This is a genomic window from Burkholderia sp. Ac-20344, from assembly GCF_017104975.1.
In the GTDB taxonomy this organism is placed as follows: domain Bacteria; phylum Pseudomonadota; class Gammaproteobacteria; order Burkholderiales; family Burkholderiaceae; genus Burkholderia.
The window spans coordinates 1-56586 of the sequence record NZ_JAAGPP010000044.1; the positions used below are offsets into that span (position 1 = coordinate 1).

Here is a 56586-nt window from a genome sequence, read left to right on the forward strand (position 1 = left end):
TATCCAGCGCCTCGACATCGGCCTCGGTTTCGAAAGCGGCCTGTCGGTCGTGCTGCTCGCGATCATTCTCGACCGCATCACCGAGAGCTTCGGCCGTGCGCCGGGCACCGCGAAGGCGCCGCTGTTCTCGGGCCTGAAACAGCTGTTGCGCGTCAAGGCCGCACCCGCACAGGCCTGACCTCCGGCGGCCGAGTTCTCCCGGCCGCTTACCCTGAATGGATCACGGCTTCCGCGGCTTCGGCCGCGGGGCTGGGCCCCTGCAACCTCCTCGCCAGGAGACCGATGTGACGTCCGCCGTCGCTGTCGCGCCCGCCGCCTGCGTTTCACCGGTTTCGTCCCTCGCCCATTTCGGCTTCCTGACGCTGCCGAACTTCTCGATGATCGCTTTCTCGAGCGCCGTCGAGGTGCTTCGGATGGCGAACTATGTCGGGCGTGCCGATCACTACCAGTGGTCGATCTATTCGCTCGACGGCAGTCCGGTGCACGCCAGCAACGGCATCGCGGTACGGCCCACGCAGGCGCTCGACTACACGAACCTGCCCGACGTGATGATCGTATGTGGCGGCATCCACATCCGTGAGGTGGTCGACGAAGGCGCGCGCGATACGCTCGCGGCGCTCGCCGAACATGGGCTGCCGCTCGGCGGCATCTGCACGGGTGCGTATGCGCTGATGTCGAGCGGGCTGCTCGACGGCTATCGCTGCACGGTGCACTGGGAGAACCTGTCCGCGCTGCATTCCGAGTTTCCGCAGGTCGGTTTCGCCGACGAGCTGTTCGTCGTCGATCGCGACCGGCTGACCTGCACCGGCGGCACGGCACCGCTCGACCTGATGCTGAACCTCGTCGGCATGCGGTTCGGCCAGCAACTGGCCGCGCAGGTATCCGAGCAGTTCATCCTGGAGCGCATCCGCAGCTCGACCGACACGCAGCCGATTCCGGTCGATGCGCGCGTCGGCTTCTCGCGTGCGGAGCTGATCGAGGTCGTGCGGCTGATGGAGGCGAACATCGAGGAGCCGCTGTCGCTCGAAGAGCTCGCGCGGCTCGTGCGGCTGTCGCAGCGGCACCTGCAGCGGATGTTCAAGGTGTACCTGAACGTGTCGCCCACCCATTATTACCTGACGCTGCGCCTGAAGCGCGCGCGCGACCTGCTGCGCACGACCGACGCATCGATCGCGCGCGTGACGACGGTCTGCGGTTTTCATTCGCCGTGCCATTTCAGCAAGGCCTACCGTGCGCAGTTCGGCCACGCGCCGAGCTACGAGCGCCGGTTGCCGGGGCGCTGACCGACCCCATGGTCCGCGACGTCGCCGGGATCGCGACGCGCGGCTTCAATAAACGATCCCGCATTCAAGCAAACGACATCACTTTGAGGAGAAGGAAGATGAAGCGCCTATTGATCGCAGCGGTGTGCGGGATCGGGATAACCGCGCCGATGTCGACCGTTTATGCGGCCGACCCGCCCGTGTGCAAGAACGTGCGCTTCGCGGATGTCGGCTGGTCCGACATCGCGGCGACCACGGGCCTCGCGTCGACGATGCTGCAGGGGCTCGGCTACAGCCCGACGAAGACGATCGCATCGGTGCCGATCACGTTCGCCGGCATCAAGAGCAAGCAGATCGACGTGTTCCTCGGTTACTGGTCGCCGACGATGGACCCGATCATCCAGCCGTTCACGAAGGCCGGCACGATCAAGGTGCTCGCGACGCCGAACCTGACCGGCGCGAAATACACGCTCGCCGTGCCCGACTACGTGTACCAGGGCGGCCTGAAGTCGTTCGCGGACATCCAGAAGTACGCCGACAAGCTCAACGGGAAGATCTACGGGATCGAACCGGGCAACGACGGCAACCTGCTGATCAAGAAGATGATCGACGGCAACCAGTTCGGCCTCGGGAAGTTCAAGATGGTCGAGTCGAGCGAGGCCGGCATGCTGGTCGAGGTGAATCGCGCGATCCGCGACAAGCAGTGGATCGTGTTTCTCGGCTGGGAACCGCATCCGATGAACGTGCAGATGAAGATCGACTACCTGACCGGTGGTGACGACGTGTTCGGCCCGAACTACGGCGAAGCGAAGGTGCTGACGGCGACGCCGCCCGACTACGCGCAGCGCTGCCCGAACGTCGCGAAGTTCGTGTCGAACCTGCAGTTCACGACGACGATCGAGAACCACGTGATGATGCCGATCATGAACAAGCAAGACCCGAACAAGGCGGCGGCCGATTGGCTGAAGGCGAACCCGCAGGCGCTCGACAAGTGGCTCGCCGGCGTGACGACGCTCGACGGCAAGCCGGGCCTGCCGGCGGTGAAGGCTTATCTCGGCGTGCATTGAGCGACGTGCGACGGGCTTCACGGGCCTGACCGGAAGTCTGACGTGCTGTTGAGCCGGCTGAAGCAGGGCACACACCCTGCTTCAGCCGGCTTTTTGCATTCGGCTTCACGCGCGGCCCGACGGTGAGCGGACGATGCGCTAGACGGCTCGATCCCCGATCTGCTCGATCCCGATCGAGGAGGCGGCCATGATCCGCAACACGCGTGATGTATCCGGTTGGCGGCAGGAAGACGGCAGACGGCTGAACGGCGCGTCCACTTGTGTCGATACAGGCCGCAGCCGGATGACGCAGCACCCCGGCAGTCCTTTTGCATGAAGCGTCGAGCAATTCGTGCTCGCTGCGGATCTCGCGGGCGTGTGAGCGTTCGGCTCACGACCCCTTCGTCGCCGCCGGCACATCGAACACCCGATCGAACGCCCACTGGAACACGAACGCGTAACAGAAGAAGAACGCAAACAGCCCGATATCGACGACGAACGCGTCGAGCCAAGAGATGTCGAGCCACCACGACACGACGGGCACCAGGATGAAGATCAGCCCCCCTTCGAATCCGGTCGCGTGCAGGATCCGCCGCCCGAGCGTGCGCGCCGGCTGCCGGCGCGTCGCTTCCCAGTGCTCGAACAGCGCGTTGAAGATCATGTTCCACAGCATCGCGATTGCGGACATCGTCGCCGACAGCGCGCCTGAATAGACGAGGTCCTGCTTGAAGATCGCCGCGATCGCGGGCGAGATGCAGGAAATCGCAATCGCTTCGTAGAGCACCGCCTGCGTGATCCTGCGCGGTAGGCCTTGCACGTTGTTTCTCCGGTCGGACGCCACTCGCCGCGGCACCGTGCCGCGACGTCCCGCAAGGCTATCCGCGTTGCACACCCGCTTCAATTCACCTAATCTCACCCCGATTCAATCGCATTCAACCCGGCCGATCCGGCCCGCGAGGCCCCGTGTTCTCGAAAATTCCCCTGACCGCATTGCGTGTATTCGAGTCGGCGGCGCGGCTCGGCGCATTCAAGGCCGCCGCGGACGAACTGTCCGTGACGCCGGCCGCCGTGTCGCACCAGATCAAGTCGCTCGAAAGCCGGCTCGGCGTGCTGCTGTTCGAGCGCGGTGCGAGCGGCGTGCGGCTCACGGAGGAGGGCGAGCGCCTGTTTCGCGCGAGTCACGATGCATTGCTCGCCTTGAGCCGCGGGCTCGATGCGGTGCGGCCGGAAGCAACCGGCGAGCGCACGCTCGCACTGACCACCACGCCCGCGTTTGCCGCGATGTGGCTGATTCCGCGCCTCGGCCGGTTTCGTCGCGTCGATCCGCACCTGCACATCAAGGTCGAGACCGGCAACACGCTCGTGGATCTCGAACGCGATGCGCGGATCGATCTCGCGATTCGCGCGACGTCGCGCACGTTTCCGGCGCTGCACGAGATTGCGCTGATCGACGAGTATTTCGGCGCGTATGCGGCCGCCGGGTTCGACGCGCATCGCGCGGACGAGCCGCTCGACCTGATCGAGACCGTGTGGGATACGCCGCTGCCGGTGTCGGTCGACTGGGCGTCGTGGTGCCGCGCGGCCGGCCGAGAAGCGTGGCTCGAACGCGCGGTGTTTCGCCACTACGACGACGAGCATTACGCGTTGCAGGCCGTGCTGCACGGGCAGGGCATCGCGCTGCTCAGCTCCGTGCTGGCTGCCGAGCATGTCGTGCACGGGGCATTGACGCCGATCGAGCCGTCGGTGCGGATTAACGGCGCGCGCTTCGTCGCGCTGTGCCGGCCGGGGCGGGAGCGGGAGCCGCAGGTCAGGTCGTTTCTCGACTGGCTCGAGGCAGAGATTGCGCAGACGCGGGCGGCGGTGGCGCGGATGGGAGCGGCAGACGTCGCGCGGTAAGCGGACGGCGGCGCGAACTGTGCGGGTGGGCCGGGAGCACCTCTCCGAAATCGACATCGCGGGGCGTGCGAACCAGCCCGCCGCACACCCTTATCCGAACCGCACGCAATAAACCGGCGGCAAATGCGCGGACACCAGCCGCCAGTTTTCCCCACCGTCGTCGGACGTCCATAGCGCGCCGGTCGTCGACGCCATCGCGAGGCGCGTACCCGAATCGTCCACCGCGAGCCCGTGCCGATACACGAGGTCGTATGCCGGCGCGGGCGGCAACCCGTTCGTGAACTGCTCGAAACTGCGCCCGCCGTCGCGCGTGCGCGTGACGACGAACCGGCCGTTCACCGGAATCCGGCATGCGTCCTTCACGGCCGGCACGAACCACGCGGTATCCGGCTCGCGCGGGTGCACGGCCACCGCAAAGCCGAAGCTCGAAGGCTGCGCCTCGATGCGCCGCCAGTGTTCGGCGCCGTCGGTCGAGCGGAAGATCGCGCAGTGATGCTGGGTCCACAGCACGTCCGGGTTGGCCGCGCACTGCACGACGCGGTGCGGGTCCTGCATGTTGGGTTCGCCGCGCCGCTCGGGCGGCATGTAGTCGGCTTCCATGCCGTCGGCGGTCACTCGCCATGTCGCGCCGCCGTCGGCTGTCTGCCAGACGCCGCCGCACGAGATGCCGACCGTCACGTGCCGGCGGTCGCGCGGATCGACCATCACCGAATGGATGCCCGGCGCATCGTATCCGCCCCCACCCCATTCGGCGCGCTCCGGGCGATCCCACAATGCCCGGTTGAGCACCCAGGAACTGCCGCCGTCGTCGGAGCGGAACAGCCCGCCGGGAATCGTGCCGGCCCACAGCACGCCCGGCTCGTCGGCGCCGCCGGCCTCGAGCGACCAGATCTGCTGGAGCGTCCACGGCGGCTGCGGCGGGCCGGGAGGCGCGTCGTCCGCGTCGCCGGTGCCGGCATTCACGCGGGTGCTGGCGGGTGGGGCGTCGGCGGGTTGCGGCGGATAGACCGGAACCGCGCATTCCTCCCAGCCGGCGCCGCCGGCGAGCCTGCGGTGCAGCTTGACGCCGAAATGGCCGAGGTTCAGCGCGGCATACAGCGTGCCGTCGCGCGGGTCGGCGAGCGCCATGCTGACCGGCTCGCCGGCGAAGTGCGGTTCACCGAGCGTCCAGCCGCCGTTGCCGTCGGGTTGCAGGACGAACAGGCCCTTGCGGGTGGCGACGAGCAGTCGATCGTTCATGTGCGATGTCTCCTGATGGCCCGACCTGGCGTTTCGGCACGCGGTCGGCGCTTGTGCATACGTCCCCTTATCCGCCCGTCAGCGCCTGCACGACATAGACCCGGCTGGCGTCGCCGAGCACATCGGACAGGCGTTGCCGGTCGCGTACGGGCTGGCCGTCGATGAATACCGACAGGTGTTTGCGCAGCGCACCCTGGTCGTCGAGGATGTAGCCGCGCAGGCGCGGCTGTTCGCTGAAAACGGTGTCGAATGCTTCGCCGAGCGTACGGGCGTCGATTTCGCGCTCGGGCGTTTCGATATGCCGCTGGATCGAAGCGGCGAAGAAGAGGTGTGCCATGGCGGTGGCTGGCAGGAGCCGCGCGGAGGGGACGGTCTGTAGTTTAGGCGATCCTTCGGGGGCGGAAAGCCGGCATCGCGTAGTCGCGGTGCGCCGTCCGGTCCGTCCCGGTCGACACGTTCACGCGAATCGGCAACAATCCTGCCCGGACCGTCATCGCATGCCGGATTCGGCTGCCATGCCGATCGACGGTCGCACGCTCTCCACTTGCCGAGGAAGGAAATGCCTGCCATGCCGCGATCCGCGCTGTCGATCGTCAAGCCCGCCGTCGACGATATCGTCGCGGGCCGGAAGCGGGTCGAAATCCGGTCGTGGGCGCCGCCGGCCCTACCGTTGCGCGATCTCGTGCTGGTGCAGAACACGGTCTTCCTGCGACAGGACGGGCAGGAGGATCCCGACGGTATCGCGCTCGCGTTGGTCGACGTCGTGGGGGTTCACGACTGGACGCCTGACGAAGCCCGCTCACAAGGCAAGCAATGGTGTGCCGGATACGTGTGCTGGGAACTGACGAATGTGCGGGCGATCGACCCGCCTTTCCCGTGCGTCGCCAGGCGCGGCATCTATACGTTGGAAGATAGATCCGTCAAGGTATCCTGATGATTTGGCCGGTATCGCCGGGCGGGCCGAATTCCCTTTCGACGCACAAGCGGGCAGTCGAAACGATCGGTCGCCCGGTGCACGCCGGCCGCGTGCGCTAAACCGGAATCGATCGCCCGCGCATTCTGATCCCGAGCCGCACGACGCCGATCACCGCATTCGACAGCCACGTGAGCAAGCACGGCATCCCGCGCCGGCGGATATCGAGCAGCAGCACGATCCGCACGGCGTCGCTGTCGTTCCACACCTCGTGCATGAACGTGTCGTCCCACAGCAGGAAACGTCCTTCCTCGAGCCGGTATTCGTGGCCGTCGACTTTCAGCACGGCGGCCGGCGTGCCGTCCGCGCGCTTCGGCATCGACAGCACGAGATAGCCGCGCAGGATGCCGCGAAACGGCCCGCGATGCGGGGGAATGTGCTTGCCGGGGGCGAGGAACGACAGCGACGCAGACAACACGTCCGGCGACGCCGCGACGATCGACGCGACGGTCGGGCAGCGCGACAGGTTGCGCGGAAACGGCTGGCCGTACGCCTGCATGATGAACATCCGCCAGTCGCGTGCATCGTTGGCCGAGATGTCGTACTGCTCGCGCATGATCTCGTGAAAGCGCGGGATGCGTGGCATGTCGCGCGCCACGTCGAGCGCTTCCGCCCGGATGTCGGCCCACGCACGGACGAAACGCTCGGCATCGGGAAACGCGGCCGTGTCGAGCACCGCGCCGCCGTCGATATGGCGGTCGTACAGCGTGCGCAGCAGGCCGGCTGCATAGTCGTAAGCGACGGACATGGTCGATCGTAGGGCGATCCGTAAGGGGTGACGTCAGTCTGCCCGAAGCGCGGCGGGCGCTGCGTTACGTCAGGTTACGCCGGCTGACGAAAGAATGACAGTTTCATGAACGTCCGTCCCGGGCGCTCCCGGCGCCGGAGAAGCCGCGTGATTCGAGTTGCGCGATGCGAGGGAATAAACGCACACGCTCCGTCGTCATACGGGTGTAGCACGTCGTCTCGTTGACTTCTCAAGGAGTGGAACATGAACACGCATTGGCTGGTGGCCGCCGCCGTGGCGGCGATTTCTCTCGCGGGTATTGCGACGCAAGCGTCGGCGCAGGCGCTGACGCGCGCGCAGGTCAGGCAGGAACTGATCGACGCCGAAAACAACGGGCTGCGCTTCGTGACCGATACGTCGTATCCGGACGTGAGCCCGCTGTTCCAGCGGCAGGCCGAACGGATGCCGGAGCATCAGGCCAGCATGGCGGTCGGTAGCGATCCGGCCGCGTCATCCGAGGCGGGCAAGCCGGCGGCGATGTCGCCGCGCCAGGGTTCTGCCGCGTGCGTCGGCCCCGCGAGCTTCTGCACGATCTATTTCGGAAGCTGACGCAGCCGCCTGCGTTCGCAGGTCAGGCATGCAAGGCATTCAACCAGGTTGATCGATACGGAACATTGAAGGAGTTCATGATGAAGACATATATCGCAGTCCTGACGATGATCGGAGCGATCGTCGGTCAGTCGGCCTTCGCGAAATCGGCCGCGCCGCTGACGCGTGCGCAGGTTCGCGACGAATTGATGCGCCTGGAAGCAGCCGGGTATGACCCGGCGAAGGGAGACGACGGCGAGTATCCGGCGGACATCCAGGCGGCGGAAGCGAAGCTTGCCGAGCAGGACCGGGCCCGGATGGCGGCTGCCGCCGCGCATGCGCCGGCTCCCGATACGCCGGCGCAGACCAGCAACTAGGTGCCGATATGGTCTTGTGTGACTTCAGGCCGTCGTGTTCGCGGCACGGCAGTACGTCGGCCCTGCGTGCCGCTCGACGCGGCAGAAGGGCGCCGGCTGCGATGCCCGTCATCGCGCGCCGCTTCGCGCGGCGCCGCGATCATCTCGCCGGCCGCGCCCGATGGGCGGGCAGGTCGCTCGCGCGATGAACCGGAACGAAGACGGTATCGGTATCGGCGGCCGCCCGGTTCATGCGCGCGATGGCGTGCCGTGCCGCCAGCGTGGCGATCACCAGGGCAGCATGCGCTGCGTGACCTGATCGCGCAGCACGAAGCGGTGCGCCAGCGCGGCTGCGACGTGCAGGCAGATGCCGCCGAACAGCACCCATGCGAGGATGCCGTGCACGTCGCCCATCGCGTGGCCGAATCCGGAGCCGGCCGCCGACAGCGCGGGCAACGGCACGATCCCGAACAGGGTCACGCTCCATGCGCGCGACGACGCGTTGATCCAGCCGAGCAGCGGCACCGCGATCAGCAGCGCGTAGAGCGCGAAATGCGTGATGCCCGACAGTGCGCGCATCGCGGGCGGCAGGTCACTCGCGGGCGGGCGATGCGTCGCGCGCCACAACACGCGGCAAGCCATCGCGGCGAGCAGCGCGGTTCCCACGAGGAGGTGCGCGGCGATCAGGCCGATGGGCTGGGTGTCGCGATGCACGTCGGGCATCGTCCAGCCGATCGCATATTGCGCGACGATCAGCGCAACGATCAGCCAGTGAAGCAGGCGCGCAACGGTGTCGTATCGGGCGGGCGTGGACATGAAGACTCCTGGCGTAAGACGGGGAAGGTATCGGTCGGGTGGATTCTACGGTCGCTTCCTTAACGAAACGTTAAGCAGGCGGTATCGCACGCGACGACCGGTCGTCGCGTGCGCCGGCTGGCACCGGTTCGCCCGTGCCCGCCGACGGCAGCGTAATCGCGGCGCCGAGGCCCTGCCCGTCGATGCCGGCTCCGAACCGTACGGTGCCGCCGAAATAGAGCGCGATGCGCGTGACGATCGACAGTCCGAGCCCGCTGCCGGGCGACTGCGCGCCGCTGCCGCGATAGAAGCGGTCGCCGAGCCGCTCGTGCTCGCCGGGCGCAACCCCTGGCCCGTCGTCGCGCACGACGATGCGTTGCCGCGCGCCGTCGTCGTCTACACGGATCTCGATGCGGCCGCCCTGGCGGCCGTACTTGACGGCGTTGTCGACGAGGTTGTCGAGCAGGATGCCGATCAGGATCGGATCGGCTTCGATCGCCCGTCCGGATACGGTGCCGGCCACGAGGGCTATCGCCTTGTCCGATGCCTTCGCGAGATGGCGATCGATGGCGGCATCGACGAGTTCGCGAACGACGACGGCGCGCGTCGGAATGCGTTCGTATTCGTCGAGCCGCGCGAGCAGCAGCAACTGTTCGGCGAGTCGCGCGCTGCGGTCGACGCCTTGAACCACCCGCTGCATCGCCAGCTGCTTGCGCGCCGGATCGTCGGTTGCGATCGCCACCTGCGCCTGCACCTTGATCGCGGCGAGCGGCGTCTTGAGCTCGTGCGCGGCGTCGGACGTGAACGCGCGTTCGCGCACGATCGATTGCCGCAGCCTGGCCAGCAGGCGGTCGATTGCGTCGACCAGCGTGCGAACTTCGTCCGGCACCGTGGCGATGCCGAGCGGTTCGAGCGATCGTGCGTCGCGTGCGCCGATCAGCGCCGACAGCGTTTTCAATGGCGCGAGGCCGCGCCCGATCAGGTACCAGAGGAGCAGCGCCAGCACCGGGAGCGCGACGATCAGCGGCAGGACGATGCCGCGCGCGATGCCGGTCGCCAGGTCGCTGCGCGTATTGGCGGTCTCCATCACGCGTATCCAGCGCCCCGACGCGTCGTCGCGCAACGTGTGCGTGCGCCATGATGCGTCGTGAATGACAATCGTTTCAGGGGTGCCGCGCGGGTTGCGCGTGTCGGGCAACCCGGACGCTTCTGCCGGAAGGCTCGACGCGACGACATTGCCTCGCGCGTCGCGTACCTCGAACAGCACGTCGCGCCGCAGGCGATCGCCGTCGGTTTCAGGGACGGAACTCGCATTGCCGCGATCCAGTTCGACGCGCGCGTCCGGCGGAAAGCGGGCGAGGCGGTCGAGATCGGTGGGCGACAGATTGACCAGCAGCGACGCATATTCGACGAGGCGGGCATCTTCCCATTCGCCGATCTCGCGGGTCGCATAGCGGAAGCTGCCGAAGACGGCGGCGAGCCACACGATGGTCACGCAGCCGAGCGCCATCGACGAAACGCGGCGCCGTATCGAGCGGGAGATCATGCGGGGTCGACAACGTAGCCGATGCCACGGACGGTGCGGATCAGTTCCGCACCGAGCTTCTTGCGCAGGTTCGAGACGTGGACCTCGATCGCATTGCTTTCGATGCCTTCCTGCCAGCCGTACAGGGTGTCTTCGAGGCGTGCGCGCGACTGCGGCGCGCCCGGGTGGCTGACGAGCTGAACGAGGATGGCCCACTCGCGCGAGGTCAGTGCGATGCGCGATGCATCGCGTGTCACCGTGTGGGCGGTCAGGTCGATCGTGATGTCGCGCCATACGATCTCGTCGCCGGCGCGACCCTGCGAACGGCGCACGAGCGCGCGACAACGGGCCAACACCTCGGTCAGGTCGAACGGTTTCGCGAGATAGTCGTCCGCGCCGTCGTCGAGGCCGCGGACGCGGTCGGCCACGGTGCCGCGCGCGGTCAGCACCAGCACGGGAACCGTATCACCCGCATCGCGCAATGCACGCAGCAGCTCCGTGCCCGATTTCCCCGGCAGGCCGAGATCGAGCACGACGAGCGCGAAGCGCGTCGTCGCGAGCGCTGCGGCGGCCGCGTGACCGTCGCGCAACCAGTCGACGTGATAGCCGGCCTGACTCAGGCTGATCTCGAGACCGCTGCCGATCAGGTCGTCGTCTTCAACAAGGAGGAGTCGCATGGTCGGTTCGGGGGCAGATGCTTGCGATTGTACGAGTGCAACCATGCATGGCGTGCAACGGATTGTAATTGTGCTGCATCAAGGTTCCGCCGATTCTGAAGAACGCTTAAGGTTTGCCGCCGGCAATCCCGCTACCATCGGCCACAACATTCGTCGGGTTGTTCTCCGTTTCCCCGGATCCCGAACCGGGTCACGCATGTCGGGCACATGCCGCGCGTGCGTGCCCGTCCATCCGCGACCCTTCCGATCGCTTCGCGATCGATGCGTGTCGTCCGTACGGGAGGTTCACTTCTCATGACAGTCTCGACGATCGAGCGATGGCGCACCCACCTGCTGATCGCCGCACTGGCCGGCATGTTCATTCAGTGTTTCGTGCTGGTGTCGTTGCTTGCATGGCGCGTACCCGAAGCATTTTTCACCACGATGACGTTCCGCATCTGGGTCGTCATCGCGATCGTGACCGCCATCCTTTCGGCCCGCAAGCTTGCCGATGCGGCGTTCCGGGCCGCGGTCGCATGCGGCTGCGTGCGTGTGACAGGAATCGATCGCCGCACGGTAGTCGTGTCATCCGATTGCGCGTACCGTCGGTTGGTCGTCCTTCACATCCGGCTCCACGGGAATCGATACGGCGGCGCGCACGGGTGAACCCGCGTGCGCGCGGCGGGTCCCGGGCGTCGTAGTTGCACGGGTCACCACGGGGGAGAAGCATGGTTTTGCTGCATGTGCTGCGCGCGCTGGCCGGGGCAATGTCGATCGTCTGCGGGCTGGGCGTGTTGCTGGGCATTGCATACACGGTCACGGCCAGCGTACTGGTCGGCCGGTTCTTTTCCCGGGCGGCGGCCGAGCCGCGCGATTATCCGGGCGTCACCGTCGCGAAGCCGCTGCACGGCGGCGAGTGGCAACTCGTACAGCATCTCGAAAGCTTCTTCGTGCAGAATTATCCAGGCCCGATCCAGCATCTGTTCGGCGTGCACGATGCAGGCGACGAAGCGCTCGCAGCCGTCGAGACGCTGCGTGCGCGCTACCCTGACGCGAACATCAAGGTCGTCGCCGATGCGCGGCTGTACGGGCCGAACCGCAAGATCGCGAATCTCGTGAACATGCTCGAACACGCGGAGTATTCGGTGCTCTGTCTCGCCGACAGCGACGTGCTGGTCGAGCGCGATTATTTGCGCGCGGTCGTCGGCGCGATACAGCAGCCCGATGTCGGCATCGTGACGAGCGTGTATCGCGGCATTGCATCGCCGGGCTTCTGGCCCGGGGTCGCCGTCGCGATGACGAACTACCATTTCCTGCCGGGCGTGATCACCGGGCTCTTCGTCGGGCGCGCACGGCCGTGCTTTGGCCAGACGATTGCGATCACGCGCGCGACGCTCGAACGCATCGGCGGGCTCACGCGTTTCGCGCATCACCTGGCCGAGGATCACGCGCTGGGCGAAGCGGTGCGGCAGGCGGGCGCGCAGGTCGTCATTCCGCCGTTCGTCGTCGGGCATGCGTGCGTCGAGGAGACGTTCGCGAAGCTGTACGCACACGAATTGCGCTGGAGCTGCACGATCCGCGCGGCGGACCGGCTCGGCCATGCGGGCTCGGTGCTGATGCACCCGGTGCCGCTCGCGTTGCTGGCACTGCTGTTCTCCGGCGGCACGGTGGCCGCGTGCGGGCTCGCAGCCGCGGCGCTCGCCGCGCGGGTGCTGCTGATGCTGAAGACGAGCCGGGCAACCGGCGCGGGCCTGCGCGGTGCGATCTGGCTGCCGTTCGTCGATCTCCTGCAGTTCTTCGTGTTCGTGTCGAGCTTCTTCTCGTCGCATGTCGTGTGGCGAGGCACGCGCTTTCGCGTCGACCGGGAAGGCCTGCTGTCGCCGGCGAGCGAATCATGACGACGCAGACGAACCCCGGCGCCGATGCCGCGGAACGGAACGCCGCGCGCGGCGACGCGCGGCTCCACCATGCGGGGCAGGCGGCGGCGCTGGGCGGGCTCGCGCTCGCCGTGTGGCTGATCTGGCGCGAGCATCCGCTGGAAATCCTGCATCGTTTGCAGATCGCGGGCGCGGGGCTGCTGCTCGCGGCGCTGGCCCACCTCCTGCCGATGCTCGCGAACGCGTGGGACTGGCGGATGCTGATCCGCGGCCCGCGCCGGCCGTCGTTCGCGACGATGCTGAAGCTCGTGTGGATCCGCGAATCGATCAATGGGCTGTTGCCGGTCGCGCGGATCGGCGGCGAGATCGTGTCGTTCGGCCTGCTGCGGCAGACGGGCGTGCGGCCGGCAACCGCCGTGGCCAGCCTCGTCGCCGACATGCAGCTGACGCTGATCAGCCAGCTGGTGTTCGCGCTGGTCGCGATCGGCTACGTGCTCGAGCATGTGTCGTCCGACGCCGCGCGGGTGGCCGGGAACCTCGCGATCGGCATGGCCGCGCTGGTGCCGGTGCTGCTGCTGTTCGCGCTGGTGCAGCATGTGCGGCCGTTCGAGCGCGCGATGCGCATGCTCAACCGCATCACGAGCGGCAAGGTGGTGGCGCTGGTCGGCGAATCGGCGCGTACCGATCAGTCGATCCGGATGATCTGGAGAAAGACCGGCATCGTCGTGCGCTATCTCGTGATCTGGCAGACGCTGCAGTTCGTCGGCTATGCGCTGGAAATCTGGCTCGCGCTGGTGTTCCTCGGCGCGGAGCCGACCTTCGCGCAGGCACTCGCGATCGAGGCGCTGATCCAGCTCGTGAGCAGCATCGCGTTCCTGATGCCGGGTGGCCTCGGCGTGCAGGAGGGCGGGTTCGTGCTGATCGGCGGGCTGCTCGGGTTCGACCCGCCGACCTGTCTCGCGCTGGCCGGCGCCCGCCGCGTGCGCGACCTGCTGTTCTATCTGCCGGGCTTGCTCGCGTGGCAGTGGGCGGCCGGTTCGGCGAACCGGTCGGGCGGAACGACACGCGCGTCGTTGCCCATCGGGGAATCCGCCAGGCCGCGTTGATGCGGCCCGGCAGCCCGCACCCACGCGGCGGGCAGCGCGCGAATCAGCGCCGTTCGTCGGCGAGATGGCTGCGGATCACGTCCGCGAACGACGTATCGCCCGTCAGCCCGAGCGCTTGCGCGCGCGACGTGTCCCAACGGCCCGGCCAGCTGCCGACGATCTTCTCGACGCGCTCGTCCGGCACGTGCCGGATCAGCTTCACGACTTCGTCGCCCGCGACTTCGCGCAGCGCCGCGATCATCTCGTCGACCGATACCGACAGGCCGGGCAGATTGATCACACGTTTGTTGCCGAGCTTCGCACCGTCGATCTCGCAGCCCGCGACGAGCGCTTCGATCGCGCCGCGCGGCGACAGCAGCCAGAGCCGCGTCGAACCCGGCACCGGGCACACGCTTTCCTCGCCGTTCAGCGGCTCGCGGATGATGCCGCTCGCGAACGACGACGCGGCCGCATTCGGGCGGCCCGGCCGCACGCTGATGGTCGGCAGCCGCAGCACGCGGCCGTCGACGAAGCCGCGCCGCGCGTAGTCGCACAGCAGCAGCTCGGCGATCGCCTTCTCGGCGCCGTACGACGATTGCGGATTCAGCGCGGTGTCGTCCTGCACGACGTCGGGCAGCGTGCCGCCGTAGACCGCGACGGAGCTCGTGAACACGACGCGTGGCTTGTGGCCACGTGCGCGGCATACTTCGAGCAGCGTGCGCGACGCGTCGAGGTTGATCCGCATGCCGAGATCGAAATCGGCTTCGGCCTGCCCGCTGACGATTGCCGCGAGGTGGAAGATCGCGCCGGTGTGCGTGTCGATCGCGCTGTCGAGCACCGCGCGATCGGCGATGTCGCCGACGATCGACGTCACGCGCGCGTCGCCGAAATCGCTGCCTTCGACGACGTCGAGCAGTACCAGCTCGTCGATCTTCTCGCTGCGGCCGTCGGGGCCGGTCAGTTCGCCGCGCTCGAGCAGCTTGCGCGCCAGACGCTGGCCGAGAAAGCCGGCGCCGCCGGTGATCAGTACTTTCATGTTCTTGACCCTCAAAGGAATGCGGGAATTACAGGTAAGGCTTGAGCCAGCCGAGCCCTTCGGACGTGCCGGCCTTCGGGCGGTACTCGCAGCCGATCCAGCCGTCGTAGCCGAGCGCGTCGATCAGCGCGAACAGATACGGGTAGTTGAGTTCGCCGACGTCCGGCTCGTGGCGCTCGGGCACGCCCGCGATCTGGATGTGGCCGATGCCCGCGAAGTCGCGCTTGAGCTTCATCGCGAGATCGCCTTCGACGATCTGGCAGTGGTAGCAGTCGAACTGCACCTTCAGGTTCGGTGCGCCGACTTCCGCGCAGATCGCCTGCGCGTCGTCCTGGCGGCTCAGGAAGTAGCCGGGCATGTCGCGCGGGTTGATCGGCTCGATCAGGATCGTGATGCCCTGCGCGGCCGCGGCCTGCGTCGCATGCCGCAGGTTCGCCAGGTAGGTGTCGCGATGGCGTGCGCGATCGGCGCCCGGCGGCACCATGCCGGCCATCACGTGCAGTTTCTTGTTGCCGAGCACGCGCGCATAGTCGAGCGCCTGGTCGATGCCGCGCCGGAATTCCGCTTCGCGGCCCGGCAGCGATGCGGTGCCGCGTTCGCCCGCGGCCCAGTCGCCGGGCGGCGCGTTGAACAGCGCCTGTTCGAGGTTGTGCGCATCGAGGCGCGCGCGGATGTCCTCGGCGGCGAAGTCGTACGGGAACAGGTACTCGACGGCCTTGAAGCCGTCGTAGGCGGCAGCGGCGAAGCGTTCGAGGAACGCGTGCTCCGTGTACATCATCGAGAGGTTGGCGGCGAAGCGTGGCATGGCAGCGGGTCCTGTGAATGAAGGGGGCGGGGCGCATGGCGCCCCGCGTCGAATGGCGGCCGGTTCCGCAGATCAGCGGTTCACGAGTTTCGCAGGCGTGAGCCACACGGCGATCGCGCCGATCACGAGCATCGCGGCGAGCACGTACATGCCGGACGCCGTGCTGTGCGTGGCGTCCTTCAGGTAGCCGATCACGTACGGGCTCGCGAAACCGGCGAGGTTGCCGACCGAGTTGATGATCGCGATCCCGGCCGCGGCCGCGGAGCCCGCGAGGAACGCGGTCGGCAGCGACCAGAACAGCGGTGCGCAGGTCAGCACGCCGCCCGCCGCGAGCGACAGGAACACGATCGACACCGCCGTATTGTGCGAGTACGACGCGGCGACCGCAAACCCGACCGCGCCCATCAGCGCCGGCACGATCAGGTGCCAGCGGCGTTCGCGGCGCTTGTCCGCGCTGTGGCCGAACAGGTTCATCACGACGATCGCGACGACGAACGGGATCGCCGACAGCAGGCCGATCTGCAGCGTATCGGTGATGCCGGTCGATTTCACGAGCGTCGGCATCCAGAACGTGAGGCCGTACTGGCCCGTGACGAACGCGAAGTAGATCAGCGACATCCACCACATGCGCGGGTCCGAGAACACGGCCCTCAGCGAATGGCCGTGCTGCTGCTGTTCCTGCGGCTGCGCGGCGATCTCGTCCTCCAGCAGTTGCTTCTCGCGCTCGTCGAGCCACTTCGCGCTGCGGATGCTGTTGTCGAGATACAGGATCGTCGCGATGCCGACGAGCACGGCCGGCACGGCTTCGATCATGAACATCCATTGCCAGCCGTGGAACCCCGAGCCGCCGTGGAAGCGCTCCATGATCCAGCCCGACAGCGGGTTGCCGAAGATGCCCGACACGGGGATCGCGGACATGAACACCGCGATGATCTTCGCGCGGCGATGCGACGGGAACCAGTAGGTGAGGTACAGGATCACGCCGGGATAGAAGCCGGCTTCCGCGAGGCCGAGCAAAAAGCGCAGCACGTAGAACTGCGTCGGCGTCTGCACGAACGCGAACAGCGCGGACAGCAGGCCCCACGTGATCATGATCCGCGCGATCCAGATGCGCGCGCCGATGCGGTGCATCAGCAGGTTGCTTGGCAGTTCGAACAGAAAATAGCCCAGAAAGAAAATGCCGGCGCCGAGCCCGAACACCGTTTCGCTGAATGCGAGATCCTGCGACATCTGCAGCTTCGCGAAGCCGACGTTCACGCGGTCGAGATACGCGACCACGTAGCAGAGCATCAGGAACGGCACGATGCGCCAGAACACTTTCTTGTAGGTGCGGTCGAGTTCCGCGCCATGGGCGGGCGCGGCGGGCGAGCGGCCAGCGGCCGCGTCGAGAGCAGTCATCGTCGTCTCCAGGGTGTTGTTTGCCGGCGGCGCGTACGCCGCCGGATCATGTGTGTGCTGACGGAAAGGCCCGCGCACACGGCGGGCATGGGAATCGTTGCGTGGTGCGTCGTTACCAGCGCGCGCCGAAGCTGGCGCGCAATTCGTCGAGCGCGGCGTCGTCGAGCGGCTCGGGTTTCGGGTTCGTCATCAGCCACAGCCGTGCCGTTTCCTCGAGTTCCTCGAGCGCATACGACGCGTGCGACACCGACGGCCCCCACATCACGGGGCCGAGGCGGTCGAGCAGCACGCCGCGCACCTTGTTGGCGAGCGCCGCGACTTCGGCCGCGACGCCCGGGTCGCCGGGGCGGCGGTAACGGATCAGCGGAATGTGGCCGACCTTCATCACGTAGTACGGCGTGAGCGGCGGCAGCACGTCGGTGTCGCGCCATACGCCCGCGAGCGTCAGCGCGACGAGATGCGTCGAATGCGTGTGGACGACGCCGTGCGCTTCGGTGTTGCGTGCGTAGATGCCGCGATGCAGCGCGAGCGTCTTCGATGGCTTGCCGCCCGACACGGGCTGGCCGTCGAGGCCGACCTTCGCGATGTCGTTCGGGTCGAGCCGGCCGAGGCATGCATCGGTCGGCGTGATCAGCCAGCCGTCGGGCAGCCGCGCGCTGATGTTGCCGGCGCTGCCGACCGCGTGGCCGCGCGCATACAGGCTCGCACCGACCACGCAGATCTCTTCGCGCAGTGTCGCTTCGTCGCTCATCGTGCGGCTCCGTCCAGCGCGCGCAGCGCCTTGTCGAAAAAGTCCGTGGTGCCGAAGTTGCCGGACTTCAGCGCGAGGCCGAGCGGCTGCGCGTCGATGGTGGCCGTCGCCGGCACGCCCGGATCGATCTGCGTGCCGATCTGCAGCGACTTCACGTCGAGCGCCTGCACGACCGCGCCGGACGTTTCGCCGCCGGCGACGACGAACTTGCGCACGCCGAGATCGCGCAGGCCGCGCGCGATCGCCGCGAGTGTGGATTCGACGAGATGGCCGGCCGCGTCGACGCCGAGCGCCTGCTGCACGGCCTTCACTTCGTCGGGCGTCGCGGTCGCGTAGATCAGCACGGGCTGCGGCAGGTGCGAGCGCGCGAACGCGAGCGCCTGGTCGACGACGGGCTCGCCGCGCGATGCCGCGAGCGGATCGATGCGGAAGCTCGGCCGCGTGGCGCGCCAGGCGGCGACCTGCGCATTGGTGGCCTTCGACGCGCTGCCGGCGAGCACGGCCGACGGGCCGTCGATGCGCGGCAGCGACGCCGCGTTGTCGCGCTCGGGCAGTTGCTCCGCACGGCGGAAATTCGCGGGCAGGCCGAGCGCGATGCCCGAGCCGCCGGTGACGAGCGGCAGGCCCGCGCACGCTTCGCCGAGCACGTAGAGGTCGCGGTCCGACAGCGCGTCGGCGATCGCGAAGCGCGCGCCTTCCGCGCGCAGTTGTTCGATCCGCGTGCGCACGGCGGCCGCGCCCAGCGCGATCGTGTCGTAGCGGATCAGGCCGACCGGCGACTTCGTCTGCCGCTGCAGCACGCGCACGAGGTTCGCGTCCTTCATCGGCGTGAGCGGATGATTCTCCATGCCCGATTCGTTCAGCAGCACGTCGCCGACGAACAGATGGCCGCGATAGATCGTGCGGCCGTTCTCGGGGAACGCCGGGCACGCGATCGTGAAGCCGCCGCCGGCCGCATCGAGCAGCGCATCGGCGACGGGCCCGATGTTGCCCGCGTCGGTCGAATCGAATGTCGAACAGTACTTGAAGAAGAACTGCCGGCAGCCTTGTGCGCGCAGCCACTCGTAGGCGGCGAGCGATTGCGCGACGGCGTCGGCCGCGGGAATCGTGCGCGATTTCAGCGCGACGACGATCGCATCGGCGTCGAGCGTGGTGTCTGCGGTGCCGTCGGCGGGCACGCCGATCGTCTGCACGGTGCGCATGCCGCTCTTGACGAGCATGTTCGCGAGATCGGTCGCGCCGGTGAAATCGTCGGCGATGCAGCCGAGCAGGGGACGGGAAGCGGAAGCGGAAGCGGTCATGGCAGGAGCGTCGTTCGAATCAGCGGGCGGGCGGCAGCGTGATGCCGGGGAAAGTCTTGATCACGGCGGAATCGTCCTCGCCGCCGTGGCCGGCGCTCGATGCGCTCATGAACATCTGGTGCGCGGTGGCCGACAGCGGCAGCGGGAACTTGCTGCGGCGCGCGGTATCGAGCACGAGGCCGAGATCCTTCACGAAGATGTCGACGGCCGACAGCGGCGTGTAGTCGCCGTTCAGGATGTGCGGCACGCGGTTCTCGAACATCCACGAATTGCCGGCGCTGTGCGTGATCACGTCGTACAGCGCGTCGGCGTCGACGCCTTCGCGCAGGCCGAGCGCCATCGCTTCGGCCGCCGCCGCGATATGCACGCCGGCCAGCAGCTGGTTGATGATCTTCACCTTCGAGCCGATGCCGTGCGTATCGCCGAGGCGATAGACCTTGCCGGCGATCGCGGCGAGCACGTCGTCGCAGCCCGCATACGCGGCGGCGGGGCCCGACGTCATCATCGTCATCTCGCCCGACGCCGCGCGCGCGGCGCCGCCGGACACCGGCGCGTCGAGCATCTGCAGGCCCGCGGCCTCGATGCGCGCGCCGAGCGCGACCGCGAAGTCGGGTGCGACGGTCGCGCTCGCGATCACGACGCCGCCCGGCTTCATCGCCGCGACCGCGCCGTGCTCGCCGAACAGCACCGTTTCAGTCTGCGCGGCATTGACGACGAGCGTGACGACGACGTCGCACTGCGCGCCGAGTTCGGCAGGCGTCGCGCAGGCGATGCCGCCTTCGGCGGCGAACGCCTGCAGCACGGTGTCGCGTACGTCGCAGGCGTGCACGCGCAGGCCGGCGCGCAGCAGCGAGCGGGCGACGCCGAGGCCCATTGCGCCGAGGCCGATGACTCCAACATTTCGTGACATGGTCAACCTTGATCGATTCGGAAGAGGTTCGTGACAGCGGCGGCGCCGGCAGAGGCGGCGGCCGCCGGCTTCAGCAGATGCCGGCTTCCGCGAGACGGCGGGCGGCGTTGTACATGTGCGTGCGCGCCGCATTGCGCGCGGCCATCGGGTCGCGTGCGCGGATCGCGTCGGCGATCGCCGCGTGTTCGTCGCGCACCTGGCGCGAGAAGTCCTCGCGCGTCGCTTCGTTGCGCCGCGTGACCTTCACGCCGGCTTCGAGGTACTGGTTCAGGAACTGCAGCGTCTTCAGGAAATACGGGTTGCCGGTGACGGCCGCGATCGTGCGGTGAAACGCGACGTCTTCCGCGACGCCGTCGCGCCCTTCCGCGACCGCATCGTCGATCTTGCGCAACGCGGCGTCGATGTCGGCCATGTCGTCATCGGTGTGATGCAGGGCCGCTTCGGCCGCGACTTCGGCCTCGATCGCGCGGCGCACCGCGAGCAGGTGCGGCAGCGACGTGGCCTCGACGGCTTCCGCGTAGTCGATCCGCAGCGGCCGGATCGCGCCGTGCTGGTTCACGTACACGCCGCTGCCCTGACGCGGCTCGACCACGCCTTCGTTCTTCAGCCGCGAGATCGCCTCGCGGATCACGGTGCGGCTCACGCCGAATTCCTGCGCAAGCACGGCTTCCGTCGGGAGCTTGCCGCTGGCCGAGAAGCTGCCGGCTTCGATCTGCTTCAGCAACTGCTGCGCAACATGGTCGCTCATCGCACGGGCGGGAATTTTCTCGAACATGACGCTCAGGTTTGTAAGGTGATGTGGTCATCATACAAATTTGAAGGTGCGTCGGCATCCGGGATAACCCTCGGTTAATGGAGTGTAACGTCGGTCAAGTTGATTGAAACCGGTTCCAATCTGTAGGGAATGTGCGGCGATCGTGCGAGCTTGGCGATCAACGGGAGTCGTGCTGGTCGCGACGGGGCGGTGGTGCGTGAGTGGACCTACGCAGGGACATACCAGAGCTCAGCTCATCGCAGCAAAGCATTGGCGAGTCGACAACATCCTCCAACTGGCAACGGGCACATAGCGCCATCGGCGGTGTTGCGCTAATGGCCCGACTTCCCGCGTCGAGAATCGACCTCTTGACGCTTCACAACTGTGTGATTCATGGACATAGTTTCAACCAAGTTGAAGCGCTCGCCCGAAACCCTCGCCGGATCGCATTTCGTCGTCTTCGTCACTTCGCAGCACACTCATGCCGTTCCGTACTTTTGAAAGTGCATAACACGCTCTAGCAAAAGAACTGCGACGACGGCAAGCCACATAGATCGGCCAAATCGGTGCGCGCGGCCTGCACGAGTTCTGGCGACCCGCACACATACACGTCGCACTTGCGCAAATCCGGGAAGTCGTCCATGACCGCTCGATGCACCAGGCCTGTGCGCGTTTTGTCCACCTGCCTGGGCTGCACGTCGCTCAGCACCGGCACGTAGCGGAGCTGCGGAAGCGCGTCGCCTTGCTCGAACAACCACTGTTCGAGGTACAGGTCGTCGGCTGACCGGCCGCCCCAATAGAGATGGAGTGGGCGTCGCTCGCCCACCGCAGCCAGTTCCTCGATGATCGCCTTGAATGGCCCGAAGCCGGTGCCGCCGGCAACGAAGATCGCCTCCGTACGGTCGCACTGCGAATTGCGATGGAACCGGAAATCGCCGAACGGTCCCTCAATCCAGAACACCGCCCGCGCTATGACAGAGTCAAGCACGCTGTCTACGAAACGCCCCGTCCCTTGCAGGCGCACATGCAATTCGACAATGCCGTCATAGCTGCAACGGTTTGCAATCGAAAAACTGCGCCGAGCGCCGTCTTCCCGGATCAGGTCAATGTACTGGCCAGGCCGCCACGCGAAGGCTGGGTCAGCGAGTTCGAGCCAGACGCGCCGAATCTCGGACGACGTGGCTTCGACGCGCGAGACACGGCATGCCACCTTGCTCGCATTCTGTACCGTTGCTTCCGCAATCTCGCTATTGTTCGCCGACGTACGCAGGGCGTTGCTCATACCTTCACTTCCGTTGGTTCGTCAAGCACCGGATAAACTACCACTTCGTAATCGCGCCCCGTGAGTCGTTGCAGTTTCGGCAGAATGCTCCGCAGTCTGCGCCACGAAACCGCATGCGTGACCGCGACGACATCGGTGACCGCGCCGACGCCGTCGTTCTGGCACAGCCTGCTCAACGAAATGTCCGCGCCAGCGAGGATCGCGCTGACGTTCGCCGGCACGCCGACCGCATCCTCGCAACGCATGCGCAGATAGAACCGGCTGCTATGGTCGTCCGTATGCATGGTTTCCTTGCGCTCGATTGTGGTGCGCCGGAAACCCATGTTGAACGCGCCGGCGTATTCGCCATCCTTTTCGCGCCGTGCAAGTTCGATCAAGTCGGCGAGGATTGCGCTTGCCGTCTGAACGCCGCCCGCGCCCGAGCCGTAGAAAAACGCGCGGCCGAACAGATCGCCGACCAGTTCGATCCCGTTCATTGAGCTACGGACCTGCGCCAGCATCGAGCTTGCGGGGACAAATGTGGGTGCGACGCTGGTGTAAATACAGTTGTCCTGCAGTTGCGCCTGTGCGATCAGCCGCAGTACGTAGCCCATCTCATTCGCGAGGTCAATATCTTCGCGCGCGATGCCGGTGATGCCGCGATATTGCACGGCCTCGAAATCGACCGGAACACCGAATGCCAGCGACGACAGCAAGGCGATCTTGTGTGCGGCGTCGATGCCTTCAATATCCATCGACGGATCGGCTTCGGCATAACCTTTCTTTTGCGCGTCGGCGAGCGCATCAGCGAAGCTCACGCCCTGCTCGCTCATTCGTGACAGGATGTAGTTCGACGTGCCATTGAGAATGCCGACCACCGAGGTCACGCGATTCGCCGCGGCGGACTCCTTCAGCGTCTTCACTATAGGAATCGATACTGCCACCGCGCCTTCGAACAACACGCATACGCGCCGCTGCTCGGCGAGCTGCATGATTTCCTCGCCGTGCATCGCGAGGAGTGCCTTGTTGGCCGTGATGACATGCTTGCCATTGGCAATCGCGCGCAGCACGAGTTCACGTGCTGCCACCACGCCGCCGATCAGTTCGATCACTACGTCGATGCGCGAATCGTTCACCACCTCCCAGCAGTCGGCGGAAATCTTACAACCTTGCGGTACGTGCCCGGCGGTCCGCGCCACGGAACGCGTGGCGACTGCCACAATGTCAATTTCGGTGCTCGTCTTCGTGGCGATTACTTCGCGGTTCTCGATGAACTTCTGCACAGTAGCCGCGGCTACCGTGCCGAATCCCAGTACCCCAACTTTCATATGCTCCCCAACGCTTCTGAAGGACAGTGTTTATCCGGCGCTCAACGTGCCGTCGTAGCCTGTGGCCGCACCATGTTACGCAACGCTTCAGACATCGGTAAATCGAGGCTGAAGCCCAGATCTGGCAGTTCGCGCATGAACCATGCTTCGTATAGCGGCGCGAAGCCGGGGCCGTTAGCGAATGCGTCCAGTTCTTCGTCGACCAGCGTCCGGAACGCCGCGTCGTCCTTGCGCATCAGGAAGCCGTAGCACTCACCGCCAAGGCAATTGGGCAGAAGCTGCTGCCCGGTAGGCCCCGAGCGCGCCAGCAGCGATCGAAGAATCACTTCGTCGGCCACCATCGCGTGCGTTCGGTGATCAGTGTGAAAGCGCTCGAACGCGGAAAAAATATCCGGGCATCCCAAGAACGTAAATCGGAACGGCAACGACGGTTCTGCGAGCAAAGCAGCATGGCTCGTCGAAGACTGGATCCCAGTGACAACGATCATGTCAGAAGACGCCAACTGCAGGGTGACCGTCGAACCTCTCGTGAGGATACGGTGCGCCGTATGGAAGATCGGTCGACTGAACGACGCGCTCTTCTGGCGCTCCGCGGTAATCGTCGTGGAGCCGCATTCGATATCGATGAATCCACGCTCGAGGAGATCAAGTCGGTTCGCCGACGTCACCTCCACGGGTATCACCTCGACGCGGCCCAGCCCGAGCCGGCAGCGAATCCTTTCCAGTACCTGCTTGAAAAGCGCTACCGAGTAGCCGGTGGGCGCGAAGCCATCTCCGAGTGCGTAGGAGAAAGGTGGCGTGTGCCGTTGAAATCCGACATGTATCGTGCCGCGTTCGAGTTTGTCCAAAGCGGACTCAGGCATGCGCTTGGTCCTTGATCAGTTTTTGCATTGACGCCAGCAGTTCGGTCTGAGCGCTCATATGATACAGATGGCCTCCTGGCATTTCGGTCATCGTGAATGCGGCCGACGTGTAATGACGCCAGAGCATCATCAGCTCCCGCGTCACGAGACTGTCGCGCGCGCCGTGGAAGCAATGAAGATCCACTGGCAACGCAACGGCGGGCGCAAATGGAAAAGCCCTCAGCCAGGCAAGATCCGCTGCGAGCGTGATTCGAAAGAGCGCCAGTAACTCGGCGTTTTCCAGCTCGGCGGGAAAATGCTCGCCCATGCGGTCGAACCATGCATGTAACGCGGATGAACTAGTGTCCGTCAGTGAGTCCGATGTGCGCGGTGATCCCGCCGAGAGGATCACGACCGGCGTCACGCCGTGGTCGTTCCAGAGCCTACTTGCAACGGACCACGCCACGCGCGCGCCCATGCTATGGCCGAATAGGAAGAGCCGTCGCGCGTTCGACCGCGCCAGCTCAACGGCAATCCGCCTGGACACATCGTGAAGCGATTGCGTCAACGGCTCGCTCAAACGGTCTTCCCGGCCAGGCAACTGGACCAGCGCCACGCTCGCGACATGCGCCAGCTTTTGCGGCCAGCCGGCGAATGCTGAGACGCCGGCTCCCGCGTGGGGAAAGCATACGAGCAGGTCGGGCGTGTCGGGCCATGGCGAAGGGTAATGCCGAAGAAGGCGGGTATCGCTGAACATACGTGCTTTGTCTGGGGGAGTCATGTGCCCTCCGTCAGCACCGACTCCCGCCGGTAATGAGCGGCCAGCTCTTGATACTCGACCGCCGTATCCTTCAGATTACGGATGTCGCTTTCGCTGAGATTGATCAGCACCCGGGCGGGACTGCCGGCAATCATCGAACCCGCGGCGTAAGCCGGACCCGCGCTGAGCAACGCGCCCGCCGTCACGAGACACGAGTCGCCTACACGCACGCCGTTCAGCAAGATCGCGCCGATCCCGATCACGCTATACATACCGACGGTGCAGCCGTGCAGTACGGCACAATGACCAACGGTGACACCCTCGCCGATCACGAGCGGAAAGCCAGGGTCCGCATGCAGTACCGCACGCTCCTGGACATTGCTGGCCGCGCCGATGACGATCCGCTCCTTGTCCCCCCGAATAATGACACCAGGCCAGATGCTCACGTTCGGTCCGATCTGTACGTCGCCGATAATCACTGCGTCTTCGAAGATCCAGGCGTCGGGATGAATCTGCGGACTGATGCCGTTGAAGCTATAGGTTTTCATCGTTCGGTTCCTATCAACCTGGCCAGCATTCGCAGACTTTTGAGGACATCCTCCTTCCGCACGCCGAAATCGACCAGACAGGCAATTTCATCGACCCCCATCGCCTTGAAGTCGCGCAATATCTTTTCCGCATGTGTCGGATCACCGATCAGCGAGCTCGTGTCGATATAGCGCGAGAAGACCATTTCGACAAAGTCGTCTCTGTCCTTGCCCAGTGCGTTTAACGTGCTGGCCTTCCGGTCGCTGCCGTTGTTCGCGGTTTGGTGCTGTGTCACGAACGACTTCAGATATTCCGTCAGAGCGGGGCGCACGAGTTCCACCGCCTTGTCGAAGGTATCGTCCACATATGTGTGCAACATCAACGAGATCACGCCGTCTTCAGGCTTGAGTCCGACCGACTCGCGCGCGTCGCGGTAGATGCGGATTCGTTTTGCCAGCTCGTTCGGGCCAAAGTTGATCAACGCCGAAAGTACGTTGAAGTTGTTCTCGCCCGCAAAGCGCCACGCGTCCTCCTTCTGAGACGTAGTCAGCCAGAGCGGTAGCACCGGTTGCACCGGGCGCGGGTAGCTGAGGATCATCTGGCGATCGCCGTTGGCGTCCTGCTTTTCGATCGCTTCGCCGCGCCACAGTTGCTGAAGCTGATCGCGGTACGCGTTGAGCACATTGGAACGTGACGCAAAGTTCTCCGGCTTCAACACGAAGTCTCGAACGTGCCATCCCGGCGCCACGGCAAGATCCACCCGGCCCTGCGACAGGTTATCAACCACTGCCCATTCTTCCGCGACGCGAATCGGGTCGTGCAAGGGTAGATTAATGCTGCCCGCGCGCAGACGCACGTTTTTCGTACGGGTCGCGAGAGCGGCGGCAAGGATGGACGGATTCGGATACGCGCCGCCGACCGCGGTGAAGTGGCGCTCGGGGGTCCAGATCGCCTTGAAGCCGTTCGCATCGACGAACTCGGCGACGTCGAGCAGCAGATCGTACGGCGAGCATCCCGCGCTGATGCCCGAGAAGAAAATGACTCCGAGATCGGGTAGCACGTCAGGCTTGCGCGACATGGTGATGCTCGACGACGCGTCCGGTTGGAATCCGCGCAATTTTTCGCGCAGCAGGGTAACCTGCTCGCGAGTAAGGCTGGCGACTTCAGACATTTTCGGCTTCCAGCAAACGGTTCGCGACCTGTCGCGACAACCCGGCAATCGAGCTGCTTTCGTAGAAGCCGCGCAACGGAATGTCAATACGGAACGTCTCACGCAAGCAGTTAATCAACTGAATCGCGAGCAATGAATTGCCACCGAGTTCGAAGAACGACAACTGGCGATCTATCTTGTCCACCCCGAGATACGTTATGTAGATCTCGGAGATCATGTCTTCCACAGGGTTGTCGGTAGATGCCGAGTATGCCGACTTTTCCCGTTCTGCAGCGAGCGTTGCTGCCAACAGACCGGATGCTGTTTCCACGTTCGTGACTTCAGACGCAGTGGCCGCGAACGGCCGCGAGCCGCGACGCGCGAAACCGATCACGGGCTCCACCCAATGCCGCGTTCTGTCGAAAGGATAGACCGGCAACGCGACCTTGCGCCGGCCCTCCACGAACGATTCCATTGCGATCCGGTTCGAGGCAGTCCAGTAGAACGCGATCACGTTCAGGAACGACACGTACTCTTCGTCGATGCCGCCCAGGGCCTGCACGATGCTCGTCCCGCTTTCGGGTAGGTTCAGTTTCAGCAGATTGCTGATCGCGTAGCCGTGTCCAATCGCGATATATCGAACCACGTCCATGTCAACGAGGGTCTGCGTCGACTTGGCAAACTGCACTGTGCGCACCAGATGATCGGACCAATAGTTCGGATTCTTGTATTCGTACTCGGTGAGCACGCTACCCGTCACGTTGGAGACGATCGGAATGCGTGCATCGCCGAACGGAATGTCTTTCATGAACGAGTGGAATTCGGCCGCCGCGTCGGCCATCATTGGCGAATGGAATGCGTGGGACGTCGCGAGACGATGCGCGCTGCGCCCTTGTGCGCGCAGCACTTCGATCGCCGTCTCGATGTGGGCAGCCGTTCCCGATACGACGTACTGACTGGGTGCATTGTGCGCCGCCAGCGCGATCTCGCGATCGTTCAGGAGGCGTTCGAGGCCTGTCAGGCTATCCACCACGATCATGCAGCCGGGTTCACAAGCCGCCATGCATTGCGCTCGCTTCACGACCACCGCAGCCGCGGTCGACAAGTCGAACACGCCGGCGATGGCTGCCGCCACGAGCTCACCGAGACTGTGCCCCAGCACCACGTTCGGCACCGCGCCCACCCCGATCAAGGTTTCTGCGAGCGCGTACTCAACGGCGAACAGCAGCGGTTGAGTCAACTCCGTACGCGTGATCGCCGCCTCGCTGACCGGGTTCCACAGACGAGAGGCGAGATCGAGACCCTGCTCGCGGGCGAATACATCGAGCACACGATCCAGGTTTTCCCGAAACGACGTCGATTCCTTTGCTAGCGCGGCACCCATCTGGATATGCTGGGTGCCCTGGCCTGCGAACACGAACGCAACCGGCTCACGCTCCCGGCTGAGATGACGGTGATAGCGGCCCGCTTCCAACAACGTTAGCGCCTCCTTTGCGTTACGCGCGACGAACGCAGCGCGTTCGGACAGCAGCGGCCGTCCGAAGTAGGCCGTGTGTGCCGCGTCGGCGAATGACACGGCAGGCGCGGTCGGAACGCCAGCAAAGAAGCGGCGGTACTCTGCCATGAGGTTGTTTAATGCGCCCTCGGATTTTGCCGACAACGTGAAGATCCGGTACTGGCAGTCTTCCACACTGTCTAGAATCGGCAGCGCTTCACGGCTCTGAAGAATGACGTGACTGTTCGTGCCGCCCATGCCAAATGCGCTCACCGCGACAAACTGATCGCCCGAGATATCGAGTTTGCGATGCTGGTTCACTACATGGAAACGCGAGTCCGCAAGGCCGAGGTGTGTATTGACGTCGCTCGCGTACAGGGTCGCTGGAATCAGCTTGTGTTTCAGGATCAGCGCGGCCTTGATCAACCCGATCACGCCGGCCGCAATGTTGAAGTGGCCGAAGTTGCCCTTCAGCGAGCCGATGCCGCACGATTTGCCGGTTTCACCATATGCCTGGCGGATGGCTTCCACTTCGATCGGATCGCCGAGGGCAGTACCCGTGCCGTGTGCCTCGACGTATTGCATGTCAGCAGGATCGATACCCGACACCATGATCGCGTCGCGCAACACTTCCACCTGCCCCGCCACGCTAGGCGCGGTGAATCCGACCTTGGTCGCGCCGTCGTTGTTGATGGCGGATGCCCGGATCACGGCCACGATGTCGTCGCCGTCCTGCACCGCCTCGCTCAAGCGCTTCAACAGGACGAGGCCGAGGCCGTTGGTGAATACGGTGCCGTTCGCATTGGCCGAGAACGGGCGGCAGTTGCCGTCCGGCGACAGCACCCCGTCTTCCTGATACGGATAGCCGGTCTCCTGCGGAAAGCGTACGCAGACCGCGCCTGCAATCGCGGTGTCGCACTCGTTGAGCAGCAGGCTCTGGCATGCCGAGTGAACGGCGACTAGGCCGGTCGAACAGGACGTCTGCACGTTAACGCTGGGGCCTTTCAGATTTAGCTTGTAGGAGACGCGCGTCGCGAGAAAATCCTTGTCGTTGCCGTGGCGAATCACCATTTCGCCAAGCGTGTCCAGCAGGTCGTCGCGCTCCAGAATCCCGAACAGATACGAGCTGAACGACGATCCGGCGAACACGCCAATGCGTCCGTCATAACGCGCCGGGTCGATGTTGGCGCGATTGAGCAGCGTGAGGGACGACTCCAGCATCAGACGTTGCTGCACGTCGAGCACGTCCGCCTCACGTGCACCGATTTCGAAGTAGCCGGCATCGAAGAGATCGATATCCTTCAGCAGGCCGGCTCGCTTCACATATCCAGGCTTGCTGAAGACCGCTTCGGATACGCCGGCAAGACGCAGTTGCTCGTTGTCGAGATCGGTGAGGGTGCATTTTTCGTCCAGCAGAAGTTTCCAGAGCGCGTCGACACTGTCGGCCTGCGGGATGCGACATTCCATCGCCACGATCGCGATCGCACTCACGTCGCTTGCTTCAACATTGCGTCTGAGGTCTTTGTTGTCCATATCGGTCTCACATGTTCCTTGCCGCGGATCGCGCCGCAATAATTCGATTTCTGCTCATAACACGCGCGTCGGAGCGGCCGGCCGGGTATTCGATCGCGGCACCTTCGCCTTGCAATAGCGCGGCGATCATCCGGCTCTGCGTCTCGATCGTCGTGTCGCGGAACAGGCGAACCAACGGAATGCTGAGAGAGAAATGCTTTTCGATTCTTTCGTGAAGCGCGACGATCAACAGCGAATTGCCGCCGGCGTCGAAGAAGTTGAGAGTCGGATGCAGTCCCGAATACGCCAGAATTTCCGACCAGATTGCCTCGACCTGCTCGGCGGTCGAGTGCGGCTGTTCGGGCGGGCGAACCGGCGCGACTGACGTCGGGCGATTGGCAAACTCCGTCAACGACTTGCGGTCCGTCTTGCCGTTCGGCAAACGCGGCAACACATCGCGGAAATGTAGTTGAGACGGGATCATCACGTCGGGCAGACGCTTGCGCAGATACGCGAGGAACGTCTCTTCGCTACGCTCCTCCGATTCTATGAAAGCGACGATCGATTTCGTGAAGCGGCCCTGCCGCGCACACACGAACGCGTCGCGTACGCTCGGATGCGATGCGATTACCGACTTCACTTCGAGCAGGTCGATGCGCACTCCGTTAATCTTGATCTGATCGTCCTTGCGGCCAAGAATTTCGATCTCGCCTTCGGCATTGCGCCGGCCGAGGTCGCCGGTCCGATAGATCGGCAGGTTCGTCAATTCAGGGAGTAACCCTTCCAGGAAGGTTGAAACCAGCTCCGAGCCTATTAGGTAACCATGCGAGCGATACGGTGTGGCAATGCAGATTTCTCCCGTTTCACCATGCTCGCAAAGATGGCCGTCGTCCGCGGTAATGTAGGTCATCGAACCGGGTAGATTCAGTCCTACGGACTGGATACCGTCTACCACGTCGGCACCGATCCGCTTGAAATGCTTCGCCAGTGTCGTCTCGGTCGGGCCATACAGATTGACGACCGTGCACTGTGGAAACGCGTCGCGCCACTTCCGGATGAGCGTGCCTTCCAGTGGCTCGCCGGCAAAGAAGGCATGCTTCAGCGTGTCGATGGTAGTGGCCGGCGTATGGGTGTTGATCCACAGATTCGCGATGGACGGCACGAGATGCATCGCTGTGATTGCGCTGTCGCGCAGGAACGCAAAAACGAATTCCGCGCGCGCTTCGGACGTGGGAATGCATATGGTCGCGCCGCTGATCAACGGCGTGAAAACATCGCGGAACCAGACGTCAAACGAGAGATTCGTGAAGTGCGCTAGGCGGTCTCCAGGCCCGATCCCGAACTCTTTGCTCTGCCAGTCGACGAAATGCGCGAGGCCGTTGTGACTGCCGGCGATCGCCTTCGGCCGGCCGGTCGAACCAGATGTGAAAGCGATGTAGGCGCGGTCGCCCGGGAAGCTTCGCTTAGCGTCACCGTGTGCGCTTTCAGGCTCGTGCCGGTCCTGTATTGCTTCGCGCACGTCGAGCGCCAGCACTCCTCGCAGTTCAAACGGCGTTCCCCAATGAAGGATGGCGCCAACGGAGACCGTGGTCAACATCAAGCGCCGACGCTCCTCGGGGATCGCCGCATCGATCATCGTTACTGTCGCGCCAATCGACCATGCTGCAAGCGTGCTGGCAATCGCGCATGCGGATCGCTGCCCGTGAATCGCCACGACCTGGCCTTCCCCGACGCCGTGCGCAAGCAACAGCGCACCGATGGCGCGCACCTGGTCCTGCAGATGCGCGTAGGTGATTTTCTGTTCGCCGCATTCAATCGCAATGTGTTCCGGATGTTGCATGCACGAGCGGCGAAACAGGACGTATACAGGATCGAACGACTGCCGCGGCGGATCGAATCTAATTTGGTTGCTTGACATGGCCGGGTCCGAGAGTTTGCTCAATGCGCCTGATGGAACGTCGCGAGCACCGTGGCCGCCACCATGAATAGTCCGCCGAAAACCTTGTTCAACATACGCATTTGCGCTTCAGTCTTCAGATACGTCAGCGCCTTGGCCGCGAGACCCGTGTAGCAGGCCATGACAACCAGGTCGGTGAACGCGAATGTCAGGGCGATCGCCACGTATTGATCGCGCAGCGGCATGTTGTAGTCGATGAATTGCGGGATCACCGCCAGCATGAAGATGTAGCCCTTCGGGTTGACAACATTGAGCGCCAGGCCTTTGGATAGCAGCGTCATCAGCCCCACTTGGCTGCCGTCTTCGCGGCTCACCGAAATCGGCGATCCCTTGGACGTCCATTGCTTGAAGCCAAGATAAAACAGATAGCCGACGCCCGCCCATTTCAGCAGGTTGAAAGCCAATGGCGAGGTCTTGATCAACGCACCCAACCCGACCACCACCGCGAGAAAAACCACCCACAAACCGAGGATCAGTCCAAAGACACCGAAATAGCCACGCCTGAATCCGTGATTTAGCCCATTAGTCATCGAAAAAACGGAGCCGGCTCCGGGTGAAAGTGAAAATATCCACGACGAAAGAAAGCAGGTAAGCCAGATTTCGAATTTCATAAGTTTCGATAGTTAGTGCTAGCTCTGAGAACATTCGGCCGACTGAACGGCCGGCTCCCTCGATGAAATAATATTTAGTGGTATGGCGACGGAGAAAATCTATTGGACGAAGCGAAGTGCGCGCCGGAGCAATTTCGACCATCGGCGCTTCCAAAAAACGAAAACAAGTGGAATGCAAAAATTGCGGATCTGAGATGGGTCTATAAATCAATAAAAATAGAAGTGTGGAGGGTTATGATCTGCATATCTGAAGTTATGAGGAGTTTACGTTTTAAAACAGTGAACCGATCTTCCGGGAAGGTGTGCTGCTCTGTAGCTAAGCCTAAGTATTTCTATTCGCCATGCAGGCCGCAACTCAAGATTACTTGGAATTCAAGAATTGTGATCACCGTTTAGGAAAAATGACTCCCGGTAAGATTGTAAGATTTGAAAGAAAAAATTTAAATATATGCTATATCAATAATGCAGGTTGCGTCAGCGTACGTATATCACGCACGTGGGCGTTTCGCGGAATCAGTTCACTAATTTTCGGGCGATTGGTTTGACTTGACGTCAATTTCATTCATGTGTAATTTTCCGGAGAGCGGCTCCAACCTAGATCGCAACCGAGTAACCGGCATTCGATAATGTGCTGCTCCTTTCTTATCTCCGTTGGCCCTGCGCCGCACGCACCTTACAGCATCCGATGTCGTGTCCTTTAAAGATTAAATAAGCTTGAACAGGAATGAGTATGCTTGATCGCTGTCAGTTGGAAACATTTGCCACTGTCGTCGAACACCAGAGTTTCGAGAGAGCAGCGTTGGTCCTCAACATCACGCGCGGCGCGGTTTCACAGCGCATCAAGACGCTCGAGACGATCTTGTGTCGGGTGCTACTGAATCGTGAAAATCCGGTATCGCCTACCGCAATGGGCGAAATCGTTCTTCGCCATGTCAATGCCGTGCGCGTGCTGGAGCAGGAGGTCTATCTCCAGGTCGGGTCATCGCGCAAACAGCATGAACGCGCGCGGCTGAGCATGGCGGTGAATGCGGATTCGCTCGCCACATGGTTCGGCGAGTGCTCGCATGCGTTGCTGGAGAGAATACCGGTGGCGCTTGAGGTCGTGGTGGAGGATCAGAACCATACATGGCCCATGCTTTTACGCGGCGAAGTCATGGGCTGCGTCTGCACCGAACCAAAGCCCGCAAAGGGATTCGAATCTCTACCGCTGGGTGCGATGGAATACCGGTGCGTGGCAACTCAGGCGTTCGCAGAGGCTCACTTCTCTGGCGGTCTGCAGTTGCACGAGGCAATTCGAGTGCCTGCGATCCTGTGCAACCGAAAGGACTCACTGCACGACGAATTTTTTCGGCTACTGTTCGGAGTAAACGTGGACCGCTATGTGAAGCATTACTTCCCGTCGCCGATGGCGCGGTTGAGCGCGATTCAACTGGGCAGCGGGTATGGCGTCGTGCCAGCCAGACAGGTCGCGCATCTGTTGCGGTTGGGCGAACTAATTGACCTCGCGCCTTCGATTCAGTTGCGGGTGCCGCTTTATTGGCACCGCTGGCAACGGGAACCGCCAATGGCTCGTCAGGTAAGCGAGCTCCTGGTGGAGACGGCGAGGGTTGCATTGACGACGGATGCCGCAGAAATATCCAATGACTGAACGAGCGGGCCAAGATGATTCGAACGTTATCGAGCGATGAAGTATGGACACGAATCGAATCCGTTCTGTCGAGCAAGAAAGGCGATCCACGGCGCACGGCGACCGACAATCATCGGTTCGTCGAAGCTGGCCTCTGCACCGGCCGCACCGGCTGCCCTTGGTGCGAGTTGTCGAAAGAGTTCGGCCGATGGCATATGGTGTACATGCGCTTCTCCCGGTGGTTTCGCAAAGGCGCTTGTGAACGCTTGGCGCACGCCGTGTCCGACGAGACAGAGATAAATGTATGCTGCTCGACTCGACCATCGTGCGTGCGCACCAGCTTCGGCTGGCGCTCAAAAAAGCGACCCGCTAGCTCTCGATCCGACGCCCCTAACCGGGTGGAAGATGTCTGCGCTCGTAATCGAACGAAGGGGGGCGCTTGCCGATATCCGCATCTCGGATGTAGTGGGTGAATCGTTCGACTTGAGTGAGGTAGTACGCAGACCACTTCGGGCGGTTCAGTTCAATCCATTCGAGCGTGCCCCCAGATGGGGCCGGATCGATGTAGCTCTCGAGTCCTTTTTCTATATAGAATTTAGATCGTGAAAGATAGTTATCGAAATAAATCGGCATTTGAATAATAAATTCCACAACAGGCTGCCTTCCGCGCAATTCCGAAATCGATTGGTAGCTACAGTTGATTCAGCCTGAAGGATCGGCGACGGTCAGTCCGAGGAAATGAGATGGGGTTGAGATAGCGGCTCGTTCTCGTCTGCCGCCGCGCCGGCTTCCGCGACTTCCCCGCCGCGCTCGCGATAGGTCGCCGGCGGCACGCCGAACTGCTTGCGGAACTCGCGCCCGAGGTGCGACGCATCGGCGAATCCGCAGCTCGACGCGATATCGGCCACCGTGCGGTCCGAGCTCGTCAGCAGCCACGCGGCCGTGCGCAGCCGTACCTGCTTCGCGAACGCTTGCGGGCTCTTGCCCGTTTCGGCCTTGAACAGCCGCTCGAGCTGCCGCGTCGACAGGTCGAGCTTGCTCGCGAGCTCGTCGAGCGACAGCGCGCGCCCGACATGCTGTTCCATCAGCAGAATCGCGCGCTTGACCTTCGGGTGCGTCGCCGGCTCGAGGCCCGGCGGATGCGGCTGCGGCGCATTGCCTTTCTGCATCTCGCCGACCAGCAGGATCCGCAGCGCCTTCTGCACGGTCGCGTGATCGAAATGGCGCAGCAGGATCGCGGCGGCGACGTCGATCGACGCGCGGCCGCCCGAGCAGGTGATGCGGCGCCGGTCGATCACGAACAGCCGGTCGGCGATCAGCAGGTCGGGATCGGCGGACGGGAAGCGCTCGATGAAATCCCAGTAGTGGAACCAGCTCACGCAGGTGCGGTAGCCGTCGAGCACGCTGGCGCGCATCAGCGTGAACACGCCGGTGCAGATGCCGACGACCGTCGCGCCGCCCGCTGCCGCGCGGCGAATGAAGTCGAGCGTCTCGGGGCCCGCCTGCGGCCCCGAATGCAGCAGCCCGCCGACCACCACCACATAGTCGAACGGCTCGGCCGCGTCGAACGTTTCCCACGGCGTGATCTGGATCCCGCAGCTCGCGCGCACCGGCGCGAGGGTCTCGCCGATCACGCTCCACGCGCACCGCACCGGCTTGCTGTAGTCGCCGTCGTCCGCCGACAGCCGCAGCATGTCGACGAAGCCCGAGAACGCCGTCAGCGTGAAGTTCGGCAGCAGCACGATGCCGAAGCGGATGCGCCGCGGCGCGGGTTCTGCGAGGGGGGAAGCGGGTACGTCGGGTGTCATCGCGGCCAATCTCTTCACGCCGGGCGGGCGGTCTCACTGAGTCAGTTGATACGGGTGATGCGGGTACGGCAGTCGGATGCAGCCAGCGTCGCCGATCGGTTCCGGCCCGACTTGTGGTTTTCCGTCGCGAACCATCGCCAAAACGCACTTTCGGGCCCGCCGGCATGGCGCTTGGCGGCGGTATCCCACGCCGATGCCGTTTTTGTTCTATCGGCCAATTTTACGCTTTGATGTACTGACGCCAACGATATTTCACGTGTGTTCCACCCAGAGGAAGCCAGATGAACGTCAGCGTCTTCGACCTGTTCAAGATCGGCATCGGTCCGTCCAGTTCGCATACGGTCGGCCCGATGATCGCCGCGTGCCGCTTCGCGTCGCACGTGGAGGACGCGAACCTGCTCGGTTTCGTGCGCCGCGTGCGGGTCGAACTATACGGCTCGCTCGGTGCGACCGGCAAGGGTCACGGTACCGACAAGGCCGTGCTGCTCGGCCTCGAGGGCCACCTGCCCGACACGATCGATCCCGACCTGATCGAGCCGCGGCTTGCCGCGATCCGCGCGGAGAAATCGCTGTCGCTGCTCGGCAAGCAGACCGTCCGCTTCGAGGAAAAGGAGCACATCGGCTTCTATCGCAAGCTGATGAGCGGCACGAGCATCGTGCACCCGAACGGGATGCGCTTCCAGGCCTTCGACGAGCACGGCCAGCTGCTCGTCGAGAAAGAGTATTACTCGGTCGGCGGCGGCTTCGTCGTGAATCGCGACGGCGATCGCGTGAACGGCGTGCGCGCGGCGGTCGAGGTGCCGTATCCGTTCCGCACCGGCGACGACCTGATGCGCCAGTGCCGCGAGCACGGGCTGTCGATCGCCGAGCTGACGATGCGCAACGAATGCGCGCTGCGCCCCGCCGACGAAGTGCGCGCCGGGCTGCTCGCGATCTGGCGCACGATGGCCGCCTGCGTCGAGCGCGGCTGCAAGGTCGAAGGCGAGCTGCCCGGCCCGATGCGCGTGAAGCGCCGCGCGGCCGAGCTGAATGCCCGCCTGCGCGCGCGTTCGGAAGAGTCGCTGCGCGACCCGCTGTCGATGCTCGACTGGGTCAACCTGTATGCGATGGCCGTCAACGAGGAGAACGCGGCGGGCGGCCGTGTCGTCACCGCGCCGACCAACGGCGCGGCCGGCGTGATTCCCGCGGTGCTGCACTACTACGTGAAGTTCGTGCCGGGCTCGAACGAAGCCGGCATCGTCGAATTCCTGCTGACGGCCGCGGCGATCGGGATCATCTACAAGGAAACCGCGTCGATCTCCGGCGCGGAAGTCGGTTGCCAGGGCGAAGTGGGCGTCGCGTGCTCGATGGCCGCGGCTGCGCTCGCCGCGGTGATGGGCGGTACGCCCGACCAGGTCGAGAATGCCGCCGAGATCGGCATGGAGCACAACCTCGGGATGACCTGCGACCCGGTCGGCGGGCTCGTGCAGATCCCGTGCATCGAGCGCAACGCGATGGGCGCGATCAAGGCGCTGAACGCGTCGCGCATGGCGCTCAAGGGAAACGGCCAGCACTACGTGTCGCTCGATTCGGTCATCAAGACGATGCGCGAGACGGGCGCCGACATGAAGACGAAATACAAGGAAACGTCGCGCGGCGGTCTGGCCGTGAACGTCATCGAATGCTAACGAAGGATCACTGACATGAGCCGCTACTCGATATTCAGCCTGTTTCGCAACGGCCTCTCGTACCACGAGAACTGGGAAAAACAGTGGAAGAGCCCGGAGCCGAAGAAGGAATACGACGTCGTGATCGTCGGTGGCGGCGGCCACGGCCTCGCGACCGCGTACTACCTCGCGAAAGAGCACGGCATCACGAACGTCGCGATCCTCGAGAAGGGCTGGATCGGCGGCGGCAACACCGCGCGCAACACGACGATCGTGCGCTCGAACTATCTGTGGGACGAATCGGCCGCGCTGTACGAGAAGGCGATGAAGCTGTGGGAAGGGCTGTCGCAGGACCTGAACTACAACGTGATGTTCAGCCAGCGCGGCGTGATGAACCTGGCCCACACGCTGCAGGACGTGCGTGACACCGAGCGCCGCGTGAACGCGAACCGCCTGAACGGTGTCGACGCCGAATTCCTGACGCCCGCGCAGATCAAGGAAATCGAGCCGACCATCAACCTGAACAGCCGCTACCCGGTGCTCGGCGCATCGATCCAGCGCCGCGCCGGCGTGGCCCGCCACGACGCGGTGGCCTGGGGCTTCGCGCGCGGCGCGGACCGCGCGGGTGTCGACATCATCCAGAACTGCCAGGTGACGGGCATTCGCCGCGAAGGCGGTGCGGTGGTCGGCGTCGATACGGTGAAGGGCTTCATCAAGGCGAAGAAGGTGGCGGTGGTCGCGGCCGGCAATACGACGACGCTCGCCGACATGGCCGGCGTGCGCCTGCCGATCGAGAGCCACCCGCTGCAGGCGCTGGTGTCCGAGCCGATCAAGCCGGTGGTCAACTCGGTGATCATGTCGAACGCGGTGCACGCGTACATCAGCCAGTCCGACAAGGGCGACCTCGTGATCGGCGCCGGCATCGACCAGTACACGGGCTTCGGCCAGCGCGGCAGCTTCCACATCATCGAAAGCACGCTGCAGGCGATCGTCGAGATGTTCCCGGTGTTCTCGCGCGTGCGGATGAACCGCCAGTGGGGCGGCATCGTCGACGTGTCGCCGGACGCATGCCCGATCATCACCAAGACCGACGTGAAGGGCCTCTACTTCAACTGCGGCTGGGGCACCGGCGGCTTCAAGGCGACGCCCGGCTCGGGCTGGGTGTTCGCGCACACGATCGCCCGCGACGAACCGCATCCGCTGAACGCGCCGTTCGCGCTCGACCGTTTCTACACGGGCCACCTGATCGACGAGCACGGCGCTGCCGCCGTCGCGCACTGAACGAGGAGATAAACATGTTGCTGATCGAATGTCCGTGGTGCGGGCCGCGCGCCGAATCCGAATTCTCGTGCGGCGGTGAAGCCGACATCGTGCGCCCCGTCAACAACGAGAACATGACCGACCGCGAATGGGGCGAGTACGTGTTCATGCGCGAGAACAAGCGCGGGCTGCACAAGGAGCAATGGCTGCACGCGCAGGGTTGCCGCCGCTGGTTCAAGGCCACGCGCGACACGGTGACCTACGATATCAAGGGCTACGAAAAGTTCGGTGGCGAAGCTGCCGGCAACGCACACGAAGAGGGCACGAGCAAATGAGCCAGAAAGACCGCCTCGGCACCGGTGGCCGCATCAATCGCGCGATTCCGTTGACGTTCACGTTCAACGGCCGCACGTATCAGGGCTTCCAGGGCGACACGCTCGCGTCCGCGCTGCTCGCGAACGGCGTGCACTTCGTCGCGCGCAGCTTCAAGTACCACCGTCCGCGCGGGATCGTGACGGCGGATGTGGCCGAACCGAATGCCGTCGTGCAGCTCGAGTCCGGCCCGTATACCGTGCCGAACGCACGCGCGACCGAGATCGAGCTGTACCAGGGGCTCGTCGCGACGAGCGTGAACGCGGAGCCGACACTCGAGAACGACAAGTACGCGATCAACCAGAAGTTCTCGCGCTTCATGCCGGCCGGGTTCTACTACAAGACGTTCATGTGGCCGCGCAACATGTGGCCGAAGTACGAAGAGAAGATCCGCGAAGCGGCCGGCCTCGGCAAGGCGCCCGAAGTGCTCGACGCCGATCGCTACGACAAGTGCTACGCGCACTGCGACGTGCTCGTCGTCGGCGGTGGCCCGTCGGGCCTCGCCGCCGCGCATGCGGCAGCCACGGCCGGCGCGCGCGTGATCCTCGTCGACGACCAGCGCGAACTCGGCGGCAGCCTGCTGTCGTGCCGTGCGGAGATCGACGCGAAGCCTGCGCTGCAGTGGGTCGAGAAGATCGAGGCCGAGCTGCGCAAGCTGCCCGACGTGACGATCCTGTCGCGCAGCACCGCGTTCGGCTACCAGGACCACAACCTCGTGACGGTCACGCAACGCCTGACCGATCACCTGCCGGTGTCGATGCGCAAGGGCACGCGCGAGCTGCTGTGGAAGGTCCGCGCGAAGCGCGTGATCCTCGCGACCGGCGCGCACGAGCGGCCGATCGTGTTCGGCAACAACGACCTGCCGGGTGTGATGCTGGCGGGCGCGGTGTCCACCTACGTGCATCGCTTCGGCGTGCTGCCGGGCCGCAACGTGGTCGTGTTCACGAACAACGATCGCGCCTACCAGACCGCGCTCGACCTGAAAGCGTGCGGCGCGAAGGTGACGGTCGTCGATTCGCGCGCCTCGTCGAACGGCGCACTGCCGGCCGCTGCAAAGCGGCAGGGCGTGACGGTGATGAGCGGTGCGGTCGTGACGGCCGCTTCGGGCAAGTGGCGCGTATCGTCGGTCGACGTCGCGTCCTACTCGAACGGCCAGACCGGTGGCAAGCTGCAGTCGCTGCCGTGCGACCTCGTCGCGATGTCGGGCGGCTTCAGCCCCGTGCTGCACCTGTTCGCGCAGTCGGGCGGCAAAGCCTGCTGGAACGACGAGAAGGCGTGCTTCCTGCCGGGCAAGCCGGTGCAAGCGGAGGCGAGCATCGGTGCGGCAGCCGGCGAATTCGGCCTGGCGCGTGCGCTGCGGCTCGCGGTCGACGCGGGCACGGAGGCGGCGAAGGCGGCCGGCTTCACGGTCGCGCAGCGCGCGGTCGCACCGCAGGTCGCGGAAGCCGTCGAAGGCGCCCTGCAGCCGTTGTGGCTCGTCGGCAGCCGCGAGGCCGCGGCACGCGGGCCGAAGCAGTTCGTCGACTTCCAGAACGACGTGGCGGCCGCCGACATCCTGCTCGCCGCGCGCGAAGGCTTCGAGTCGGTCGAGCACGTGAAGCGCTACACGGCGATGGGCTTCGGCACCGACCAGGGCAAGCTCGGCAACATCAACGGGATGGCGATCCTCGCAGGCGCGCTCGGCAAGACGATTCCGGAAACGGGCACGACGACGTTCCGCCCGAACTACACGCCCGTGTCGTTCGGCACGTTCGCGGGCCGCGAGACGGGCGATTTTCTCGACCCGATCCGCAAGACGTGCGTGCACGAATGGCACGTCGAGCATGGCGCGCTGTTCGAAGACGTCGGCAACTGGAAGCGGCCGTGGTACTTCCCGAAGAACGGCGAGGATCTCCATGCGGCCGTGAAGCGCGAATGCCTGGCGGTGCGCAACAGCGTCGGCATCCTCGACGCATCGACGCTCGGCAAGATCGACATCCAGGGCCCGGATGCCGTGAAGCTGCTGAACTGGATGTACACGAACCCGTGGAACAAGCTCGAGGTCGGCAAGTGCCGCTACGGGCTGATGCTCGACGAGAACGGGATGGTGTTCGACGACGGCGTGACGGTGCGCCTCGCCGACCAGCATTTCATGATGACGACCACGACGGGCGGCGCGGCGCGCGTGCTGACGTGGCTCGAACGCTGGCTGCAGACCGAATGGCCCGACATGAAGGTGCGGCTGTCGTCGGTCACCGATCATTGGGCGACGTTCGCGGTGGTCGGCCCGAAGAGCCGCAAGGTCGTGCAGAAGGTGTGCCAGGACATCGACTTCGGCAACGAAGCGTTCCCGTTCATGAGCTACCGGAACGGCACCGTTGCGGGCGCGAAGGCGCGCGTGATGCGGATCAGCTTCTCGGGCGAGCTCGCCTATGAAGTGAACGTGCCGGCGAATGCGGGCCGTGCGGTGTGGGAAGCGCTGATGGCGGCCGGTGCCGAGTTCGACATCACGCCGTACGGCACCGAGACGATGCACGTGCTGCGCGCGGAGAAGGGCTACATCATCGTCGGCCAGGATACCGACGGCTCGGTCACGCCGTACGACCTCGGGATGGGCGGCGTCGTCGCGAAGTCGAAGGACTTCCTCGGCAAGCGCTCGCTCGCGCGGTCGGACACCGCGAAGGAAGGCCGCAAGCAGTTCGTCGGCCTGCTGACCGAAGACGAACAGTTCGTGCTGCCGGAAGGCGCGCAGATCATCGCGAAGGACACGCAGGTGTCGGCGGTCGATCCGACGCCGATGATCGGCCACGTGACGTCGAGCTACTACAGCCCGATCCTGAAGCGCTCGATCGCGCTCGCGGTGGTGAAGGGCGGCCTGAACAAGATGGGCGAGAGCGTCGTGATTCCGCTGGCCAACGGCAAGCGCATCACCGCGAAGATCTCGAGCCCGGTTTTCTACGATACCGAAGGGGTGCGCCAGCATGTGGAATGAAACCAGAAACCAGTCGCAGGTGGCGGGCGCGGGCGGCGTGACGCTTGAATCGCCGTTCGTCGGCGCGGCCGACGTGCTGAAGCCGCATCAGGCGCGCGCATCGAAGAAGTTCACGCTGCGCGAGCGGCCGTTCCTCGATCTCGTCAACGTGCGCGGCGAGTTGAGCGATCCGGCATTCGTCGCCGCGTTCGAGCGCGTGGTCGGCTGCCGGCCGCCCGCGGAGCCGAACACGGTTGCGCGCGGCGCCGAGTACGACGTGCTGTGGCTCGGCCCCGACGAGTGGCTCGTGCGCTCGAACGGGCCCGTGCCGGCCGGTGTGCTCGAAGCGACGCTCGCGGAAGCCGTGCAGGGTTCGTATGCGGCGGCCGTCGATGTCGGCAGCGGCTACACGGTGGTCGAGATCAGCGGCGAACGCGTGCGCGACGTGATCGCGCGCGGCTGCCCGCTCGACCTGCATCCGCGCGTGTTCAAGCCGGGCCAGTGTGCGCAGTCGCACTACTTCAAGTCGCCGATCACGCTGATCCCGACCGGCGACGACACGTTCGAGATCGTCCTGCGCCGCAGCTTCGCCGACTATTTCGTGCGCATCATGCTCGACGCCGCGGCGCCGCTCGCATCATGAAGCCGTTCGACGAACCGTTCGTGGCGATCGACGCGCCGCGCCTGCGCGGGCGCGGCTGGAGCGTGTTCGTCGACGAACTGAAGGTGCCCGCGCGGATCGGCATTCATGCGCACGAGCATGAAGCGCCGCAGCCGATCGTGATCGATGCAACGCTCGGCTATCGCTGCGAGCCGAGCGAGCAGGGCGAGTGGATCGATTACGACGGCTATTGCACACGCATTGCCGCGTTCCTGTCGCACAAGCCGCATACGCGGCTGCTGGAGACGCTCGTTGCCGATATCGCGGTGCTGTCGTTCCGTGAATGGCCGGCGCTGGAGTCGCTGACGCTGTCGGTGTACAAGCCGAAGATCCGGCCCGGCACGAAACGCGTCGGCGTGTCGCTCGACTGGACGCGCGGGGATTATTTGCGGTGGACGGGCGCGGCGGGGCAGTTTTGATGTGTCGTGGCACGGCAAGCCAGTGCTCTGGTTTGCCGTGTTTTGCTCATTGTTCCTGGAATATCGGAACAATTGCCCACAGTAATTTTTCCGTCCTGGTGTCGTACTGGCTGAAGCGACTTCAGCCAGTCGTGCTGATCGATATGGCGTCATCGCACAGGCGATCGCCACAGCCCCCCATTCCGGCGCGCTGCAGCGATCCCCCCGAGCCGAAGCATCAAGCCGCAGCCGCACCATCCAGCGCCGGATAGTCGACATACCCGCGCGCATCGCCGCCGAAGAAGGTCTCGCGCCGCGCGTCGTTCATCGGCGCGCCGGTCTTCAGCCGCGTCACGAAATCCGGATTCGCCAGCACCATCTGCCCGTACGCTTCGAGATCGGCCAGCCCCGACGTCACGTCCGTGCCGATCGCGTCGCGCGTGCGGCCCGGGCGGTTCAGGATCAGCGTACCGTTCCAGCGTGCACGCAGGTCGGCCAGCAGCGCTTCGTCGCCGTGATGCATCACATGCAAATACGCGAGACCGAGCGGGTCGAGCTGCGCAGCCAGGTAACGGTACAGATCCGGCCCTTGCTCGCCTTCGTCGATCCCCCACATCGTGTTGCCGGGCGACAGGCGAATGGCCGTGCGGTCCGCGCCGATTTCGTCGGCGATCGCCGTAGCGACCTCGATCGCGAAGCGCGCGCGGTTTTCGATCGAACCGCCGTATGCGTCCGTGCGGAAGTTCGCGCTCGGCGCGAAGAACTGCTGGACCAGATACGCGTTTGCGCCGTGGATCTCGACGCCGTCTGCGCCGGCCTCGATCGCACGACGTGCGGCGAAGCGGAAGTCGTGTACGGTCTCACGCACTTCGGCGGTCGTCAGCGCGCGCGGCGCCGGGATGTCCTGCATGCCCTTCATCGTGAACATGCCCGCGCCTGGCGCGATCGCCGACGGCGCGACGGCCTGGCGGTGGTGCGGCGTATTGTCGGGATGCGACATGCGCCCCGCGTGCATCAGCTGGATGAACAGCCGGCCGCCCCGCGCGTGCACGTGGTCGCTGACCGCCTTCCAGCCGGCGACGTGCGCGTCGGTATAGATGCCGGGCGTCGTCAGGTAACCTTGCCCGTCGTCCGACGGCTGCGTGCCCTCTGTGACGATCAGGCCGATGCTTGCGCGCTGCGCATAGTATTCGGCGGCCAGTTCGCCGGGCGTACCGTCGAAGGTAGCGCGGCTGCGGGTCATCGGCGCCATGACCAGGCGGTTTTCCAGCGTATATCGGCCCACGCGGACCGGGGTGAACAGTTGGCTCATGATGCGTCGGCTCCTCGAGATTCGGGATGGCGGCGCCGGTGCGGCGCCGCCTCGGGCGCCGGCCGTGCACGGGTGTGCCGACCTCGCCTCCACGCACCCATCATCCATTGCTTCCTTTTCGGGATAAAACGGGTAATCTGGATAACATTGATCCATTGATGGAGCGGTGGGCATGGAACTGCTGAACGACATGGCGCTGTTCGTCGAAGTCGTGAAGGCGAAGGGCTTTCGCAGCGCGGCCGAGACGCTGGGGATGCCGAACTCGACCCTGTCGCGGCGCATCGGCGCGCTGGAGAAGGCGATCGGGCTGCGTCTGCTGCATCGCACGACGCGCCGGATCGAGCTGACCGAGGCCGGCCAGCTTTACTTCGAGCGCTGCAAGCGCATCGTCGACGAGGCGCGGCTCGCGCACGAGCAGCTCGGCGGGCTGCTGGCGGAGCCGACCGGCGTGCTGCGCGCGTCGTTTCCGGTCGATTTCGCGGTGGTCATCCTGGCGCCGCTGGTCGTCGAATTCGCGAACCGCTATCCGAAGCTGACCTTCGATTTCGAGCTGACCTCGCGGCGTGTCGATCTGGTCAGCGAACCGTTCGACGTGGCGATCCGCATGGGTCCATCCGAGGATTCGCAACTGATCGCGCGGCGGCTCGCCACGTTTCGGAACTACCTGTATGCGTCGCCCGGTTATCTCGCGCGCGCCGGCGAGCCGCGCGAACCGGAAGACCTCGCAAGGCACGCATGCCTCGGCCTGCAGCGAAGCGGGTCGTGGACGCTGCACGACGGCGCGCGTTCCGTCGCGGTGCCGGTGAGCAGCCGTTTCGGGGCGAACAGTGTCGGCATGCTGCGGCGCCTGGCCACGCTCGACGCGGGCATCATCGTGCTGTCCGAGGCGATCGTCGCGGACGACCTGGCCGCCGGCCGGCTGCGCCGCGTGATGCCCGAATGGGAAGGCGAGCCGATTCCGGTTTACGCGATGACGGAAACGCGGCTGCTGCCCGCGAAGACGCAGCATTTCATCGAATTTCTGCGGGAGCGTTTCGCGCAGGCGTGACGGGCGGCCGCGCGGGCATCCGTTCGCCGGTCAGTTCTGCGCCGGTGGCGGCGCATCCAGCTGCGCGTCCCATTTCTTCAGGATGCGCACGCGCGCCTGGCTGAAATCGACCCAGCAGTTCATCCACGCGTCTTCCGGGATCGTCTGCTGCGGATTGGCGGCTTTCACGTAGTTGCAGGTGTCGCCGGCGAAGCGGGTCCAGCTTGCCTGCGACTTCGCGAGCTCGCTGGCGGCATCGGGGTTGCGCTGCTTGAGCTTGCGCTCGAGCGGCCGGTATGCGTTCTCGACGGCCTGATCGTTCTGGCCGAGTACGCAGGTCCGCACGTCGTTCATCGTCAGCGCGTGTTTCTCGCAATCGACGGCAGCGAACGCGGCGGTGTGGCCGAGCGCCAGCGTGGCGATGGCAAGGACGCGAGTGGCATGGCGCATGCGTATCGAACGAAGAGAGGCTAGTTGCTGCGGGCCGGCGCCGGGCTCGACTTCTCGCTGACCGGCACCATGCCGCCCTTCGCATCGTTCGCGGGATTCGCGGTTTTCGCGTCGTCGTCCGGTTCGAGCACGAACCGGAACGAATCGACGCGCTGCATCACCTTCGCCGCATACGCATTCGATCCGCCGCTGTAGCTCCTCAGTCCGGCCCGCACATCGCCACCGGCTGCCCTTACGTAGCCCGACAGGATCGCGGAGCCGACCTCGACGTTCGCGTTCGGCTCGGTCAGGTCCTTCACGTTGCGCAGCAGGCCGCGATGCGCGGCCGGCACGACCTGCATCAGCCCGGTCGCGCCGTGCTGGCCGCGCGCCTTTTCCTGGAAGCGCGATTCGATCGAAATGATGGCGTAAACGAGTGCGGGCGGCAGCGAATATTTCGTCGCAGTGACGTTGACGATGTTGGCGAGCTTGATCGCCTTTTCCTTTGCGATACCGAATTTTTTCGTCAGGTAGGACGTGATGCGGCGGTTTTCTTCGTTTGGCTGATCGTTCGCGTCCAGCGCGGAAGCGGCGAGCGGCGCGGAGGCGGCCGTTTGCTCGGGCGCGGAGGCGGGCAGCGCCGACGCCTGTTGCGCCGATGCCGTGTGTGCCAAGCCGAGCGAAAGCACGATCAGCCAGAGTAACCGTCGCATGGTCGAGTGCGGGGAAATGGGAGGCGCATAGTATATCGGCCAATCGCGGCCGATGCGCGCGCGCGGGCTCGAATGAAAGCGCCGTGTCAGCTTGTGGCGGCGCACGGCGCCCGATCGCGGGTTGTTGCGCGGACACACATCGGAGTCCGGAGCGACGTTGCGACTGATCCAGGATCGCACCCCCGTCAGTCGCGATCGAGATCGGCCTTGAGCATATGAAGGCGGGTTCGTCCGTCGGGAGTGAAATGTGTACCGAAGCGTACCAGCCCTTCCCGATGCAGATGGCAACTCATGGTGAAACTCAGCAGCATGCCCGGCTCGGCGTCCCGGACCTGGAGATCGATCGACTTGACGCGTGGCTCGTACTTGAGGATCGTTGCTTCTATTGAATTTCGGAGCCGGTGCGCAGACGATGGCAGATGGCGGTAGATTTCCGAAAGATCGTCCAGGCCGTAGTCCGGCAGATGCGCAAGACTGTTGCGTCGGCTGTTCAGGATGCGCTGTATGTTGTCCTGTACGGAAAGAAACGTCTGCGTTGCTGCGTCGAAATCGGCGACGTTGGAGCCGTTCGAAAAATGTCCGGTTATGGCTTCGAAGAGGCCGGGGCCAGTCGGGTTCATCCATTCACCTCCGCTTTGCGATGAAAGTTGCCCGGCACCCGCATCGGCATGCGAGCAAGAGCATGACGGAAACCGACTACGAGCGGCAAGCACTGGAATGTGAGTTGCGGGTTCATGGCTGCACGATTCCAGCGACTGAACGACCGAGCCATTCATTGAGCGCGAGATAGAGCACGCCACCCATGATGAACGAGAGGGCGAGCCAGTTGAACGGCCAAAAGTGGCCACTCGGGCGGCTTGCGGTGACAGCATCGATCATGACGGGAAGGTGCATGTCTGGCTTGCCACCGAGGCGCTCATCGACTGCGTTCAGAAGCGCGGCATGAGCCCCACGATCGCCGAGTGCGAGCTTGCCAGCAAACCCGAGTTCCAGTATCGCCCGGAAGATCGCAAGTAGCGGCAGCACGGGGCGGGGCTCGGCAAGGCGGTGTTCGATGCGCGAAATCACCTCGTGGCCGGCGTCGTTCCGGCCGAAGGCTTCGATCTGCAACGGTTCGCGCTCCCAGGCGGTGCGATCGTCTCCGGTCAGGGTGCGCAATGCCGTCTCGTCGAGTAATGCGCATTGGGCGTACAAGGCATCCTCGATCACGTCCAGAGGATGGCCGGCCGACGTCATTTCGTCGCGCAGTCGGGCAACCTGTGTACTGCATGAATGCCGAAGCGGGACGAATGAATGGCGTGCTGGTTCGTGGGCGAGACTCGCGACGGTCATTGCGGTATCGCGTAAAGCGATCGGCAGCAGTATTGCGGCATCGAAGGGCTGCGGCATCATGCGGGGAGTACCACGTAAAGTTCGAGCGAGACGTCGGGTACCGACGCGGGGATGTAGAACTGACATGCCCGTGCGTCCATCATGCGCTTGAACGCGGCATGAGCACCGTCGAGAGCAAAGTACTGATTTTCGATGCGAACCGGAATGGCGGCGGGAACGCGCGACATGGCGCGCAGCGGAATGCCGGGTAGTGCGGAATTGACGATCTGCTCGACATCGTCGGGCGATCCGGCCTTGCACAGGCGCGGTAGCTGCTCGAGCAACGCATGAGCGGGCAACCCGGACTGGACTGACAGGTAATACTCTGCTCCTTCGACGAGCCGGTCGTCATTGATTTTGCCCAACCACGACGTCCCGCGCAGCTTCTCCAGGGCGATCGGTACGACACGCGACGGAACGACCGTATCGAGAAGCGTGCGAATCAACGATTCGAGCTCCGCGAAAACCGGATCGGGATCGAGGTGATCGTAGGCAGGAATGGATCGAAGGGTTTCCGCTGTCGAAAATGTCAGCAACGAACCTGCCAGGCGTGCCAGCGTGCCATACAGTCGTTCGGGGTGCTGATCGGGAGCCTGACACAGTCGTGCAAGCTCGGGCCAGCAACTGTTAACGCTGTGCAACAGCCAGAACAGCGACACATCGGCGACCGCATAGTCGGCGATCTGATCGGAACGCTCCCGGCGTCGCACGGCGAGGCTGGCGCTCTTGGCCAGCAGGATCTCGGAGAGCCGGGTCATGCGGCCGACGAGGTGGCTACTGGCCGACAGGAACAAACACGGCGGCACGAAGGTGGCGTCCATCTCGAAGCGTCCCTGCGCGTTGCGCGCGATTCTTCCGATCGGGCAGGTGACGTAGTCGCTCGACGCCTCGAAATCGAACAGCAACGCCAGCGCAAGGCGTTCCACGCTGATCTCTTCCACGTTGTCGCCGTTCACATCGGCGACCTGGAGATACTCCCGCCGAAAACGCCGCGGACGTGCAGGTCTTTCGTCGATGTCGATACAGTTGTTTCCTTGCGGATCAAGGAGCGGTAACCCGATGAGCACGACAACCGAATCGGTCTGCGAGGGGATGTCATTCAGATCGCGCGTCGGCGGAAGGCGATCGGCCGACTCGCTGTCGACCAGGGTTCCGTCCGGCAGGCGCAGATCGAGTGCGGACAACTGCAGGCGATCGATCGTCAGGGCTTGGGTGTCGAACGCAATCCGGCACACGCCCCACGGATCGGGGCTCGCGATACGAGCGATGCGTTCGTCGGTCGTCTGGTTCCACAACGCCTGCTGCTGAAAGTGCTGGGGCGTCATGAAAATTCCCTTGGCCCAAAGCGGTCTCGTTATCTTCATCGTCGTTCGATAGGCATGAAAAATACAGTTTCAGGGCGAGCCCGGCAGTCAGCGTCAATTTTTTGCCTTGGGCATTTGAGAGACGAGCGACAGGCCGATGTCCATCCCTTCGATCTGAAAGTGCGGAACCACGAACAGCCTGATGCGAAAAAAACCGGGGTTGTCTTCGATGTCCTCGACGCTGACGTGTGCTTCCCGTAGCGGGTGCGATGTCTGCAGGTCGTCGCCGGGATCGGTCATTTCCGTTACGAGCGACTTGATCCAGGTATTCAGTTCCAGTTCGAGCAGACGCCTGTCTTTCGTCGTTCCGATGTTCTCGCGCTGGATCAGTTTCAGGTAATGCGCGATACGCGAGATCAGGAAAATATAGGGTAATCGTGCGTTGATACGGCTATTCGCAGCTGCTTCCTTCGCTTCGTATGAAACGGGCTTCTGTGCCGAGCTCGCCGAAAAGAAGCAGGCGAAGTCGTGGTTTCGATAGAACGAAAGCGGAATCAGCCCCAGGTTCGCGAACTCGGCTTCGCGCGTTTCCGGAATCAGCGCCTCGGTTGGAATTTTCGCCGGAGCTCCGTTGCCCAGGTCATAAAGATGAAGCGACAGGTCCGTCACGAGGCCGCCCGCGCGAGGCCCACGAATCTGGACACACCAGCCGTTCCGGACGAAGCTCTTCACCAGGTTCGCGGCGAACACGAACGATGCGCTCGCCCACAGGTAGCGGGTGGAGTCGGGCCCCTTGACGGTTTCCCGATAGCTGAACGCACGAACGGGCACGGTGTCAGGGCCGTATGGCGGACGGGCCAGGAAGCGCGGGAGCGTGAGCCCGACATAACGGGCATCGTCGGATTCGCGAAAACTCTTCCATTTCTGGTATTCGGCGCGATCGAGATAACTGTCGACGTCCCGAATGCCGACGACTTCCTCCATCGATCGCTTGCCGAAGAACATCGGCGATACCGCGCCGATGAACGGCATGTGTGCCGCGGCGGAAACCTTCGAGATATCGCGCAGCAGCGCGATGTCCGGCGCGCTGCGATCGAATGCGTAACTGGCAATGACGGCTCCGATCGGCTCTCCACCCGGTGTGTCGTATTCGCGGACATACGTATGCAGAAAAAGGCCGCTCTGAATGATTTCGGGCGTGTCCTCGAAGTCATGCCGTAGCTGTTCTTTCGAGACGTCGAGCACTTCGATACGTACGTTCTTGCGGAAATCAGTGCGATCGACCAGGTATTTCAGACCGCGCCAGGTCGATTCGAGTTGCTGAAACGCAGCGTCATGCAGGATCGCGTCGATCTGGTTGCCGATCCGCGTGTCCAGTCGGGCGATGTGGAAGTCGATCAGGCTCTTGTCCAGCACGTCGATCTTTTGCGACGTGCTCCCGATGGCGTCGATGAGTACGGCAATCGCATGCACCAGACGATCGCCTGCGGTCGATCTCGACAGGGTATCGGGCTGCGCGAATGCGTGCAGCGGCTGCACCGGCGCCGCGGGCGAGATGCCGAGCGTCTCGCACAGCGACGCATAGATTCCGTTTGACGACGCGGATCCGGTGGGTGTGGCACCCGTCGTCGAATCACGAGGCGCGGTTTTGCGTTCCGACATGTCTCAACATTCGTCGATGATCACTCGATTTGTACGAGTCAAGCCAGACACACCCCACACACAATTTCAATCGGTGAGAGTGCCTGATCGAAAGCCGTCGATTGCTTTTCGGGACAATTTCCATTGGTTGAGGGAGCGGGTAATTGTGAGATAAAGATTCGGACGTCAAAAAAATTTAAGAATGGATAAATAGCATATAAATTCCATCTTGAAATTTTCATCGGAAATAATTTTTGCAAGTTGCAAAAAAGCCGCGAATGTCGATTCACATGGGATGCCAAACTGTTTACCATGCGTCGAAAAAATTCATATACCGGCTGTTGCGCCAGCGTGCGCGATATCGATCATGAGCGTGATGCGAGCGGGGAAAGAGGGCGATGGCGGATCTGCTTGAGAGGGTGGAAAGGTACGGCGTGAATCACGAGGCGGTGACGGGGCTGCAGGCCTATTTCCTGGACATCGCGGGAAGCGCCGCGAGCCGGGAATTGTCGGTGGTGTCGTTTACCGCGACCGAACGTATCGGCGATCCTTACCGGATCGTCATCGAGTTGACGCATCCGGACAACCTCCTTCGCGGCGACTATCTCGGGCGCGACGCCACGTTCACCATTGCACCGGAAGATGGCACACGGTCGCGCGTGTTCGCCGGATGCGTTACGCACTTCGCAAAAACGAAGACGACGAAGGATTTCAGCCTGTACCGGATGGTCGTCGAGGCGCACACCGCGCGTCTGCGGCTGGCACGCACGAGCCGCATCTATCAGCAACAGAGCGCACCGCAGATCATCGAGGCGATTCTGCGTCGCCATGGCTTCAAGGGGCACCAGTTCGCATTCACGCTTCGACGGCAGTATCCGCAGCACGCATTTCGCTTCCAGTATCAGATGTCGGATCTGGCCTACATCGGCATGCTGATGCAGAAGGAAGGGATCTACAGCTACTTCACGCAGGGCAAGCACGGCGATGTGGTCGTGTTTGCCGACGATGTCGATCATTACGTCTATGCGCCGGAACTGAATGCGCGTTATCGGGAGACGGCCGGCCTGGAGGCCGGCGTCGAGGCCGTGTTCGCGCTGGAGATGCACGCGAAGACGGTTCCGCAATCGGTTCTTGTCGCGGATTACAACCCGGATCAGTCCTGGGAGCGTTTCAAGGCCGATGCCAACGTGGCGAAGAAGGACGTCACGACTTACGGGCAAGCCTACGTTTACGGCACGCATCACCTGGATCAGGAAGGCGCGCGCTGGGAAGCGCAACTGCGTCACGAGGCGGAGATCGCATGGCAGGTGGTCTACGAAGGCGAGAGCAACGTTCTCGAACTGCGGCCGGCGCGTGTGCTGCGTGTCGACGAAGCGTTGCCGGATGCGCCGAACGGTCAGGTCGTGGTTGAAACGGTTCACACGGGCGGGCGCGAGCGTGCCTATCGCAACAGCTACCAGGCGATTCCTGCGGATCGACGCGTCAGGCTCCGGCTCGACGAGGAGGCATGGCCGAAGATCAATGGCACGTTGAGCGCGCGCGTCACGTCTCCTGGCGACTACGACTATGCGTACCTGACGCAGCAGGGCCGCTACACGGTGCGCTTCGACCTCGACTTCGACGAATGGAATCCCGGCGGCGAGAGCGTGCCGCTGCGGCTTGCGAAGCCGTTCGCCGGCAGCCTGCAGACTGGTTTTCACTTTCCGGCGCTGCACGGCGACGAAGCCGTGGTGGCTTTTCGCGACGGCAATCCGGACAAGCCGTACCTGTCCCAGTTTCACCACCACAGCCAGGCGGTCGACCTCGTCACGAATCAGGATCGGTGGCTGTCGCGCAACGTGATCCGGACGCAGAGCAACAACAAGCTGCGGATGGAGGACTGGCATGGATGCGAAGGCATCAAGCTGTCCACCGAACATTCCGGCAAGAGTCAGCTCAACCTCGGTTATCTCGTCGATTCGAACAAGCAGCGGCGTGGCGAAGGATTCGAGCTTCGCACGTCGGGATACGGTGCGATTCGTGGCGGGAAGGGGCTGTTTGTCTCCACCGACGATCGACCGAAAGCCGCCGGCGATCAACTCGACATGCAGGAGGCAATCGCGCGCCTGAACGACGCGCAGGCCCGCATGGAAGGGCTGGCTCAGGCGGCGGCCGTCGCGCAGGCCGATGCGGCCGATGCCAGATCGATGCAGCAGGTGCTCCAGGATCAGATTCGCGATCTCAGGCAGGCGGTGATGTTGCTGTCGTCGAATGCCTCGATAGCGACGGTTACGCCGGATACGCTGATTCACAGTGCCGGCGCCAATCTGACGATGACGGCGGGCGCCAATGCCGATATCGGCGTGCTGCGCAAGTTCACCGTCGCAGCCGGCGAGGCAGTCAGTCTGTTCGCGCAGAAGATGGGCATCAAGGTATTTGCGGCGCGCGGCAAGGTGCGGATCCAGGCACAGCGCGACGAAATGGAGTTGACGTCGCAGCGGAACCTGACCGTGACCAGCAGCGACGGCCACGTGATCGTCCAGGCCGGCAAGTCGATCATGCTCACGGACGGCGGTGGTGCTTACATCAAGCTCGACAACGGCAACGTCACCATCGCATCGCCGAACAAGGTGACGATCCGCATGGCGGACTTCGCCTGGGACGGGCCGGACAGTGCGGCCGGAAAGCTGCCGGCGTTTGCCGCCTGCAAAGGGTCGACGGCGGCTGCATCGATCGCCGGTGAAAACAGCATGGTGTTGTCGTGATGGCGAATCCGCAAGCTACCGCCCGCGTCACTCGCTGCGAGCCGCCGACACTCGCAGGCGGCGGCTTTCTGCTGGTCGATCCCGATGCATTTTCCGACGTCGACATGATTGCCGCGCTGAACCCGACGCGGTGCAGCCCGACCAACTGGGGCAAGGATCCAGCCGGCCTGCCTGCGATCATCGATCTCGGTCGGTGCGACGAATGGCAGATTGCCTGGCTGGCAGCGGTGCTCGACGCGGAGCATGCGAATCGGAAGCGCACGCCGCTGATGCAGGCGGGAATCGGCGCCTCTATCGAGGCATCCGTGTCGCTCGATGCGCTCGTGGAACACATTGCCGGTCTTCTCCTGGTGCTGCCGGTCAATCGGCACGGCAATCGCTCGCCTGGCGGCGCGCTGTGGCGTTTCTTCGATCCGCGCGTGTTTGCCCATCTGTGCTGGATGCTCGATTCCGCCACGCTGGACGAACTGGTCGGGCCTGTGTCGAGCTGGTCGTTTCCCTGGCTGGAAGGGTGGTTTAGATTCGACGTGAACGTTCGGCATGCCGAGGAAAACAGGCAGGAGCCTCTCGTGTTGCTCGAGGAACGCACCGGTGAGTTCCGGCGCATCGACGCTGCCATGTGGGCGCGTGCACAGCGAATCGCGAGCATCAATCGGGTGGTCGCTTGCCTCGATACCCCGGAGGAACGGGACTGGCCGCAGCGGGTTGCGATCGCGTCGCGAATCGAATCGGCATTGATGGCGGCCGAGCACCGGCTGCATTGGCGCGACCGGGAGGACTGCGTCTGCTATGCCGAGTACGCGGTGCGCTACGGCGCGGCGTTCCTCGATCATCCGAAGCTGGTCGACTGCTGGGCGCGGCTGGAAACCCGCGTCGCATCGATGGGCTGGGCCGACGTGATGGCTCTGCTTACGCCGGACGAGCATCGCGCGTTGTCCGGGCGCGTGGCCGATGGCGATCGCGTACCACCGGATCGGCAATTTCCGAATCACTTTTCATTCGAAGAGACTTGACATCGATGGCCGCAGCGACAGAACCGAAGTGCGATCTTTGCGACAAGCACGGCTTGCTGCTGATGCCGGTGCGCTATGCGATTGCGCCCGTCAGCAGCGGGCTGCCGGCGGTGAGCGCGCCGTTGAAGGTCGAGGATGCGGCGCGTAGCGTGGGCAGCGGCAAGCCGCAGAACCTGGCGATGCAGGGCTGCAGTGCGCGATACACGGCGCGGCTGCTGCGCAGCGGCTATCTGTATGCGTACGACGAGAAACGCGACCGGATGGACGCGTACTGGATCACGGAAGACGGCAACTATCTGCGCATCGCGCCGGAAGCGGCAGTGCCTGACGCGGCGAGGTTGGCCAAGCCGTGCAACTTTGCCGGGCATCAGGAACTGGCGGGATGCATTGCGATTCCGGGAGCGCGCGACGCGGGCCTCGTCTGGCTCGGTTACTCGGACGTGCAGTGGACGCGTGCGGTGATCGACGCGCACCGGGGCGCTGGCGGGAAGCGCCTGCGCGAACTGCACATGCGGGCGTTCGATGCGGGCGCGTGGGCAAAGGCGCATCCGGCGATGGCCGGGAAGAGCACCTCGCGCGGGCGCGGCGGTGTTCCGCATGCGGTGCCGATGAGCGAGCTTGCGACGACTGTGGGCGAGTACGCGACGGCCAAATCCGCGCCGAACGGCTTTGCGCCCTCCACCGCGCCCCGTTTCCACCTGCACGCGGGCAAGGCGGATGGTGTGATGGCGGCATGCAGCCGGCGCAGCCCGGAGTTGCAAGGCGCGATCGTGGCGGTGGACGATCCGGCGGGCGTCGCGCAGGACCTGGCCGCGCTGATCAACTGGCACAAGGAACGGTTGAACGATACGCGGGTGGAGAAGGAGAGGTACGGGGCCGGATATGGCCCGTATCCGACGACCTACCGTGACCTGTTCGCGCTGGATGTGGCGATCAAGACTTTGCATGCGTCCAACGACGTAAAGGTCAAGATGGAGGTGTTCCGGCAGGCGGAGGATCTTGCGGACTACCTCAAGGTGAGTTACGAGGTTGCGCGCGAGCATAGCCGGGCGATGGGGCATGCGCCGTCCGGGAATCTTGCTCGTCAGCAGGAACTGGACGCGCTCATCCGGCACCCTTCGCCGGAACGGTGGGCGGACGCGCAGCAGAAATCGTGGAAGGCGTATCTGGACAAATTGAACGTGGACGCCTACGGCAAGTGGAAGACGGAGTACGAGCAGGCGGAGAAGACGTTGCAGACGCAACATATCGAACCATTGGCGAAGGCGCATGCGGCATGGATGCAAAGCAACCTGCTCGCCAACAAGCTCGACTGCACGCATGACGGCAAGGATGCGCTGGCCGGCGATGTATACGCAGAGACACTGCAGCGCTGCATGGCGGCCACACAGGAGATCGCGGGCTGCAGCGAGGTTTATGTGCGCTGGTTGAAGGGCGATATCACGGAGAAGACCAATTTGCTGATGCGCGCGCTGGTGCTGCGTCAGGACGATCTGATCAAGGCGCTGGCGGCGGCGCCGCTCAACCCGGAGGCGGTGCCGTGGAAGGTGTTGATGGATCAGTACACGCGGCACGTTCAAGCGTTGCTCAAATCGGACCCGGTCGCGCAGGCCAAGGCACGAATGAAGCAGGCAGCGGCGGACAAGGCCAAGGCGCAGGCGGAAGCCGCGCCTCGCGAATTCTCCATGGCGGCTGCGATGTCGTCGGGCGTAGTGCTGTTCGACAACCCGCTGAGGCGCAATGCCGAACAGAAGGAAGCCGAAGCGAAATCGAGCCAGGCGCAGGCCGAGCAGGCGAAGCAGGAAGCCGCGCCGAAGCTGTTGCCGGATTCGGTGGCGGACGTGCTGACGCAGATCGCGGGTCCGTTGTCGAGAGTGCTGCGAGAG

The 56586-nt window shown here is 64.3% G+C and carries 52 protein-coding genes and 2 pseudogenes; 22 read left to right on the forward strand and 32 right to left on the reverse strand.

The features are described 5' to 3' along the window. The 3 genes and pseudogenes from G3N64_RS16180 to G3N64_RS16190 form a co-directional block, all read left to right on the forward strand. Positions 1-178, forward strand: a pseudogene (locus G3N64_RS16180) (choline ABC transporter permease subunit); the annotation flags it as partial. A gap of 106 nt (positions 179-284) precedes the next feature. After that, positions 285-1283 (forward strand): GlxA family transcriptional regulator, encoded by a 999-nt coding sequence (locus tag G3N64_RS16185; RefSeq protein ID WP_205784835.1) that lies wholly within the window; start codon positions 285-287, stop codon positions 1281-1283. 98 nt (positions 1284-1381) lie between these two features. After that, positions 1382-2329, forward strand: coding sequence for a choline ABC transporter substrate-binding protein (locus tag G3N64_RS16190; protein WP_205784836.1), 948 nt, complete (start codon positions 1382-1384; stop codon positions 2327-2329). A 370-nt stretch (positions 2330-2699) separates the two neighbouring features. Here G3N64_RS16190 and G3N64_RS16195 read toward each other — a convergent pair whose 3' ends face one another. Beyond that, positions 2700-3125, reverse strand: coding sequence for a PACE efflux transporter (locus G3N64_RS16195; RefSeq protein WP_205784837.1), 426 nt, complete (start codon positions 3123-3125; stop codon positions 2700-2702). A gap of 146 nt (positions 3126-3271) precedes the next feature. Between G3N64_RS16195 and G3N64_RS16200 the strand changes: the two genes are divergently transcribed. Then, positions 3272-4204: a LysR substrate-binding domain-containing protein gene (locus tag G3N64_RS16200; protein WP_205784838.1), complete on the forward strand. Its 933-nt coding sequence runs from the start codon at positions 3272-3274 to the stop codon at positions 4202-4204. A gap of 90 nt (positions 4205-4294) precedes the next feature. Here the strand turns inward: G3N64_RS16200 and G3N64_RS16205 are convergent, their stop codons facing one another. Both G3N64_RS16205 and G3N64_RS16210 read right to left on the reverse strand, forming a co-directional pair. Then, positions 4295-5443, reverse strand: a complete 1149-nt coding sequence (locus G3N64_RS16205) for an exo-alpha-sialidase (RefSeq protein WP_205784839.1) — start codon at positions 5441-5443, stop codon at positions 4295-4297. 67 nt (positions 5444-5510) lie between these two features. Further along, complete coding sequence (locus G3N64_RS16210; protein ID WP_205784840.1) at positions 5511-5780, reverse strand: MoaD/ThiS family protein; 270 nt, start codon at positions 5778-5780, stop codon at positions 5511-5513. A gap of 231 nt (positions 5781-6011) precedes the next feature. On the opposite strand from G3N64_RS16210, the gene G3N64_RS16215 reads away from it, so the two are divergent. After that, positions 6012-6377: an ASCH domain-containing protein gene (locus tag G3N64_RS16215; protein WP_205784841.1), complete on the forward strand. Its 366-nt coding sequence runs from the start codon at positions 6012-6014 to the stop codon at positions 6375-6377. A 97-nt stretch (positions 6378-6474) separates the two neighbouring features. Here the strand turns inward: G3N64_RS16215 and G3N64_RS16220 are convergent, their stop codons facing one another. Beyond that, complete coding sequence (locus G3N64_RS16220; protein WP_205784842.1) at positions 6475-7164, reverse strand: aspartyl/asparaginyl beta-hydroxylase domain-containing protein; 690 nt, start codon at positions 7162-7164, stop codon at positions 6475-6477. Positions 7165-7407: 243 nt separating this feature from the next. Here G3N64_RS16220 and G3N64_RS16225 point away from each other — a divergent pair, with 243 nt between their 5' ends. After that, the gene (locus G3N64_RS16225) at positions 7408-7752 is read left to right on the forward strand and encodes a DUF4148 domain-containing protein (RefSeq protein WP_205784843.1); all 345 of its coding nucleotides are present in this window, start codon (positions 7408-7410) and stop codon (positions 7750-7752) included. Between the two features lie 80 nt (positions 7753-7832). Continuing rightward, positions 7833-8108, forward strand: coding sequence for a DUF4148 domain-containing protein (locus G3N64_RS16230; protein WP_205784844.1), 276 nt, complete (start codon positions 7833-7835; stop codon positions 8106-8108). 139 nt (positions 8109-8247) lie between these two features. On the opposite strand, the gene G3N64_RS40215 is transcribed toward G3N64_RS16230, so the two are convergent. From G3N64_RS40215 to G3N64_RS16245, 4 genes are all read right to left on the reverse strand, one after another. Next, entirely contained in the window at positions 8248-8379 is a 132-nt protein-coding gene (locus G3N64_RS40215; protein ID WP_277399113.1) for a hypothetical protein, read from the reverse strand. Then, on the reverse strand, positions 8376-8903 hold the full coding sequence (locus G3N64_RS16235; protein ID WP_205784845.1) for a cytochrome b: 528 nt from the start codon (positions 8901-8903) through the stop codon (positions 8376-8378). Before G3N64_RS16235 ends, G3N64_RS40215 begins: the two co-directional genes overlap by 4 nt. 70 nt (positions 8904-8973) lie before the next feature. Further along, positions 8974-10428 carry an ATP-binding protein gene (locus tag G3N64_RS16240; protein ID WP_205784846.1) on the reverse strand — a complete coding sequence of 485 codons (1455 nt, stop codon included), beginning with the start codon at positions 10426-10428 and terminating at the stop codon, positions 8974-8976. Then, positions 10425-11084, reverse strand: a complete 660-nt coding sequence (locus G3N64_RS16245) for a response regulator (RefSeq protein WP_205784847.1) — start codon at positions 11082-11084, stop codon at positions 10425-10427. Before G3N64_RS16245 ends, G3N64_RS16240 begins: the two co-directional genes overlap by 4 nt. A 261-nt stretch (positions 11085-11345) precedes the next feature. Between G3N64_RS16245 and G3N64_RS16250 the strand changes: the two genes are divergently transcribed. From G3N64_RS16250 to G3N64_RS16260, 3 genes are all read left to right on the forward strand, one after another. Beyond that, positions 11346-11729 carry a hypothetical protein gene (locus G3N64_RS16250; RefSeq protein ID WP_205784848.1) on the forward strand — a complete coding sequence of 128 codons (384 nt, stop codon included), beginning with the start codon at positions 11346-11348 and terminating at the stop codon, positions 11727-11729. Between the two features lie 62 nt (positions 11730-11791). Then, positions 11792-12961: a bacteriohopanetetrol glucosamine biosynthesis glycosyltransferase HpnI gene (gene hpnI / locus G3N64_RS16255; protein WP_205784849.1), complete on the forward strand. Its 1170-nt coding sequence runs from the start codon at positions 11792-11794 to the stop codon at positions 12959-12961. Beyond that, positions 12958-14046 (forward strand): lysylphosphatidylglycerol synthase domain-containing protein, encoded by a 1089-nt coding sequence (locus G3N64_RS16260; RefSeq protein ID WP_205784850.1) that lies wholly within the window; start codon positions 12958-12960, stop codon positions 14044-14046. Before hpnI ends, G3N64_RS16260 begins: the two co-directional genes overlap by 4 nt. A gap of 43 nt (positions 14047-14089) precedes the next feature. Here G3N64_RS16260 and denD read toward each other — a convergent pair whose 3' ends face one another. The 7 genes from denD to G3N64_RS16295 form a co-directional block, all read right to left on the reverse strand. Beyond that, complete coding sequence (denD, locus tag G3N64_RS16265) at positions 14090-15061, reverse strand: D-erythronate dehydrogenase (protein WP_205784851.1); 972 nt, start codon at positions 15059-15061, stop codon at positions 14090-14092. 28 nt (positions 15062-15089) lie between these two features. Then, positions 15090-15866 carry a 2-oxo-tetronate isomerase gene (gene otnI, locus G3N64_RS16270; RefSeq protein ID WP_205784852.1) on the reverse strand — a complete coding sequence of 259 codons (777 nt, stop codon included), beginning with the start codon at positions 15864-15866 and terminating at the stop codon, positions 15090-15092. A gap of 72 nt (positions 15867-15938) precedes the next feature. After that, positions 15939-17264 carry an MFS transporter gene (locus G3N64_RS16275; protein ID WP_205784853.1) on the reverse strand — a complete coding sequence of 442 codons (1326 nt, stop codon included), beginning with the start codon at positions 17262-17264 and terminating at the stop codon, positions 15939-15941. A gap of 112 nt (positions 17265-17376) precedes the next feature. Then, on the reverse strand, positions 17377-18015 hold the full coding sequence (locus G3N64_RS16280; RefSeq protein ID WP_205784854.1) for an aldolase: 639 nt from the start codon (positions 18013-18015) through the stop codon (positions 17377-17379). Then, positions 18012-19316 carry a 3-oxo-tetronate kinase gene (gene otnK / locus G3N64_RS16285; protein WP_205784855.1) on the reverse strand — a complete coding sequence of 435 codons (1305 nt, stop codon included), beginning with the start codon at positions 19314-19316 and terminating at the stop codon, positions 18012-18014. The genes G3N64_RS16280 and otnK overlap by 4 nt, the downstream gene beginning before the upstream one ends. A gap of 19 nt (positions 19317-19335) precedes the next feature. Beyond that, positions 19336-20358, reverse strand: coding sequence for an L-threonate dehydrogenase (ltnD, locus tag G3N64_RS16290; RefSeq protein ID WP_277399114.1), 1023 nt, complete (start codon positions 20356-20358; stop codon positions 19336-19338). Next, the gene (locus G3N64_RS16295; protein ID WP_205784857.1) at positions 20297-21001 is read right to left on the reverse strand and encodes an FCD domain-containing protein; all 705 of its coding nucleotides are present in this window, start codon (positions 20999-21001) and stop codon (positions 20297-20299) included. The genes ltnD and G3N64_RS16295 overlap by 62 nt, the downstream gene beginning before the upstream one ends. Positions 21002-21187: 186 nt before the next feature. On the opposite strand from G3N64_RS16295, the pseudogene G3N64_RS16300 reads away from it, so the two are divergent. Then, positions 21188-21363, forward strand: a pseudogene (locus tag G3N64_RS16300) (IS481 family transposase); the annotation flags it as partial. Between the two features lie 134 nt (positions 21364-21497). Here the strand turns inward: G3N64_RS16300 and G3N64_RS16305 are convergent. The 9 genes from G3N64_RS16305 to G3N64_RS16345 are packed head-to-tail and all read right to left on the reverse strand — an operon-like array spanning position 21498 to position 32424. Continuing rightward, on the reverse strand, positions 21498-22262 hold the full coding sequence (locus tag G3N64_RS16305; protein ID WP_205784858.1) for an NAD(P)H-flavin reductase: 765 nt from the start codon (positions 22260-22262) through the stop codon (positions 21498-21500). Beyond that, positions 22259-23569 carry a homoserine dehydrogenase gene (locus G3N64_RS16310; RefSeq protein WP_205784859.1) on the reverse strand — a complete coding sequence of 437 codons (1311 nt, stop codon included), beginning with the start codon at positions 23567-23569 and terminating at the stop codon, positions 22259-22261. The genes G3N64_RS16305 and G3N64_RS16310 overlap by 4 nt, the downstream gene beginning before the upstream one ends. A gap of 41 nt (positions 23570-23610) precedes the next feature. Next, positions 23611-24417 carry a transporter substrate-binding domain-containing protein gene (locus tag G3N64_RS16315; protein WP_205784860.1) on the reverse strand — a complete coding sequence of 269 codons (807 nt, stop codon included), beginning with the start codon at positions 24415-24417 and terminating at the stop codon, positions 23611-23613. A 7-nt stretch (positions 24418-24424) separates the two neighbouring features. Further along, on the reverse strand, positions 24425-25192 hold the full coding sequence (locus G3N64_RS16320) for a thioesterase (protein WP_205784861.1): 768 nt from the start codon (positions 25190-25192) through the stop codon (positions 24425-24427). Further along, positions 25189-25719, reverse strand: coding sequence for a gamma carbonic anhydrase family protein (locus G3N64_RS16325; RefSeq protein WP_205784862.1), 531 nt, complete (start codon positions 25717-25719; stop codon positions 25189-25191). Before G3N64_RS16325 ends, G3N64_RS16320 begins: the two co-directional genes overlap by 4 nt. Further along, positions 25716-26870, reverse strand: a complete 1155-nt coding sequence (locus G3N64_RS16330; RefSeq protein WP_205784863.1) for a MupA/Atu3671 family FMN-dependent luciferase-like monooxygenase — start codon at positions 26868-26870, stop codon at positions 25716-25718. The genes G3N64_RS16325 and G3N64_RS16330 overlap by 4 nt, the downstream gene beginning before the upstream one ends. Then, positions 26863-29877 (reverse strand): type I polyketide synthase, encoded by a 3015-nt coding sequence (locus G3N64_RS16335; RefSeq protein ID WP_205784864.1) that lies wholly within the window; start codon positions 29875-29877, stop codon positions 26863-26865. Before G3N64_RS16335 ends, G3N64_RS16330 begins: the two co-directional genes overlap by 8 nt. Before the next feature lie 7 nt (positions 29878-29884). Next, positions 29885-31774 carry a non-ribosomal peptide synthetase gene (locus tag G3N64_RS16340; protein ID WP_205784865.1) on the reverse strand — a complete coding sequence of 630 codons (1890 nt, stop codon included), beginning with the start codon at positions 31772-31774 and terminating at the stop codon, positions 29885-29887. 20 nt (positions 31775-31794) lie between these two features. After that, complete coding sequence (locus tag G3N64_RS16345) at positions 31795-32424, reverse strand: LysE family transporter (protein WP_205784866.1); 630 nt, start codon at positions 32422-32424, stop codon at positions 31795-31797. A gap of 730 nt (positions 32425-33154) precedes the next feature. Here G3N64_RS16345 and argP point away from each other — a divergent pair. Continuing rightward, a complete protein-coding gene (gene argP, locus G3N64_RS16350) occupies positions 33155-34072 on the forward strand; it encodes an HTH-type transcriptional regulator ArgP (protein WP_205784867.1) in 918 nt (305 codons plus the stop codon). Between the two features lie 704 nt (positions 34073-34776). Here the strand turns inward: argP and G3N64_RS16360 are convergent. Continuing rightward, complete coding sequence (locus tag G3N64_RS16360; protein ID WP_205784869.1) at positions 34777-35859, reverse strand: GlxA family transcriptional regulator; 1083 nt, start codon at positions 35857-35859, stop codon at positions 34777-34779. Positions 35860-36140: 281 nt separating this feature from the next. On the opposite strand from G3N64_RS16360, the gene G3N64_RS16365 reads away from it, so the two are divergent. Genes G3N64_RS16365 through G3N64_RS16390 form a run of 6 tightly spaced genes read left to right on the forward strand, consistent with a single transcriptional unit; the run spans position 36141 to position 43167 of the window. Then, the gene (locus G3N64_RS16365) at positions 36141-37526 is read left to right on the forward strand and encodes an L-serine ammonia-lyase (protein ID WP_205784870.1); all 1386 of its coding nucleotides are present in this window, start codon (positions 36141-36143) and stop codon (positions 37524-37526) included. 15 nt (positions 37527-37541) lie between these two features. Then, positions 37542-38786 carry a sarcosine oxidase subunit beta family protein gene (locus G3N64_RS16370; protein ID WP_006480591.1) on the forward strand — a complete coding sequence of 415 codons (1245 nt, stop codon included), beginning with the start codon at positions 37542-37544 and terminating at the stop codon, positions 38784-38786. Between the two features lie 14 nt (positions 38787-38800). Further along, entirely contained in the window at positions 38801-39100 is a 300-nt protein-coding gene (locus G3N64_RS16375; protein WP_011354096.1) for a sarcosine oxidase subunit delta, read from the forward strand. Further along, positions 39097-42108: a sarcosine oxidase subunit alpha family protein gene (locus G3N64_RS16380; RefSeq protein ID WP_205784871.1), complete on the forward strand. Its 3012-nt coding sequence runs from the start codon at positions 39097-39099 to the stop codon at positions 42106-42108. The genes G3N64_RS16375 and G3N64_RS16380 overlap by 4 nt, the downstream gene beginning before the upstream one ends. After that, positions 42098-42730 (forward strand): sarcosine oxidase subunit gamma, encoded by a 633-nt coding sequence (locus G3N64_RS16385; RefSeq protein WP_205784872.1) that lies wholly within the window; start codon positions 42098-42100, stop codon positions 42728-42730. The genes G3N64_RS16380 and G3N64_RS16385 overlap by 11 nt, the downstream gene beginning before the upstream one ends. Beyond that, positions 42727-43167 (forward strand): dihydroneopterin aldolase, encoded by a 441-nt coding sequence (locus tag G3N64_RS16390; protein ID WP_205784873.1) that lies wholly within the window; start codon positions 42727-42729, stop codon positions 43165-43167. Before G3N64_RS16385 ends, G3N64_RS16390 begins: the two co-directional genes overlap by 4 nt. A 217-nt stretch (positions 43168-43384) precedes the next feature. On the opposite strand, the gene G3N64_RS16395 is transcribed toward G3N64_RS16390, so the two are convergent. After that, positions 43385-44458 (reverse strand): alkene reductase, encoded by a 1074-nt coding sequence (locus tag G3N64_RS16395; protein WP_205784874.1) that lies wholly within the window; start codon positions 44456-44458, stop codon positions 43385-43387. A 172-nt stretch (positions 44459-44630) separates the two neighbouring features. On the opposite strand from G3N64_RS16395, the gene G3N64_RS16400 reads away from it, so the two are divergent. Next, entirely contained in the window at positions 44631-45506 is an 876-nt protein-coding gene (locus tag G3N64_RS16400; RefSeq protein WP_205784875.1) for a LysR family transcriptional regulator, read from the forward strand. 30 nt (positions 45507-45536) lie between these two features. Here G3N64_RS16400 and G3N64_RS16405 read toward each other — a convergent pair whose 3' ends face one another. The 6 genes from G3N64_RS16405 to tssC all read right to left on the reverse strand — a co-directional run bounded on the left by G3N64_RS16405 (position 45537) and on the right by tssC (position 50964). Beyond that, positions 45537-45935, reverse strand: coding sequence for a lysozyme inhibitor LprI family protein (locus tag G3N64_RS16405; protein WP_205784876.1), 399 nt, complete (start codon positions 45933-45935; stop codon positions 45537-45539). A 20-nt stretch (positions 45936-45955) separates the two neighbouring features. Further along, a complete protein-coding gene (locus G3N64_RS16410) occupies positions 45956-46627 on the reverse strand; it encodes a lytic transglycosylase domain-containing protein (RefSeq protein ID WP_205784877.1) in 672 nt (223 codons plus the stop codon). Between the two features lie 185 nt (positions 46628-46812). Next, positions 46813-47247, reverse strand: a complete 435-nt coding sequence (gene tssE, locus G3N64_RS16415) for a type VI secretion system baseplate subunit TssE (protein WP_205784878.1) — start codon at positions 47245-47247, stop codon at positions 46813-46815. A 112-nt stretch (positions 47248-47359) separates the two neighbouring features. Then, positions 47360-48019: a DotU/TssL family secretion system protein gene (locus G3N64_RS16420; protein ID WP_241021019.1), complete on the reverse strand. Its 660-nt coding sequence runs from the start codon at positions 48017-48019 to the stop codon at positions 47360-47362. Next, the gene (gene tssK / locus G3N64_RS16425) at positions 48016-49362 is read right to left on the reverse strand and encodes a type VI secretion system baseplate subunit TssK (protein WP_205784879.1); all 1347 of its coding nucleotides are present in this window, start codon (positions 49360-49362) and stop codon (positions 48016-48018) included. Before tssK ends, G3N64_RS16420 begins: the two co-directional genes overlap by 4 nt. Positions 49363-49416: 54 nt before the next feature. After that, positions 49417-50964 carry a type VI secretion system contractile sheath large subunit gene (gene tssC / locus G3N64_RS16430; RefSeq protein ID WP_205784880.1) on the reverse strand — a complete coding sequence of 516 codons (1548 nt, stop codon included), beginning with the start codon at positions 50962-50964 and terminating at the stop codon, positions 49417-49419. 377 nt (positions 50965-51341) lie between these two features. On the opposite strand from tssC, the gene vgrG reads away from it, so the two are divergent. From vgrG to G3N64_RS16445, 3 genes are all read left to right on the forward strand, one after another. Beyond that, positions 51342-53687 carry a type VI secretion system Vgr family protein gene (vgrG, locus tag G3N64_RS16435; RefSeq protein ID WP_205784881.1) on the forward strand — a complete coding sequence of 782 codons (2346 nt, stop codon included), beginning with the start codon at positions 51342-51344 and terminating at the stop codon, positions 53685-53687. Then, positions 53687-54700, forward strand: a complete 1014-nt coding sequence (locus tag G3N64_RS16440) for a hypothetical protein (RefSeq protein ID WP_205784882.1) — start codon at positions 53687-53689, stop codon at positions 54698-54700. Before vgrG ends, G3N64_RS16440 begins: the two co-directional genes overlap by 1 nt. Positions 54701-54705: 5 nt before the next feature. After that, on the forward strand, positions 54706-56586 hold a 1881-nt coding region (locus tag G3N64_RS16445), incomplete at its 3' end, for a T6SS effector BTH_I2691 family protein (protein WP_277399115.1).

Bases quoted from the DNA above. Each gene is read 5' to 3' on its own strand.
- tssC (WP_205784880.1), bottom strand. From the start codon at position 50,964: ATGTCGGAACGCAAAACCGCGCCTCGTGATTCGACGACGGGTGCCACA.
- G3N64_RS16380 (WP_205784871.1), top strand. From the start codon at position 39,097: ATGAGCCAGAAAGACCGCCTCGGCACCGGTGGCCGCATCAATCGCGCG.
- G3N64_RS16405 (WP_205784876.1), bottom strand. From the start codon at position 45,935: ATGCGCCATGCCACTCGCGTCCTTGCCATCGCCACGCTGGCGCTCGGC.
- G3N64_RS16365 (WP_205784870.1), top strand. From the start codon at position 36,141: ATGAACGTCAGCGTCTTCGACCTGTTCAAGATCGGCATCGGTCCGTCC.
- G3N64_RS16205 (WP_205784839.1), bottom strand. From the start codon at position 5,443: ATGAACGATCGACTGCTCGTCGCCACCCGCAAGGGCCTGTTCGTCCTG.
- ltnD (WP_277399114.1), bottom strand. From the start codon at position 20,358: ATGCGGCGCGCACGCACATGTACAACGCCGCCCGCCGTCTCGCGGAAG.
- G3N64_RS16370 (WP_006480591.1), top strand. From the start codon at position 37,542: ATGAGCCGCTACTCGATATTCAGCCTGTTTCGCAACGGCCTCTCGTAC.
- denD (WP_205784851.1), bottom strand. From the start codon at position 15,061: ATGAAAGTACTGATCACCGGCGGCGCCGGCTTTCTCGGCCAGCGTCTG.
- G3N64_RS16335 (WP_205784864.1), bottom strand. From the start codon at position 29,877: ATGGACAACAAAGACCTCAGACGCAATGTTGAAGCAAGCGACGTGAGT.
- G3N64_RS16225 (WP_205784843.1), top strand. From the start codon at position 7,408: ATGAACACGCATTGGCTGGTGGCCGCCGCCGTGGCGGCGATTTCTCTC.
- G3N64_RS16240 (WP_205784846.1), bottom strand. From the start codon at position 10,428: ATGATCTCCCGCTCGATACGGCGCCGCGTTTCGTCGATGGCGCTCGGC.
- G3N64_RS16260 (WP_205784850.1), top strand. From the start codon at position 12,958: ATGACGACGCAGACGAACCCCGGCGCCGATGCCGCGGAACGGAACGCC.
- G3N64_RS16390 (WP_205784873.1), top strand. From the start codon at position 42,727: ATGAAGCCGTTCGACGAACCGTTCGTGGCGATCGACGCGCCGCGCCTG.
- otnI (WP_205784852.1), bottom strand. From the start codon at position 15,866: ATGCCACGCTTCGCCGCCAACCTCTCGATGATGTACACGGAGCACGCG.
- G3N64_RS16230 (WP_205784844.1), top strand. From the start codon at position 7,833: ATGAAGACATATATCGCAGTCCTGACGATGATCGGAGCGATCGTCGGT.
- G3N64_RS16305 (WP_205784858.1), bottom strand. From the start codon at position 22,262: ATGAGCAACGCCCTGCGTACGTCGGCGAACAATAGCGAGATTGCGGAA.
- G3N64_RS16330 (WP_205784863.1), bottom strand. From the start codon at position 26,870: ATGTCTGAAGTCGCCAGCCTTACTCGCGAGCAGGTTACCCTGCTGCGC.
- G3N64_RS16385 (WP_205784872.1), top strand. From the start codon at position 42,098: ATGTGGAATGAAACCAGAAACCAGTCGCAGGTGGCGGGCGCGGGCGGC.
- G3N64_RS16220 (WP_205784842.1), bottom strand. From the start codon at position 7,164: ATGTCCGTCGCTTACGACTATGCAGCCGGCCTGCTGCGCACGCTGTAC.
- G3N64_RS16245 (WP_205784847.1), bottom strand. From the start codon at position 11,084: ATGCGACTCCTCCTTGTTGAAGACGACGACCTGATCGGCAGCGGTCTC.
- G3N64_RS16235 (WP_205784845.1), bottom strand. From the start codon at position 8,903: ATGTCCACGCCCGCCCGATACGACACCGTTGCGCGCCTGCTTCACTGG.
- G3N64_RS16440 (WP_205784882.1), top strand. From the start codon at position 53,687: ATGGCGAATCCGCAAGCTACCGCCCGCGTCACTCGCTGCGAGCCGCCG.
- G3N64_RS16340 (WP_205784865.1), bottom strand. From the start codon at position 31,774: ATGTCAAGCAACCAAATTAGATTCGATCCGCCGCGGCAGTCGTTCGAT.
- G3N64_RS16395 (WP_205784874.1), bottom strand. From the start codon at position 44,458: ATGAGCCAACTGTTCACCCCGGTCCGCGTGGGCCGATATACGCTGGAA.
- G3N64_RS16280 (WP_205784854.1), bottom strand. From the start codon at position 18,015: ATGAGCGACGAAGCGACACTGCGCGAAGAGATCTGCGTGGTCGGTGCG.
- tssK (WP_205784879.1), bottom strand. From the start codon at position 49,362: ATGAAGATAACGAGACCGCTTTGGGCCAAGGGAATTTTCATGACGCCC.
- otnK (WP_205784855.1), bottom strand. From the start codon at position 19,316: ATGACCGCTTCCGCTTCCGCTTCCCGTCCCCTGCTCGGCTGCATCGCC.
- G3N64_RS16375 (WP_011354096.1), top strand. From the start codon at position 38,801: ATGTTGCTGATCGAATGTCCGTGGTGCGGGCCGCGCGCCGAATCCGAA.
- G3N64_RS16275 (WP_205784853.1), bottom strand. From the start codon at position 17,264: ATGACTGCTCTCGACGCGGCCGCTGGCCGCTCGCCCGCCGCGCCCGCC.
- G3N64_RS16410 (WP_205784877.1), bottom strand. From the start codon at position 46,627: ATGCGACGGTTACTCTGGCTGATCGTGCTTTCGCTCGGCTTGGCACAC.
- G3N64_RS16345 (WP_205784866.1), bottom strand. From the start codon at position 32,424: ATGAAATTCGAAATCTGGCTTACCTGCTTTCTTTCGTCGTGGATATTT.
- G3N64_RS16325 (WP_205784862.1), bottom strand. From the start codon at position 25,719: ATGAAAACCTATAGCTTCAACGGCATCAGTCCGCAGATTCATCCCGAC.
- G3N64_RS16250 (WP_205784848.1), top strand. From the start codon at position 11,346: ATGCGTGTCGTCCGTACGGGAGGTTCACTTCTCATGACAGTCTCGACG.
- tssE (WP_205784878.1), bottom strand. From the start codon at position 47,247: ATGAACCCGACTGGCCCCGGCCTCTTCGAAGCCATAACCGGACATTTT.
- G3N64_RS16210 (WP_205784840.1), bottom strand. From the start codon at position 5,780: ATGGCACACCTCTTCTTCGCCGCTTCGATCCAGCGGCATATCGAAACG.
- G3N64_RS16190 (WP_205784836.1), top strand. From the start codon at position 1,382: ATGAAGCGCCTATTGATCGCAGCGGTGTGCGGGATCGGGATAACCGCG.
- argP (WP_205784867.1), top strand. From the start codon at position 33,155: ATGCTTGATCGCTGTCAGTTGGAAACATTTGCCACTGTCGTCGAACAC.
- G3N64_RS16400 (WP_205784875.1), top strand. From the start codon at position 44,631: ATGGAACTGCTGAACGACATGGCGCTGTTCGTCGAAGTCGTGAAGGCG.
- hpnI (WP_205784849.1), top strand. From the start codon at position 11,792: ATGGTTTTGCTGCATGTGCTGCGCGCGCTGGCCGGGGCAATGTCGATC.
- G3N64_RS16310 (WP_205784859.1), bottom strand. From the start codon at position 23,569: ATGAAAGTTGGGGTACTGGGATTCGGCACGGTAGCCGCGGCTACTGTG.
- G3N64_RS16215 (WP_205784841.1), top strand. From the start codon at position 6,012: ATGCCGCGATCCGCGCTGTCGATCGTCAAGCCCGCCGTCGACGATATC.
- G3N64_RS16320 (WP_205784861.1), bottom strand. From the start codon at position 25,192: ATGACTCCCCCAGACAAAGCACGTATGTTCAGCGATACCCGCCTTCTT.
- G3N64_RS16420 (WP_241021019.1), bottom strand. From the start codon at position 48,019: ATGATGCCGCAGCCCTTCGATGCCGCAATACTGCTGCCGATCGCTTTA.
- G3N64_RS16295 (WP_205784857.1), bottom strand. From the start codon at position 21,001: ATGTTCGAGAAAATTCCCGCCCGTGCGATGAGCGACCATGTTGCGCAG.
- vgrG (WP_205784881.1), top strand. From the start codon at position 51,342: ATGGCGGATCTGCTTGAGAGGGTGGAAAGGTACGGCGTGAATCACGAG.
- G3N64_RS16360 (WP_205784869.1), bottom strand. From the start codon at position 35,859: ATGACACCCGACGTACCCGCTTCCCCCCTCGCAGAACCCGCGCCGCGG.